The 55,721-nt window shown below is 71.3% G+C and carries 57 protein-coding genes (2 of these 57 running past the window's edge); 34 read left to right on the top strand and 23 right to left on the bottom strand.

The window, feature by feature from the left end:
- Together nhaA and acs are read right to left on the bottom strand one after the other, a co-directional pair.
- On the bottom strand, positions 1-210 hold the beginning of the coding sequence (nhaA, locus tag AWQ70_RS05015; RefSeq protein WP_067171047.1) for a Na+/H+ antiporter NhaA. The gene continues 990 nt to the left of window position 1, outside the view; only the first 210 of its 1,200 coding nucleotides appear in the window; it begins with the start codon at positions 208-210; its stop codon lies off the left edge, out of view.
- Between the two features lie 154 nt (positions 211-364).
- On the bottom strand, positions 365-2,368 hold the full coding sequence (acs, locus tag AWQ70_RS05010) for an acetate--CoA ligase (RefSeq protein ID WP_067171043.1): 2,004 nt from the start codon (positions 2,366-2,368) through the stop codon (positions 365-367).
- A gap of 218 nt (positions 2,369-2,586) precedes the next feature.
- On the opposite strand from acs, the gene AWQ70_RS05005 reads away from it, so the two are divergent.
- From AWQ70_RS05005 to AWQ70_RS42350, 8 genes are all read left to right on the top strand, one after another.
- The gene (locus AWQ70_RS05005; protein ID WP_067171040.1) at positions 2,587-3,363 is read left to right on the top strand and encodes a Fic family protein; all 777 of its coding nucleotides are present in this window, start codon (positions 2,587-2,589) and stop codon (positions 3,361-3,363) included.
- A gap of 967 nt (positions 3,364-4,330) precedes the next feature.
- A complete protein-coding gene (gene ssd / locus AWQ70_RS05000; protein WP_067171036.1) occupies positions 4,331-5,371 on the top strand; it encodes a septum site-determining protein Ssd in 1,041 nt (346 codons plus the stop codon).
- A gap of 74 nt (positions 5,372-5,445) precedes the next feature.
- Positions 5,446-6,624, top strand: coding sequence for a TadA family conjugal transfer-associated ATPase (locus AWQ70_RS04995; protein WP_067171032.1), 1,179 nt, complete (start codon positions 5,446-5,448; stop codon positions 6,622-6,624).
- On the top strand, positions 6,597-7,322 hold the full coding sequence (locus AWQ70_RS04990) for a type II secretion system F family protein (RefSeq protein WP_067171029.1): 726 nt from the start codon (positions 6,597-6,599) through the stop codon (positions 7,320-7,322). The genes AWQ70_RS04995 and AWQ70_RS04990 overlap by 28 nt, the downstream gene beginning before the upstream one ends.
- Before the next feature lie 680 nt (positions 7,323-8,002).
- A complete protein-coding gene (locus AWQ70_RS04985) occupies positions 8,003-8,440 on the top strand; it encodes a type II secretion system F family protein (RefSeq protein ID WP_245646751.1) in 438 nt (145 codons plus the stop codon).
- A 1,268-nt stretch (positions 8,441-9,708) separates the two neighbouring features.
- Positions 9,709-9,963, top strand: coding sequence for a DUF4244 domain-containing protein (locus AWQ70_RS04980; RefSeq protein ID WP_067171025.1), 255 nt, complete (start codon positions 9,709-9,711; stop codon positions 9,961-9,963).
- Positions 9,964-10,022: 59 nt separating this feature from the next.
- Positions 10,023-10,529: a TadE family type IV pilus minor pilin gene (locus AWQ70_RS37335; protein ID WP_174552359.1), complete on the top strand. Its 507-nt coding sequence runs from the start codon at positions 10,023-10,025 to the stop codon at positions 10,527-10,529.
- A gap of 75 nt (positions 10,530-10,604) precedes the next feature.
- Positions 10,605-10,970 carry an Rv3654c family TadE-like protein gene (locus AWQ70_RS42350; RefSeq protein ID WP_084516533.1) on the top strand — a complete coding sequence of 122 codons (366 nt, stop codon included), beginning with the start codon at positions 10,605-10,607 and terminating at the stop codon, positions 10,968-10,970.
- A gap of 274 nt (positions 10,971-11,244) precedes the next feature.
- Here AWQ70_RS42350 and sftH read toward each other — a convergent pair whose 3' ends face one another.
- Complete coding sequence (gene sftH, locus AWQ70_RS04965; protein WP_084516532.1) at positions 11,245-13,557, bottom strand: DEAD/DEAH box helicase; 2,313 nt, start codon at positions 13,555-13,557, stop codon at positions 11,245-11,247.
- A 175-nt stretch (positions 13,558-13,732) separates the two neighbouring features.
- On the opposite strand from sftH, the gene AWQ70_RS04960 reads away from it, so the two are divergent.
- The 5 genes from AWQ70_RS04960 (at position 13,733) to AWQ70_RS04940 (ending at position 20,145) form a co-directional block, all read left to right on the top strand.
- Entirely contained in the window at positions 13,733-14,083 is a 351-nt protein-coding gene (locus tag AWQ70_RS04960) for an STAS domain-containing protein (protein ID WP_061253913.1), read from the top strand.
- A 16-nt stretch (positions 14,084-14,099) separates the two neighbouring features.
- Positions 14,100-14,528, top strand: a complete 429-nt coding sequence (locus AWQ70_RS04955; protein WP_067171019.1) for an ATP-binding protein — start codon at positions 14,100-14,102, stop codon at positions 14,526-14,528.
- Positions 14,529-14,939: 411 nt separating this feature from the next.
- Positions 14,940-17,288 (top strand): sodium-translocating pyrophosphatase, encoded by a 2,349-nt coding sequence (locus AWQ70_RS04950; protein WP_067171015.1) that lies wholly within the window; start codon positions 14,940-14,942, stop codon positions 17,286-17,288.
- A 225-nt stretch (positions 17,289-17,513) separates the two neighbouring features.
- Positions 17,514-17,969: a SixA phosphatase family protein gene (locus AWQ70_RS04945; RefSeq protein ID WP_245646749.1), complete on the top strand. Its 456-nt coding sequence runs from the start codon at positions 17,514-17,516 to the stop codon at positions 17,967-17,969.
- Positions 17,947-20,145, top strand: coding sequence for an FUSC family protein (locus AWQ70_RS04940; protein WP_067171008.1), 2,199 nt, complete (start codon positions 17,947-17,949; stop codon positions 20,143-20,145). The genes AWQ70_RS04945 and AWQ70_RS04940 overlap by 23 nt, the downstream gene beginning before the upstream one ends.
- On the opposite strand, the gene serB is transcribed toward AWQ70_RS04940, so the two are convergent.
- Entirely contained in the window at positions 20,136-21,359 is a 1,224-nt protein-coding gene (gene serB, locus AWQ70_RS04935) for a phosphoserine phosphatase SerB (RefSeq protein ID WP_067171431.1), read from the bottom strand. The genes AWQ70_RS04940 and serB overlap by 10 nt on opposite strands.
- 144 nt (positions 21,360-21,503) lie before the next feature.
- Between serB and AWQ70_RS04930 the strand changes: the two genes are divergently transcribed.
- Together AWQ70_RS04930 and AWQ70_RS04925 are read left to right on the top strand one after the other, a co-directional pair.
- A complete protein-coding gene (locus AWQ70_RS04930; protein ID WP_067171005.1) occupies positions 21,504-22,232 on the top strand; it encodes a GNAT family N-acetyltransferase in 729 nt (242 codons plus the stop codon).
- A 134-nt stretch (positions 22,233-22,366) separates the two neighbouring features.
- Complete coding sequence (locus AWQ70_RS04925; RefSeq protein ID WP_218004421.1) at positions 22,367-23,299, top strand: lysophospholipid acyltransferase family protein; 933 nt, start codon at positions 22,367-22,369, stop codon at positions 23,297-23,299.
- Positions 23,300-23,353: 54 nt separating this feature from the next.
- Here the strand turns inward: AWQ70_RS04925 and AWQ70_RS04920 are convergent, their stop codons facing one another.
- The 3 genes from AWQ70_RS04920 to AWQ70_RS04910 all read right to left on the bottom strand — a co-directional run bounded on the left by AWQ70_RS04920 (position 23,354) and on the right by AWQ70_RS04910 (position 25,395).
- Positions 23,354-23,917, bottom strand: coding sequence for a DUF11 domain-containing protein (locus tag AWQ70_RS04920; RefSeq protein ID WP_067170998.1), 564 nt, complete (start codon positions 23,915-23,917; stop codon positions 23,354-23,356).
- A gap of 168 nt (positions 23,918-24,085) precedes the next feature.
- Positions 24,086-25,099, bottom strand: coding sequence for an S-adenosylmethionine:tRNA ribosyltransferase-isomerase (locus AWQ70_RS04915; protein ID WP_067170995.1), 1,014 nt, complete (start codon positions 25,097-25,099; stop codon positions 24,086-24,088).
- Positions 25,096-25,395, bottom strand: coding sequence for an SDR family NAD(P)-dependent oxidoreductase (locus tag AWQ70_RS04910; RefSeq protein WP_067170990.1), 300 nt, complete (start codon positions 25,393-25,395; stop codon positions 25,096-25,098). The genes AWQ70_RS04915 and AWQ70_RS04910 overlap by 4 nt, the downstream gene beginning before the upstream one ends.
- Before the next feature lie 155 nt (positions 25,396-25,550).
- Between AWQ70_RS04910 and AWQ70_RS04905 the strand changes: the two genes are divergently transcribed.
- Both AWQ70_RS04905 and AWQ70_RS04900 read left to right on the top strand, forming a co-directional pair.
- On the top strand, positions 25,551-26,714 hold the full coding sequence (locus tag AWQ70_RS04905; RefSeq protein WP_084516531.1) for a GAF domain-containing sensor histidine kinase: 1,164 nt from the start codon (positions 25,551-25,553) through the stop codon (positions 26,712-26,714).
- Positions 26,711-27,340 (top strand): response regulator, encoded by a 630-nt coding sequence (locus AWQ70_RS04900; protein WP_067170987.1) that lies wholly within the window; start codon positions 26,711-26,713, stop codon positions 27,338-27,340. The genes AWQ70_RS04905 and AWQ70_RS04900 overlap by 4 nt, the downstream gene beginning before the upstream one ends.
- 4 nt (positions 27,341-27,344) lie before the next feature.
- Here the strand turns inward: AWQ70_RS04900 and AWQ70_RS04895 are convergent, their stop codons facing one another.
- The gene (locus AWQ70_RS04895; RefSeq protein WP_067170983.1) at positions 27,345-28,067 is read right to left on the bottom strand and encodes an Rv1486c family protein; all 723 of its coding nucleotides are present in this window, start codon (positions 28,065-28,067) and stop codon (positions 27,345-27,347) included.
- A 69-nt stretch (positions 28,068-28,136) separates the two neighbouring features.
- Here AWQ70_RS04895 and AWQ70_RS04890 point away from each other — a divergent pair, with 69 nt between their 5' ends.
- Positions 28,137-28,925, top strand: a complete 789-nt coding sequence (locus AWQ70_RS04890; protein WP_067170980.1) for an ABC transporter ATP-binding protein — start codon at positions 28,137-28,139, stop codon at positions 28,923-28,925.
- A gap of 115 nt (positions 28,926-29,040) precedes the next feature.
- Positions 29,041-29,787, top strand: coding sequence for a sulfite exporter TauE/SafE family protein (locus AWQ70_RS04885; protein WP_067170976.1), 747 nt, complete (start codon positions 29,041-29,043; stop codon positions 29,785-29,787).
- A gap of 87 nt (positions 29,788-29,874) precedes the next feature.
- Here the strand turns inward: AWQ70_RS04885 and AWQ70_RS04880 are convergent, their stop codons facing one another.
- Positions 29,875-30,654, bottom strand: a complete 780-nt coding sequence (locus AWQ70_RS04880) for an IclR family transcriptional regulator (protein WP_067170973.1) — start codon at positions 30,652-30,654, stop codon at positions 29,875-29,877.
- Positions 30,655-30,809: 155 nt separating this feature from the next.
- On the opposite strand from AWQ70_RS04880, the gene AWQ70_RS04875 reads away from it, so the two are divergent.
- On the top strand, positions 30,810-31,040 hold the full coding sequence (locus AWQ70_RS04875; protein WP_067170969.1) for a DUF8836 family protein: 231 nt from the start codon (positions 30,810-30,812) through the stop codon (positions 31,038-31,040).
- A 57-nt stretch (positions 31,041-31,097) separates the two neighbouring features.
- Here the strand turns inward: AWQ70_RS04875 and AWQ70_RS04870 are convergent, their stop codons facing one another.
- The 3 genes from AWQ70_RS04870 to AWQ70_RS04860 form a co-directional block, all read right to left on the bottom strand.
- Positions 31,098-32,009, bottom strand: a complete 912-nt coding sequence (locus AWQ70_RS04870; RefSeq protein ID WP_067170966.1) for a Rieske (2Fe-2S) protein — start codon at positions 32,007-32,009, stop codon at positions 31,098-31,100.
- Between the two features lie 59 nt (positions 32,010-32,068).
- Entirely contained in the window at positions 32,069-32,641 is a 573-nt protein-coding gene (locus AWQ70_RS04865; protein ID WP_084516530.1) for an HD domain-containing protein, read from the bottom strand.
- Positions 32,642-33,010: 369 nt separating this feature from the next.
- Positions 33,011-33,226: a hypothetical protein gene (locus AWQ70_RS04860; RefSeq protein ID WP_067170960.1), complete on the bottom strand. Its 216-nt coding sequence runs from the start codon at positions 33,224-33,226 to the stop codon at positions 33,011-33,013.
- Positions 33,227-33,493: 267 nt separating this feature from the next.
- Here AWQ70_RS04860 and AWQ70_RS04855 point away from each other — a divergent pair, with 267 nt between their 5' ends.
- A complete protein-coding gene (locus tag AWQ70_RS04855; RefSeq protein WP_245646747.1) occupies positions 33,494-34,369 on the top strand; it encodes a helix-turn-helix domain-containing protein in 876 nt (291 codons plus the stop codon).
- 50 nt (positions 34,370-34,419) lie between these two features.
- Positions 34,420-34,626 (top strand): DUF397 domain-containing protein, encoded by a 207-nt coding sequence (locus AWQ70_RS04850; protein WP_067170954.1) that lies wholly within the window; start codon positions 34,420-34,422, stop codon positions 34,624-34,626.
- Positions 34,627-34,773: 147 nt separating this feature from the next.
- Here AWQ70_RS04850 and AWQ70_RS04845 read toward each other — a convergent pair whose 3' ends face one another.
- Entirely contained in the window at positions 34,774-36,222 is a 1,449-nt protein-coding gene (locus tag AWQ70_RS04845) for a catalase (protein WP_067170950.1), read from the bottom strand.
- Positions 36,219-36,662, bottom strand: coding sequence for a Fur family transcriptional regulator (locus tag AWQ70_RS04840; protein ID WP_067170947.1), 444 nt, complete (start codon positions 36,660-36,662; stop codon positions 36,219-36,221). The genes AWQ70_RS04845 and AWQ70_RS04840 overlap by 4 nt, the downstream gene beginning before the upstream one ends.
- Positions 36,663-36,760: 98 nt before the next feature.
- Here AWQ70_RS04840 and AWQ70_RS04835 point away from each other — a divergent pair, with 98 nt between their 5' ends.
- Positions 36,761-37,864, top strand: a complete 1,104-nt coding sequence (locus tag AWQ70_RS04835) for a CapA family protein (RefSeq protein ID WP_067170944.1) — start codon at positions 36,761-36,763, stop codon at positions 37,862-37,864.
- A gap of 87 nt (positions 37,865-37,951) precedes the next feature.
- Complete coding sequence (locus AWQ70_RS04830; RefSeq protein WP_067170941.1) at positions 37,952-38,602, top strand: TetR/AcrR family transcriptional regulator; 651 nt, start codon at positions 37,952-37,954, stop codon at positions 38,600-38,602.
- Positions 38,603-38,651: 49 nt separating this feature from the next.
- On the opposite strand, the gene AWQ70_RS04825 is transcribed toward AWQ70_RS04830, so the two are convergent.
- Complete coding sequence (locus AWQ70_RS04825) at positions 38,652-38,963, bottom strand: hypothetical protein (RefSeq protein WP_067170937.1); 312 nt, start codon at positions 38,961-38,963, stop codon at positions 38,652-38,654.
- 147 nt (positions 38,964-39,110) lie between these two features.
- On the opposite strand from AWQ70_RS04825, the gene AWQ70_RS04820 reads away from it, so the two are divergent.
- Positions 39,111-39,647: a hypothetical protein gene (locus AWQ70_RS04820; RefSeq protein ID WP_067170934.1), complete on the top strand. Its 537-nt coding sequence runs from the start codon at positions 39,111-39,113 to the stop codon at positions 39,645-39,647.
- A gap of 288 nt (positions 39,648-39,935) precedes the next feature.
- Here AWQ70_RS04820 and AWQ70_RS04815 read toward each other — a convergent pair whose 3' ends face one another.
- The 8 genes from AWQ70_RS04815 to AWQ70_RS04780 form a co-directional block, all read right to left on the bottom strand.
- Positions 39,936-40,628, bottom strand: a complete 693-nt coding sequence (locus tag AWQ70_RS04815) for a hypothetical protein (RefSeq protein WP_157529888.1) — start codon at positions 40,626-40,628, stop codon at positions 39,936-39,938.
- A gap of 97 nt (positions 40,629-40,725) precedes the next feature.
- Positions 40,726-43,320 carry an ATP-dependent chaperone ClpB gene (gene clpB / locus AWQ70_RS04810; RefSeq protein WP_067170928.1) on the bottom strand — a complete coding sequence of 865 codons (2,595 nt, stop codon included), beginning with the start codon at positions 43,318-43,320 and terminating at the stop codon, positions 40,726-40,728.
- Positions 43,321-43,466: 146 nt separating this feature from the next.
- Entirely contained in the window at positions 43,467-43,814 is a 348-nt protein-coding gene (locus tag AWQ70_RS04805) for a heat shock protein transcriptional repressor HspR (RefSeq protein ID WP_067170924.1), read from the bottom strand.
- A 4-nt stretch (positions 43,815-43,818) separates the two neighbouring features.
- A complete protein-coding gene (dnaJ, locus tag AWQ70_RS04800) occupies positions 43,819-45,003 on the bottom strand; it encodes a molecular chaperone DnaJ (protein WP_067170921.1) in 1,185 nt (394 codons plus the stop codon).
- A gap of 78 nt (positions 45,004-45,081) precedes the next feature.
- Positions 45,082-45,765 carry a nucleotide exchange factor GrpE gene (gene grpE, locus AWQ70_RS04795; protein WP_084516529.1) on the bottom strand — a complete coding sequence of 228 codons (684 nt, stop codon included), beginning with the start codon at positions 45,763-45,765 and terminating at the stop codon, positions 45,082-45,084.
- Positions 45,762-47,633, bottom strand: a complete 1,872-nt coding sequence (dnaK, locus tag AWQ70_RS04790; protein WP_067170918.1) for a molecular chaperone DnaK — start codon at positions 47,631-47,633, stop codon at positions 45,762-45,764. The genes grpE and dnaK overlap by 4 nt, the downstream gene beginning before the upstream one ends.
- A gap of 156 nt (positions 47,634-47,789) precedes the next feature.
- The gene (locus AWQ70_RS04785) at positions 47,790-48,239 is read right to left on the bottom strand and encodes a hypothetical protein (RefSeq protein ID WP_245646744.1); all 450 of its coding nucleotides are present in this window, start codon (positions 48,237-48,239) and stop codon (positions 47,790-47,792) included.
- Positions 48,240-48,274: 35 nt separating this feature from the next.
- On the bottom strand, positions 48,275-48,763 hold the full coding sequence (locus AWQ70_RS04780; protein WP_067170915.1) for a hypothetical protein: 489 nt from the start codon (positions 48,761-48,763) through the stop codon (positions 48,275-48,277).
- A 77-nt stretch (positions 48,764-48,840) separates the two neighbouring features.
- On the opposite strand from AWQ70_RS04780, the gene AWQ70_RS04775 reads away from it, so the two are divergent.
- The 9 genes from AWQ70_RS04775 to AWQ70_RS04740 all read left to right on the top strand — a co-directional run.
- Positions 48,841-49,575 carry an ABC transporter ATP-binding protein gene (locus tag AWQ70_RS04775; protein ID WP_218004420.1) on the top strand — a complete coding sequence of 245 codons (735 nt, stop codon included), beginning with the start codon at positions 48,841-48,843 and terminating at the stop codon, positions 49,573-49,575.
- On the top strand, positions 49,572-50,306 hold the full coding sequence (locus AWQ70_RS04770) for an ABC transporter permease (protein ID WP_067170911.1): 735 nt from the start codon (positions 49,572-49,574) through the stop codon (positions 50,304-50,306). The genes AWQ70_RS04775 and AWQ70_RS04770 overlap by 4 nt, the downstream gene beginning before the upstream one ends.
- A 68-nt stretch (positions 50,307-50,374) precedes the next feature.
- A complete protein-coding gene (gene proC, locus AWQ70_RS04765) occupies positions 50,375-51,169 on the top strand; it encodes a pyrroline-5-carboxylate reductase (RefSeq protein WP_084516550.1) in 795 nt (264 codons plus the stop codon).
- A gap of 105 nt (positions 51,170-51,274) precedes the next feature.
- The gene (locus AWQ70_RS04760) at positions 51,275-52,528 is read left to right on the top strand and encodes an MFS transporter (RefSeq protein WP_067170905.1); all 1,254 of its coding nucleotides are present in this window, start codon (positions 51,275-51,277) and stop codon (positions 52,526-52,528) included.
- Between the two features lie 168 nt (positions 52,529-52,696).
- The gene (locus AWQ70_RS04755; RefSeq protein ID WP_373282306.1) at positions 52,697-53,884 is read left to right on the top strand and encodes an acetoin utilization protein AcuC; all 1,188 of its coding nucleotides are present in this window, start codon (positions 52,697-52,699) and stop codon (positions 53,882-53,884) included.
- 37 nt (positions 53,885-53,921) lie between these two features.
- The gene (locus AWQ70_RS04750) at positions 53,922-54,701 is read left to right on the top strand and encodes a phosphatase (protein ID WP_067170902.1); all 780 of its coding nucleotides are present in this window, start codon (positions 53,922-53,924) and stop codon (positions 54,699-54,701) included.
- A gap of 312 nt (positions 54,702-55,013) precedes the next feature.
- Positions 55,014-55,217: a helix-turn-helix domain-containing protein gene (locus tag AWQ70_RS04745; protein WP_030456159.1), complete on the top strand. Its 204-nt coding sequence runs from the start codon at positions 55,014-55,016 to the stop codon at positions 55,215-55,217.
- A gap of 161 nt (positions 55,218-55,378) precedes the next feature.
- On the top strand, positions 55,379-55,477 hold the full coding sequence (locus AWQ70_RS37330; protein ID WP_018654693.1) for a 30S ribosomal protein bS22: 99 nt from the start codon (positions 55,379-55,381) through the stop codon (positions 55,475-55,477).
- Between the two features lie 79 nt (positions 55,478-55,556).
- On the top strand, positions 55,557-55,721 hold the beginning of the coding sequence (locus AWQ70_RS04740; protein WP_067170899.1) for an NAD-dependent epimerase/dehydratase family protein. 882 nt of this gene lie beyond the right edge of the window; 165 of the gene's 1,047 nt are visible here — the first part of the coding sequence; the start codon lies at positions 55,557-55,559; the stop codon falls past the right edge of the window.

Here is a 55,721-nt window from a genome sequence, read left to right as displayed (position 1 = left end):
CTGGTAGAGCGAGAGGCCGAGGGGACCGGGAACGAGCTCCCTCAGCGCCTGGTAGGAGTCCGACCACGGGGAGTTGGCCCAGACAAGCGCGGCGACGGTGGCGGCCAGCATGATCACACCGCCGATCGTCTCCGTCCTGAGCGCCTCCGCCAGTTGGCGGGCGTACCTGACCGTCGGCCGGACAGGCCAGATTTCGGCAGCGCGACGCAATGATCCCCCTCGGTGGGCCGGAACGTCGCCGGGTGACTCCCCCGACGGCCGACCAGACTTCCCGGCACACCTCCCGCCAAGGCTACCTATGTCCTGGCACGTGAACGGGCGCGGGTGTTCGCCGGGAACACCCGCGCCCGTCGGAAAAACCGGGTCAGTCCTCGCTCTTGGCGCTCGGAAGCTTCTCGGAGATGAGATTCATCACGGAGCTGTCGGTCAGCGTCGTGACGTCGCCGAGGGAGCGGTTCTCCGCGACGTCGCGGAGCAGCCGGCGCATGATCTTGCCGGAGCGGGTCTTGGGCAGCTCGGGCACGATGAGGATCTGCCGCGGCTTGGCGATCGGGCCGAGCGTCTTGGCCACGTGGGTGCGCAGCTCGGTCGCGATGTCGTCGCCCTCCTCCGCGTCGCCGCGCAGGATGACGAACGACACGATCGCCTGGCCGGTGAGCGGGTCGGTCGCGCCCACGACGGCCGCCTCCGCGACCTTCGGGTGGCTGACCAGCGCGCTTTCCACCTCGGTGGTCGAGATGTTGTGCCCGGAGACGAGCATGACGTCGTCCACCCGGCCGAGGAGCCAGACGTCGCCGTCGTCGTCGCGCTTGGCGCCGTCACCGGCGAAGTACATGCCCTCGAAGCGCGACCAGTAGGTGTCGATGTAGCGCTGGTCGTCGCCCCAGATCGTGCGGAGCATCGACGGCCACGGCTCGCGGACCACGAGGAAACCGCCGCCCCCGTTGGGGACGGAGTTCGCCTGGTCGTCGACGACGTCGGCCACGACACCGGGCAGCGGCCGCATGGCCGCGCCGGGCTTGGCCGAGGTCACGCCCGGGAGCGGGCTGATCATGATGGCGCCCGTCTCGGTCTGCCACCAGGTGTCCACCACCGGGCAGCGGCCGCCGCCGATGTGCTCGCGGTACCAGACGTACGCCTCGGGGTTGATCGGCTCGCCGACCGAGCCGAGGACGCGCAGCGACGACATGTCGAACTTGGCGGGGATGTCGTCGCCCCACTTCATGAACGTCCGGATCGCCGTCGGAGCCGTGTAGAGGATCGTCACGCCGTACTTCTGGACGACCTCCCAGAAGCGGCCGCGGTGCGGGGTGTCCGGCGTGCCCTCGTAGAGGACGCTCGTCGCGCCGTTGGCCAGCGGGCCGTACACGATGTAGGAGTGACCGGTGACCCAGCCGATGTCGGCGGTGCACCAGTAGACGTCGGTCTCCGGCTTGAGGTCGAACACGGCGTGGTGGGTCCACGCGGTCTGGGTGAGGTAGCCGCCGGTGGTGTGCAGGATGCCCTTGGGCTTACCGGTGGTGCCGCTCGTGTACAGGATGTACAGCGGGTCCTCGGCGTCGTGCGGCAGGGGGGTGTGCTGGTCGGACTGCCGGTCGACCAGGTCGTGCCACCACACGTCCTTGTCCGTGGTCGCGACATCCTGGCCGGTCCTGCGGACGACCACGACACGCTCGACGCTCGGGCACTCGCGGACCGCCTCGTCCACCGTGGGCTTGAGCGCGCTCGGCGCGCCGCGGCGGTAGCCGCCGTCGGCGGTGATGACGACCTTCGCGTCCGCGTCGTCGATGCGGCTCTTCAGCGCGCTCGCCGAGAAGCCGCCGAAGACCACCGAGTGGATCGCGCCGATGCGCGCGCAGGCGAGCAGCGAGATCGGCAGCTCGGGGATCATCGGCATGTAGATCGCGACCCGGTCGCCCTTGCGCACGCCGAGTTCCTCGAGCGCGTTCGCCGCCTTGGAGACCTCGCGCTGGAGGTCCGCGTACGTGATGGTGCGGCTGTCGCCCTCCGGCTCGCCCTCCCAGTGGTAGGCGACCTTGTCGCCGCGGCCCGCCTCGACGTGGCGGTCGACGCAGTTGTACGCCACGTTGAGCTTGCCGCCCACGAACCACTTGGCGAAGGGAGGGTTCCATTCGAGCGTGGTGGTCCACCGCTCAGCCCAGGTCAGCCGCTCGGCGGCGCGCTCCCAGAAGCCCAGCCGGTCCTCCGCCGCCTCGTCGTAGGCGGCCGCGGTGACGTTCGCGGACGCCGCGAGGTCGGCCGGTGGTGCGAACCGGCGGTTCTCGCTCAGCAGGTTCGACAGCGTCTCCTGAGTCTCGTGACCAGGGGTTTCGGAGGTCACAACGTACTCCTTCGCGTGGCGGGTCATGATTGTCGCGTCCCACTTCACCAGTCCTGAAGCGCCCACGACAAGAGGTCTAGACAGGTCTGTACCGATGGGGCGTCGGGTCGCCGAAGAGGGCAATTCACCTGATATCTGGATACCTGATGAAACAGAGTGGAATGCGATAGGGGGTGCCGGATTCTGCGGTCAACGGCGGGACCTCCTCGCTGAATGACGTTTACCCGCCGGTATGGTCGGTTCCCGTGAGCGACCCATTGGCAGTCATCGCCGAACTTCCCGGAGTGCCGCAGGCCGTACAGGAGGCGCGCGAGGCGGTGGACCGGCTTTACGGTCACCGCGTTCTGCGGCGGCGCAGCCCCGAGGTCTCGGCGGAGTCGGCCCTGCGCGGCGCCCGCGCGTCGGCCGCGCTCGAAGGCGCCGACGTCCCGCTGGAGTCGCTGCGCGCGGGAGAGGCCACCGACGCGACCGTCCAGGGCGCGCTCCGCGCCTCCGCGGAGCTGGGACGGCTCGGCAAGACGTGGCGTACGGCTCCGCGCCAGGTGCTGGCACGGCTGCACACCCTCGCCGCGGCCGGCCTGAGCGAGGAGCCGGGACGTCCGAGAACCGAGCCGACGTCCGTCGACCCCCTCGGCCTCGGCCCCGCGCCCGGCCCCCAGGAGACCGGCGTACGGATGGCCGCGCTGGCGGATCTCGTCACGGGGGGCGGCGGCGCTCCCGCGCTCGTCCTCGCCGCGATCGTGCACGCGGAGCTGGTCGTGCTGCGGCCCTTCGGGGTCGCGGACGGGATCGTGGCCCGTGCGGCCGAGCGGCTGATCCTCGTGGAGCACGGCCTCGACCCCAAGTCGCTCACCGTCGTCGAGGTGGGGCACGTCGATCTCGGAGACGCGTACACGGAGGCGCTGCGGGGCTACCTGACCGGCACCGCCGAGGGGGTCGGCGCCTGGGTGCGGCACTGCGCCTCGGCCGTGGTGCTCGGGGCGAGGGAGACGACCGCCATCTGCGAGGCGCTCTCCCGCTGACGCGCCCCGCCACCCGGACGGCCGCGGGACGAGTCCGCGGGGCCGTCCGATCGTTTCCGGGCGGTCGTACAGGGCCGCCGGGGAAGCGGGCCCGGACCGGAGAGACGGCCCGGTCCGGTCGAGAGCCGTTCGGGGAAGCCGCCGGGCCGGGTTAGAGAAGGCCGAAACAGCAGCAGACGGCGTCCCTGGTATGGGACGCCGCCGCCAGTACGTCGCACCGGGTTACCAAGCGTGCACCTTGTATTTGTCGGATCGGGGCAAGCCCGTCTCGACACGCCTCCCGCGGCTGGTCGCGCGTGGGTACCCGGCGGCCGTACCCGGGCTCAGGGCCCGTTGACACCTTTCTACGTCGGATTTCCGCACATGGGAACCCCCTGGGCCAAGACCTTTACCGACGATCGCGAAGACGCCCGAGACCATGCGCGAAGGCTCCCTTGGGCTCGGGGATATTGGATCGTTACAAACGCCGCCGATCACATTGTGTGATCGTTTTAGGTCGCGAATTGACAACGGCTGTGGAGACGCGGCGGTCGCGGGAGGAAGAAAACCCGCCCAATCCGGCGATTGCCGCTCGACGTCGCTGCGAGGATCAGGCAGCATACGGTGGGGACTCCCATTACAGAGAGTTGACCTCCGTTTGTACGCGGACTTGGCGACTCCCTTGCCAGGCCATGTCCAACTGTTGAAAGCTTTCTTCCGAATACGGATCCGGCCCTACCCCCCCAGTGCCGGACCCGGTAGGCGACCCCCGCTCTCCCCCCGGCGGGGGTCGCCGCTTTCGGAGTCGGCCCACTCGCCCCTCCTGCCCCATGCCCCGGGCACGCCTCCTCTACGTCGACCGCCATGGAGGAGACCGCGCCGGCTGTGGTTCTCCACAGGAGAGGACTTATCCCCAGAGCCGTGTTCGGTGCGGCCGGCGTCGACGCCGCACGCGCATGGTGGTCTTCCTGCCAGGAGGGAGACTTCTATGCACCGGCCTCTGGCCATCACGGACGACCGGGAACTCCTCGACGACCTGCTCCGCATCGCGGCCGCGGCCGGGGTCGAGCTCGACGTCGCGCACGCGGCCGCCCACGCCCGGCCGTACTGGAGCGGCGCGCCGCTGGTCCTCGTCGGAGGCGATCTGGCGGATGCCCTCGCCGCCACCGGCCCACCCCAGCGGCAGGACGTGCTGCTCGTGACACGCACCCCGGACGATCCGTCCATGTGGCGCCGCTGTGTCGCCGTGGGCGCGCGCGCCGTGGTGGAGCTGCCCCAGGCCGAGCGCCTGCTGGTCGACGAGTTGGGCGAGGCCGCCGAACCCGTGACGAGGGCGGGCACGGTCGTCTGCGTGTCGGCCGGCGGAGGCGGCGCGGGCGCGACCGTCCTGGCGGCCTCCCTGGCCCTCACCGCGTCCCGGCGCGGCCTTCGGACCCTGCTGGTCGACGCCGACCCGTTGGGCGGAGGGATCGACGTGGTCCTCGGTGAGGAGGAGGCGACCGGAGCCCGCTGGCCGGACATCGCGGGAAGGGAAGGGCGCGTCAGCTTCGCCGCCCTACAGGACGCGCTGCCCACGTTCGGCGAGCTGACCGTGCTGTCCTGGCATCGCGGCGAGCCGGGGGGCATCCCGGGCCAGGCCATGCGAGCCGTGCTCGATGCGGCCCGCAGGGGCTGCGACCTGGTCGTCACCGATCTGCCGCGCCATCTGACGGACGCCGACACGGAGGCGCTGTCCCGGGCCGCGACGACGCTGGTCGTCGTCCGCTCCGACGTCCGGGGTGTGCTCGCCGCCGGGCAGGTCCTGGCGCAGCTCCGCCGTCACACCGCGGATCTCCGGCTGGTGTTGCGCCCGGGCGCCCTCGCTCCCGACGTCGTCGCGGCCTCTCTCGGTGTGCCGGAGGCCGGAGTGCTCCCGGACCAGCGGGGCCTCACCGAGGCGCTCGACCGTGGCGCTCCGCCTCCGCTCGGCCGCACACCCCTGGGCCGGTTCTGCTCGAACCTGCTCGACACCCTGGCGGTGGCAGCGTGAGCACGCGTGCCGGTCAGGGTCTTCCGTACGGCGCGGCACCGCCGGTCGCGGTCCGGTCCGCCGATCCACGGCGAATGAACGACACGCCGGCGCCCGATCCTGTGGTCTCCCCGGACCTGGTCGAGGCGGTCCGGGTCCGGCTCGCTCGCTCAGGGCTGGAGCCGACGGCGGCGCGCGTGGCGGCCGCCCTACGTGCCGAGCGCGCCGTGCTCGGAGACGCCGAGGTGCTCGCGATCGCGCGCACTCTGCGCGCCGACTTCATCGGGGCGGGGCCGCTCGACGGCCTCCTCGCCGAGCCTGAGGTCACCGACGTGCTGGTCAACGGGCCACGCGAGGTGTGGATCGACGACGGCCGAGGGTTGCGGCGCACCTCTGTCACCTTTTCCGGCGACGAGGAGGTGCGCCGCCTCGCCCAGCGGCTCGCCTCCGCGGCGGGTCGGCGTCTGGACGACGCCAGTCCTTACGTGGACGCACGGCTGGCGGGGGGTGTCCGGCTGCACGCCGTGCTTCCCCCGATCGCGCCGGAGGGGACGTGCATGTCGCTCCGGCTCCCTTCGCGTCGCACGTTCCCGCTGGAGGAACTGGTCCCGGGCATCGGGGCGGCGGCGCTGCGGGAGATCATGGCGGTGCGGCTGGCCTTTCTCGTCACAGGGGGCACCGGCACGGGAAAGACCACCCTGCTGTCGGCCCTGCTGTCTCTCGCCGATCCCGGAGAACGGCTCCTGCTCGTCGAGGATTCCGCCGAGCTGCGCCCCCGGCATCCTCACGTCGTGCGTCTGGAGACCCGGCCGCCCAACCTGGAAGGCGCGGGCGGCGTTACTCTCCGAGACCTCGTACGGCAGGCGCTCCGGATGCGGCCCGACCGCCTCGTGGTCGGTGAGGTGCGCGGAGCCGAGGTCGTGGACCTGCTGGCCGCGCTCAACACGGGTCATGAGGGCGGGTGCGGGACGCTTCATGCGAACACCGCCGCCGATGTGCCGGCCCGGTTGGAGGCGCTCGCCTGCGCGGCGGGGCTGGCAAGGGAGGCGGTGCACAGCCAGCTCGCGGCCGCGCTCGACGTGGTGATCCACCTCGTTCGAGATCCCGGGACCGGGCGGCGGAGGGTCGCCGAGATCTGCCTTCTGGAACGCGACGCTTCCGGGCTGGTGACCGCCGTCCCGGCCCTGACGTTCGGTTCCGATGGCGGTGTGACCTCCGGTGCCGCCGCTCCGGTGCTCGCGGGCCGATGCCCGAGGTTCCCGTGGTCGCCGTAGCCGTACTGGCCGCCGCGCTCGCGGTGTGGATCTGGGCGGGGCCGGGCGCGGCGGCCGTCCGGGTGGCCGGACTCGTCGGCTCCGGTGACCGCGTTTCAAAGCGCGGGCTGCCCGCGCTGCTGAACCGTCCCCGCCCGGAGCGGCAGGCGGCGGCGTGGCGAGCGTTCTCCATCGAGCTCTGCCAGGGCCTCGTGGCCGAACTCGCGGCCGGCGGCACGCCGGGCGAGGCGCTGTCGCGCGCCGCCTCCGCGCTCACTCCTCCGGACGTGGAGGCGTTCACCGCCGTGGCGGCGGTGGCCAAGGACGGGGGCGACGTGGCTGCCGCCCTGCTCCGCGCCGTTCCCCCTCGGGGAGGGGAGGGCCTCGTACGGCTCGCCGCCTGCTGGAGGGTCAGCGTCGCCACCGGCGGCGGTCTGGCCGCGCTCGTCGAGCGCCTGGGCGGTTCGTTGCGCGAGGCGGAAGCCCACAGACAGGATCTCGACGCCCAGCTCGCCGGTCCTCGCGCCACGGCTCGCCTCCTCGCCGTCCTGCCCGCGCTCGGCCTGCTGATGGCCGCCGGGCTCGGCATGAGCCCTTTGGCGTTCCTGTTCGGGGAACCTGCCGGGATCGGCTGCCTCCTCACGGGCCTCCTTCTGGACGGTGCCGGTGTGTGGTGGACCAACCGCCTCGTCGCCCGCGCGGCGGAGCCGGCCCGATGACGCGTGGGGCCACGGCACGGGAGCGGGGGCTCGGAAAGATCTGGAACTGCCGGAGCAGGGACTCTCCAGTCGGGGACTACCGAGCGGGGACTGCCGGAGCAGGGCTTGAGGAGATCCAGGAAGTGTAGAAGGGAGGCCGAAGCATGACAGCGGTGTTCGCCATCCTCTTCGCCGTGCTCGCAGTGGTGGTGTGGCCCACGCGTGTCTCCCCTTCGGAGCGCCTGCGTGCGATCGTCGGCCTCGGTCCGTCGGGAGAGCTGCGACACGGACATGGGCAGAGCCCGGTTCGCGGCACTGCGGGGGCTTGGGCGGAAAGATCCGTGGGGAACGCCAGAGCGCAGCCGACGGCGGTAGGCGTCCCGGACCCCGAGGGCGTTCCGGGGATCGCTTCGCTCTCTTCACGGATCGCCGGTGGAGAGCCAGGGCGGCCGATCGGCAGCGGAACGATCAACGGCGTTCGGTCATCTCAGCAGCCCGTCGAGGGCGAGGTGGACGGCGGCGGAGGGGAGACATCGGCCCCCCGGCTTCGCGGACTCGCCGTCGCGGCTCCGGCGGGTGTGGTCGTGTTCCTCATGCTCGGTGGAGTCCCGGGGGTGATCGCCGGTGCGCTGGTCGCGGGAGGCACATGGGCGATCATGCGCAGGCGGGAACCGGCCGACGTTCGCCGTCGCCGTGAACGTGTGGCTGCGGATCTCCCGTTCGCGGTGGATCTCATGGTGGCCTGCCTGCGTGCCGGGCAGCCGGTGATCGGCGCGGTGGAGACAGTGGCGGAGGCCGTCGCCGGGCCGTTGGGGGAGCGGCTCTCCTGGGTGGGCGGTCAGATGAGGCTCGGGGCGGATCCGGAGTCGGCGTGGGATGCGCTCGCCCACGATCCGCCGCTCGCTCCGCTCGCCAGAACCATGATCAGGGCTGTCCGGCGTGGAGCCCCGGTCGCGGAGGTACTCACCAGACTGGCGGACGACGCACGCCAGGCGGCCCGCGCCTCCTCGTCGGCCGCCGCTCGGAAGGCGGGTGTGCAAGCCGTGGCTCCGCTCGGGCTGTGCTTTCTGCCGGCCTTCGTGCTCCTCGGGATCGTGCCGGTGGTCGCCGGTCTGGCCGTGCAGGTGCTCCTGCCGTGACCTCTGGCCGTGACCGAAGAGATCGACGTGACGAGGTGCCACGGACTCACGCATCCTGCCGATGCCATCCGGCCACTGCTTCCAACTACGGCACTGTGTCCGCTCCCCGGAAGGCACTCGGCCCGTCCAGGGCACTGTGCCCGCTCGGGGAAGGCGCTCGCCCCGTCAGGTGAGGCTTCCCGTCTCTCCCCGGTCGGCTCCCTGTCGCCGGTGCTGCCGAGGAGGGCGATGCTGCGGACTCTCCGCGTCTCCTGGGCGTGGTTCCCCGTCCCACCTACGGGTGGTTCCCTGTCGCTGGTGCTGGCGAGGAGGGCGATGCTGCGGACTCTCCGCGTCTCCTAGGCGCGATTCCCTGTACCACCCATGGGTGGTTCCCTGTCGCCGGTGCTGGCGAGGAGGGCGATGCTGCGGGCTTCCCGCCTCTTCTGGGGCGGTTCCCCGTCCCACCCACGGCGCCCCGTCGCGGGGGCAGGGGCGGTCGCGCCTGCGGGTGCCAGGGGGCAGCCGCGACCGCTCCACCCCCACGTGCTGTAACCCGAACACGCCGGAGCGAGCATTGGTTGTCCACAGATGTGGAGGGAGCTGTCCACAGCACGCCGCAATGATCGCTGCCCACTGCTCTGAGCCGGTCCTAGGCATAAAACGCGTGCGGGCACTGCTGGCATTCGCTTGTCGACCGAAGTCTGTTTTCCACAGTTGCTCTTGGCGTCGGCGCTTATCCACAGAACCGCATTCGGCCGTTGGGAGAGGAAGCCCCATCGAAGAACCTTGGGGCACCCGCGGAAGGTCCGTGGGGGTTCCGAGCAGGGGGATCGATGGGCATGTGGGTCGGCGAATTCAAATTCGGCAAAAGTGCCGGACGGATATACCGGGCCTTCTCGGCAGTTCTCCGAGTGTTGGCGAGGCTCTCCCGCGAACCGGTGGCGGCCGGGCATATGCCGGTTCGCCTCCGGACGCCGGTTCGCCTCCGGATGGCGGCTGGTCGGCGTGATGGCGTGGTCTCCGGGGCCTCGGCGTGTCAGTCGACCGCGGAATACGCCTGGGCGTCGCCTCGCCCCTTGTCAGACGATCGCTTCGCGGCCCCGGAAGCACGCTTCGCCCCGGTTGGCCGCGATCTGGGCTCCTCACGTCCGACTGCCGCCGATCGCGGCCCTGCTGCGGCGGTTCCGCTTCAGACTGATTTCTCTCCTGAGGGTGAGCGTGCCTCGGGCGTTGAGCGTGGGGTTGGGGCCGATCCCCGCCAAGTGAACGCACCCCCACAAGGGCACATGCGCCCGAACAGCGGAACGCGCCCCGTTCGGTCGCTGATCGGCGCGCTGAGCGCCCGCGCCCGACACAGGGCGGTCCAGTGGACCGTGATCGCCCGTACGAGGGCCGAGGCGGGCATGTCGACGGCGGAATACGCGGTTGGCACGATCGCTGCCTGTGCTTTCGCCGGCCTTCTCTACAAGATCGTGACTAGCGGTGAAGTCAGAGAGATGTTGACCACGCTGATCCAAAAGGCTCTCAAGCTGGCGGGATGATGCGGGGCGGTTGCCGCGGAGCTGAAGACCGAGGGCTCGGGTGTCTGAGCGTGGGCATCGTGAGGATCCCGGACAGGGGCGTCGCGCCACTATGGGCACGGCGGCCGGTGCTGCCGCGACGTGGAGATCGAGGATCGGTCACCGCCGAGGCGGCGGTAGGGCTGCCCGCCCTGGTCGCGGTTCTCGGCGCCGCCCTCTGGGCGGTGGCGCTCGTCAGTGCTCAACTGGCCTGCGTGGACGCGGCTCGGGCGGGAGCCCGGGCGGCGGCCAGAGGGGAACCGGCCGCAGCGGTACGCGCCGCAGCGGCCCTCTCAGCACCGCACGGGGCGGAGATCACCGTCTCGATCGCCGGTGAGATGGCCCGCGTGACGATCTCGGCGCAGGTCCGCCCGACCTGGGGGCGGATGCTTCCGCCCGTCCACATCGAGGCGTCCGCCAGCGCCGCCACCGAGCCCGGCCTTGCCGATCTCTCCGACGCCATGTCTCCGGGGGCCGAGCAGACGTATCAAAGTCCCGGCGAAACGTTTGAAAGCGCAGATGGACCATCTCAGGACGGTGTTCGGTGACTTCTCCGCGGATAACGGGAGGAGACCGGCCAAAGGGCGCGATCGCCGCCGCGGGATCGGTTGGGGAGGGGGCGAGTGAAGCGTGATCAAGGGGAGAGAGGGGCGGCGACGATCTGGATGGTCACGCTCATGGCCGTGGTGTGGCTTGTCGCGTTGGTCGTTCTCCAGATGGGGGCGGTGAGGGTGGCCCGTCATCGCGCGCAGAGCGCGGCCGACCTCAGTGCCTTGGCGGCGGCCGCGCGTGCCCTCTCCGGCCCTGAGGGGGCCTGCGAACGCGCCCGGGCGGTGGCGATCGCCAACGGCGCGAGGATCGACTCCTGTGACCTCTTGGACGGCGTCGTGAGCGTTTACGCGTCCGTCGTAGTGCCACGTGTCCTGCCTCTCGTGGACATCCCTCCGGTGACGGCTCTGGCCCGCGCGGGACCTGTCACGGCCCCCTGATCACCACACCATCACCGCGCCGGACCACTCCAGAGCAACGTGGCATCGCCGGGGAGGACGTGGGGGCCGCTGTGGGGATGCGGGGAGACCTGGTCGGGGGTGAGGACGCTGCAAAGGGTGCGTGGTCCGGGGGGTGAGGACGCTGCGGGAGACGCGGTCAGAGGGGAGGGCTGCGGGGTCTGGTCAGAGGTGAGGGGAATCCCGTGGCGACGCTGTCGGGAGTGAGAGGGATGCGGGGAGACGCGGGGAGTGCGAGGGATGTGGGGAGACGTGGTCAGGGGGTGAGAAGGATGTCGAGCAGGCGTAGTGCGCCCGCCTTGTCGAGGGGTTCGTTGCCGTTGCCGCACTTGGGGGACTGGATGCACGACGGGCAACCGTGGTCGCATTCGCACGAGGCGATGGCCTCGCGGGTCGCGGAGAGCCAGTCGGCGGCGCGGGCGAAGCCCCGCTCGGCGAAGCCGGCTCCGCCGTCGTGGCCGTCGTAGACGAAGACCGTGAGCAGTCCGGTGTCCGGGTGAACGGGGGTGGACACGCCGCCGATGTCCCAGCGGTCGCACGTGGCGAACAGGGGGAGCAGGCCGATGGAGGCGTGCTCGGCGGCGTGGGCGGCGCCGCCGAGATCCACCGGTTTGCCCTCGGTGCCCGTCAGCAAGGGGGCGAGCGCCGCGTCGGGCAGGGTCCACCAGACCGCCCGGGTGTGCAGTGTCCGGGGTGGCAGGTCGAGCGGCTCCTCGCCGAGGGACTCGCCGGTCTGGGTGCGCCGCTTGATGTACGAGACGACCTGCTGGGTCACCTCGACGGAGCCGAAATGCAGCTCGCCCGGCCCGAAGGGGCGCGTACGGAACGACTCGACCACCCGGATGTCGGTGATGTCCCTGGCATAGGTGGAGTAGTCGGGCTCGGCCGCGGTCACGAGGGCGACGTCGCCGTCGAGATCGAGCAGGTCCACGACGAACGTCTCACCCTGATGGAGATAGACCGCGCCGGGATGGACGGACATGTGAGCGGACGGCTCGTCCACGGTGCCGAGGAGCCGTCCGGTGTCGGCTTCCACCACCTGGATCGGGGCGCCTCCCGCGCCGCGGATGTCGGCCAGGTCGCAGGCGCGTTCCCTGCTGGTCCAGAACCAGCCGGTGGCGCGCTTGCGCAGCATCCCACGGCTTACGAGGTCGTCGAGGACGTCCCTCGCGGCAGGGCCGAAGATCTCCAGGTCCGGCTCCGTCAGGGGGATCTCGGCGGCGGCCGCGCACAGGTGGGGCGCCAGCACGTACGGGTTGTCCGGGTCGAGGACGATCGCCTCCACCGGCCGGCCGAACAGCGCCTCCGGATGGTGGACGAGATAGGTGTCCAGGGGGTCGTCCCGGGCGATGAGCACGGCGAGGGCGTCCTGGCCGGCCCGCCCGGCCCGCCCCGCCTGCTGCCAGAGCGAGGCCCGGGTGCCCGGCCACCCCGCGATGAGGACGGCGTCCAGGCCGGACACGTCGACGCCGAGTTCCAGGGCGTTGGTGGTGGCCAGGCCGGTCAGCGATCCGGACCGCAGCGCCTTCTCCAGCGCCCGCCTGTCCTCGGAGAGGAAGCCCGCGCGGTAGGCCGCCACCTGGGCCGGCAGCTCGGGGGAGATCTCCTCCAGGTTCCTTCGGGCGGCGAGCGCGACGGTCTCGGCGGCGCGCCGGGACCGGACGAAGGCCAGCGTCCGCACTCCTTCGACGACGAGGTCGGTGAGCAGGTCGGCCGTCTCCGCGGTGGCCGTCCGGCGGATCGGGGCGCCGTTCTCGCCCCGCAGGTCGGTCAGGGGCGGCTCCCAGAGCGCGAAGGTCGCGGAACCCCGGGGAGAGGCGTCCGCGGTCACCTCGGCCGTTTCAAGCCCCGTCAGACGGCCTCCGGCGACCGCGGGGTCGCTCGCGGTGGCGGAGGCGAGCAGGAAGGTGGGGCGGGAGCCGTACTTCGCGCAGATCCGGCGCAGCCGGCGCAGGATCTGGGCCACGTGCGAGCCGAAGACGCCGCGGTAACCGTGGCACTCGTCGACGATCACCAGCCGCAGCCGCCGCCAGAACGTGGGCCAGCGGGCGTGACCCGGGAGCATCGACCGGTGCAGCATGTCGGGGTTCGTCAGGACGTAGTTGGCGTGCCGGCGGACCCAGGGCCGCTCCTCGGCGGGAGTGTCCCCGTCGAAGGTGGCCGCCCTGACCTGGGCCAGCCGCAGCGCCCTGATCGCGCGGAGCTGGTCGGCGGCGAGGGCCTTGGTGGGCGTCAGGTACAGCACCGTGCCGCCCTCCAGGACCTCGGAGACGGCCGGGAGCAGGTACGCCAGGGACTTCCCGGAGGCGGTGCTAGTGGCAATGATCACGTTTTGGCCACGTCGGACGTGCTCGGCGGCCTCGAACTGGTGCTGCCAAAGGCCCGATATGCCCTGGCTCTCCAGGCGGCTTACCAGCACGTCAGGCGCCCAGTCGGGCCATCTGGCGTGGCCCGCCTGACGTGCTGGAACGTGCTCGACATGGGTGACCCGCCCGCTACGCGACGGCGCCGAGAGCAGCCGTGCCAGGAGAGGGCCTGTCCGACGTGAAGGTGAGGTAGACGAAGTCACTGGTTTCCACTATGGCATCTGTGGGGAGAGTCGCTCGGAGTCGGGATTTCGTATAGACACGGAGTCGTAGCGTGGTTGAATGCCGCGCGTCGGGGTCGTTCTTCCGGGGCTTTCCGAGCTACCAGGATGCACGACCTCATCCGAGGACCTACGCATGCAAGGCGCTGGAGGATCTGTGGATCTGAAGTTGGACCACCATTCCGAGGACAACCTCACCATCGTCGATGTCGAAGGTGAGATCGACGTCTACACCGCGCCCCGGCTGCGTGAGCTGCTGATCGACCTGGTCAACAAGGGCAACTTCCACCTTCTTGTGAACATGGAGAAGGTGGACTTCCTGGACTCGACCGGCCTCGGCGTGCTGGTCGGCGGTCTCAAGCGGGTGCGGGCGCACGACGGCTCCCTGGAGCTCGTCTGCACGCAGGAGCGCATCCTGAAGATCTTCCGGATCACCGGTCTCACGAAGGTCTTCGGGATCTACGCCTCGGTGGACGAGGCCAAGGAAGCCCACGGCCGAGACAAGTGACGGCCGAGGAGCCAGCATGGCCACCGTCGAGCTGACGTTCAGCGCTCTCCCGGCCCACGTGCGTACGGCGCGGCTGGTCGCCACGGCCATCGCCCGGCGCACCGGTGTGTCGGAGGCACTGCTGGACGAGGTGCGGCTCGCTGTCGGGGAGGCGTGCTCGCGGGCAGTGGAGGCACATCGCGTCCATTGCCCGGGAGAGCCGATCGTGATCGAGTTGCGCGACGACTCGGGGCGCTTCGAGGTGACCGTCACCGATGTCGCCCCGAGCGACGACCTCCAGCAACCCGTGGTTCCCACGGACGGCGCTCTCCTGCCCGAGATGCCCGGCCTCGGGATCGCGGTCATCGCAGGCCTGGCCGACGACGTCGAGGTGTCATCGGGCGCCAAGGGCATGCGCATCCGCATGAGCTGGCCCGCGTCGCCCAACGGCGTGGCCGCGGTCTGATCCGAGATCGAGTGCCCCTCCTCGCAGGGGGCGGCGCTCGATCTTTTTGTGTTGCCCACCATCCCCGATATCCGGTCGACCGAAACCCGGATATCGGGCCCGCCGTATATTTGACCGCATTCGGTCAAGCAAGCGGCGTGGCCAGGCAAAGATCACGTCATTGCGAAACGCCGTCGCGATTGACGGTCGAAAGGGCCTTCATATCCGCCGTCCCGCTGCGTAGACTCCCCGCACCGGCCAAGGTATTGCGGATGCAACCGGAAGCGGCACTGCCAACCACCCGGAAGGCGCCGCTCGGACCGCCTAAACCATTACAGCAGCGCCGCCCGGGACATATGAGTCGGCGCGGATAGCAGCGTATTTCCTCGTTGTTCGCGCGGACTCCAGAACCCGTCTGGCCGAGGAGGACGGATGTCTGCCTATCTCGCCGCTGACGAAGGCGCAGCGGTCTCCCTGAACGGTTCCCATCTCACACTCGTCGTCGTGGTCGCCGCGGTGGCCCTGATCGCTCTCGCCGTCGCGGGCGGTCTGGTCCGCGAGGTGCTCTCCGCGGGACAAGGCACCGAGCGGATGCAGAACATCGCCCGGGCCGTCCAACAGGGCGCCGCCGCGTATCTCACGCGGCAGTTCCGTACGCTCGCTATTTTCGTTGTCGTCATTCCCTTCCTGTTGCTCCTGCTGCCGTCGTCCTCGACCGGCGTGGCAGTGGGACGGTCCCTGTTCTTCGTGGTCGGCGCGGTGTTCTCCGCGCTGACCGGTTTCACCGGCATGTGGCTCGCCGTACGCGGCAACGTCCGCGTGGCGGCCGCCGCCCGGGGCGCCCAGGCGGGCGGCGAGGGCATCACGCCGGGTGAGAAGGCCGCGATGCGCATCGCCTTCCGCACCGGCGGCGTGGCGGGCATGTTCACGGTCGGGCTCGGCCTGCTGGGCGCGGCGATCGTCGTGCTCATCTACAAGGGCGACGCCCCCAGCGTGCTCGAGGGCTTCGGCTTCGGCGCCGCGCTGCTCGCCATGTTCATGCGGGTCGGCGGCGGCATCTTCACCAAGGCCGCCGACGTCGGCGCCGACCTGGTGGGCAAGGTCGAGCAGGGCATCCCCGAGGACGACCCGCGCAACGCGGCCACCATCGCCGACAACGTGGGCGACAACGTCGGCGACTGCGCCGGCATGGCGGCCGACCTGTTCGAGTCGTACGCGGTCATGCTGGTCGCGAGCCTGATCCTGGGCAAGGCCGCCTTCGGGACCGAGGGCCTGGTGTTCCCGCTGATCGTCCCGATGATCGGCGTCATCACCGCGATCATCGGCATCTTCACCACGGCTCCGCGCTCGGGCGACCGCAACGGGATGGCCGCGATCAACCGCGGCTTCTTCATCTCCGCCGCGATCTCCGCCGTGCTGGTGGCCGGTGCGGCGTTCATTTACCTGCCCGCGAGCTTCAGCGAGCTGAACGGCGTGAGCGCGGAGATCGCCGCTCTCGGCTCCGACCCGCGTCTGATCGCCATCGGCGCGGTGCTGATCGGCCTGGTGCTCGCCAGCGCGATCCAGATCCTCACCGGCTACTTCACCGAGACCAACCGGCGTCCCGTGAAGGAGATCGGCGAGAGCTCGCTGACCGGCCCGGCGACCGTCATCCTGTCCGGCATCTCGGTCGGCCTGGAGTCGGCCGTCTATTCCGCGCTCCTCATCGGCGGCGCGGTGTACGGCGCGTTCCTGCTCGGCTTCGGGAACGTGACCGTGGCCCTGTTCGCGGTCGCGCTCGCCGGCACCGGTCTCCTGACCACGGTCGGCGTGATCGTCTCCATGGACACGTTCGGCCCGGTGTCCGACAACGCGCAGGGCATCGCGGAGATGTCCGGCGACGTCGAGGGCGAGGGCGCCCGCGTCCTCACCTCTCTCGACGCGGTCGGCAACACCACCAAGGCCATCACCAAGGGCATCGCCATCGCGACCGCGGTACTGGCGGCCACGGCGCTGTTCGGCTCGTTCCGTACGGCGGTCGAGGATCAGCTCGCCAAGGCCAGCCAGGGCGTCAAGGACGCGCTGGGGTCGTTCGCGACCTTCAGCCTCTCCGTCGACTCGCCGAACGCGCTGGTCGGCCTGATCATCGGCGCCGCGGTCGTGTTCCTGTTCTCCGGACTGGCCATCATGGCGGTCGGCCGGGCGGCCGGACGGGTCGTCTTCGAGGTGCGCGAGCAGTTCCGCACCAAGCCGGGGATCATGGACGGGAGCGAGCAGCCGGACTACGGCCGGGTCGTGGACATCTGCACCCGCGACTCGCTGCGCGAGCTGGCCACGCCCGGTCTGCTCGCCGTCATGACGCCCATCGCCGTCGGCTTCGCCTTCGGGTACGCGCCGCTGGGCGCCTACCTGGCCGGTGCGATCGCGGCCGGCACGCTGATGGCGGTGTTCCTCGCGAACTCCGGTGGTGCGTGGGACAACGCCAAGAAGCTGGTCGAGGACGGCAGCCACGGCGGCAAGGGCTCGGAGGCCCACGCGGCGACCGTCATCGGCGACACCGTCGGCGACCCGTTCAAGGACACCGCCGGTCCCGCGATCAACCCGCTGATCAAGGTGATGAACCTGGTGGCGCTGCTGATCGCCCCGGCGGTCGTGGCGTACGCCGACAACGTCGCGTTGCGCGTCGGCGCGACGGCCGTCGCCGTCGCGGTGGTCGTGGGCGCGATCGTGGTGTCCAAGCGCCGTTCCGGCAGCATCACCTCCAACAACGAGGAGCGCGCCCCGGAGACCGTGGCGAGCTGAGATGACCGTCAGGCAGGGGGCCCTCCGCGCGTACGCGGGGGGCCCTCGGCCTTTTCCGGCGCATCTAGACTCAGGAGTCATGGACAAGCGATCCGGCGGCGGCCGGGGCCTCCTGTTGATCCTGCTCGGCATGGTGGCGATGTTCGCGGTGATCGTCGCTCTCGCGGTCTGGGCGTCCCGATGAACGGCGGCCCGGCGAACGTGGGTCCGGGAAGCGCGGGCCCGGTGAAGACGCTGATCGTCGTGCGGCACGCCGCGGCCGCGCAGGTGCCCGGTCTGGCCGACCGCGAACGTCCGCTCACCGAGCAGGGGAAGCGCGACGCCCGCCGGGCGGGCGATCTCATCCGCCCGCTGAAGCCCGGGCTCGTGCTCTGCTCGCCGTCGACGCGCACCAGAGAGACGGCGGAGCTGCTCGGGATCGACGCGCCGATCGAGATCGAGCGCGACATCTACGAGGCGTACGCCGACGAGCTGCTCGACCTGCTGCGCCGTACCGGTCCGGAGGTGGCGACGCTGGTCCTCGTCGGCCACAACCCGGGTGTCCACGAGCTGGTGCTCACTCTCACCGGGGACGGGGACGCGGGGTTTCCTCCCGGGGCGTACGCCGTGATCGAGTCGCACGGAGGCTGGCAGGACCTCGACCCGGGGACCGGCGCTCTTGTCCGGGTTCACCGCCCCTAGACGCTGGGCCGGCCGGCTCGCCCGGGCGCTGAAGGTCGAGGACCCTCGCCTGGCGCTCGGGCTCGGCCTGATCGGGGGCGCCTGCGTGGCGGTCCCGATGATCGTCGGGCTCGTGCTGGGGCATCCCGCCGGAGGCGCGGTGATCAGCACCGGCGCCTGGCTCGTCGCGGTCAGGGGCGCCCGCGATCCCGGGGGCGTGCGGATGGCCCGGCTCTTCGGCGCCACCTTCGCCCTGGCGGTCGGCACGCTGCTCGGCATCGTGCTGGTCGGCCGGAACGAATGGCTGCTGATCCTGGTCACCCCCGCGCTCGCGGGGCTGGGCATCGTGGTGCCGATGATGGGCCCGACGGCGGCGCTGGCGCTCCTGCTGACCGCGGCGAACCCGCTGCCGGTCGACCCGCTCCCGCACCTGGGACTGATGCTCCTCGGAGGGCTGCTGGCCACGGTGCTGCTCCCGCTGCCGTGGCCGTGGCGCGGCACCCGCCCCCTGCCGGTCGTTCTGTCGGAGACCGCCGCCTGCCTCGCCGACCTCGTGGACGCGGCCGACGACATGAGCCTCGACCGGGACGCCTGGGACGAACGGCGGCGCGCGGCCACGGCGGCCCGGGAGAAGGCCGCGAAGGCGTGCGCGCGGCGCCGCTGGCAGCGGCGCTCCCCCCAGGCGGAGGCGGTGGTGGCCGCCTTCCGGCGGGTGCTGTACGAGGCGGTGACGTTGCGGGGGCTGTGCGCGACGCTGCACCGCCAGCGCCCCGACGTGGACGAGCGGGTGGGCCTCTCGGAGCTGACCGCGACGCTCGCCCGGTCGCTGCGCTCGATGTCGCACGCGCTCGCCCACCCGGAGGCCGGCCTGGAGCTCCCGGCCGGGATCGGCGAGTTCAAGGGGCGCGTGGACGAGCTGCGGGGGGTGCGGCCGAAGGGGGAGCGCGAGCTGCTCGTCCTCGTCATGCTCCGCCAGGTCGAGAACTGCGCCGAGCGGCTCACGGCGGCGGTGGAGAAGGCGGCGGGCCCCGCCCTGGAACTGTCCTCGCCGCGCCTGGCGCTGCCGCAGTTCGGGGCCCCGGTCACGCCCGAGGTGCGCTACCGGCTGGCCCTCGACGACCCGGGGTTCCGGCACGCGCTGCGGGTCGCGCTCGGCACGCTGATCGCCATGCTGATCATCGTGTTCGCCAAGCCCGCCTATCCGCAGTGGCTCGCGATCACCGTGCTGGTGACGATCCAGCCGACGTACGGTGAGACGATCGCGAAGGCGGGCGGACGCACGCTCGGGACGGCGGTCGGCGGCCTCGCCGCGGCCATGATCCTGCTGGTCGCGCCGCACCGCTGGCCGCTGGCGATCATGATCGCCGTCGCGGCGTTCCTGGCGTTCAGCATGGCCGGCGCCCGGTTCGCGTACTGGATCACGTTCCTCAACATGTTCGTGCTCCTGCTCATCGACTTCCAGGTGCCGCAGCGGCCGCAGCTCGCGGGCGCGCGGATCGGGCTGACGATCCTCGGCGCGGTGATCGCGCTGGCCTGCACGCGCCTGCTGTGGCCGCGCGGCGAGACCGCCCGGCTGAGCGACCGCGTCGCGCGGATGTTGCGGACCCACGGCGCGGCTTCGCGGACCCTGGCCCAGGTGAGCAGGGACGAGCTGCCGCGGGACAAGGCCGAGGAGGCCATCAGGAAGGCGTCACGCGCCACGGTGGCGGTGTCGCGGGCCCTCGACTACATCGAGCACGAGCCGGGCGTCACGGCGCCTGAGGGGGTCGGTGAGGCGGTGTCCCTCTCCCAGCGGGTACGCGACGACCTGATGGCGGTCACCTCGGTGCTGCGCGCGGACCGGGCCGACGCGGGGCCCGTTCCCGAGATCCTCGACGCCGTCGCCGACCGGCTGGAGGACGCGGCGACGGCCGTGGAGGCCGGCGAGCCGTACGAGCCGGGCGGGGAGGTGGACGGCACGCTGGCCGATTTCGGCGGTTGGCTGGGCACGCTGGCCGGGCGGCGTCTGGACGAGCTGGACACGGCGCCGGCCGACAGCGCGACCAAGGTGCGGCGGACCCTGCTGCAGGCGGCCGCGGTCCACCACGCGATGCGCTCGCTCAACTCGGAGTCGGCGCGGCTGTGCGAGTGCGCCGCCGCGGCCTTCGCAGCGGACGGCGCCGAAGGGGCCGGCGGGTCGGCGGCCTTTCAGCGATGAGAGGTGACGACCCCGTCCTCGGCGTCGGCCGCCTCGACCTCCTCGCGCGAGATGCCGAGCAAGTAAAGGATCGAGTCCAGGTACGGGACGTTCACCGCGGTGTCGGCGGCCTGCCGCACGATCGGCTTGGCGTTGAAGGCGATCCCTATGCCCGCCGCGGCGATCATGTCGAGGTCGTTGGCGCCGTCGCCGATCGCGACCGTCTGGTTGATCGGGATGCCGGCCTGCGCGGCGAACCGCTCCAGGGCCCGCGCCTTGCCGGGACGGTCCACGATCTCGCCCACCAGCCGGCCGGTCAGCCTGCCGTCCACGACCTCCAGCGTGTTCGCCGCGGAGTAGTCGATGCCGAGCTCCTCGACCAGGCTGTCGGTGATCTGGGTGAACCCGCCGCTGACGATCGCGAAGCGGTAGTCGAGGCGCTTCAGCGTGCGTACGAGCGTGCGGGCCCCGGGCGTGTAGACCACCTCTTTGGCGACCTGCTCGAAGATCTCCTCGGGCAGCCCTTCCAGCAGGGCCACCCGCCGGGTCAGCGACTCGGCGAAGTCGATCTCGCCACGCATGGCCGCCTCGGTCACCCGGGCGACCTCGTCGAGGCACCCGGCGTGCCGGGCCAGCAGCTCGATGACCTCGGCCTGGATGAGGGTCGAGTCGACGTCCATCACGATGAGGCGCTTGGCGCGGCGGTGCAGGCCGGAGCGCTGGACGGCGACGTCCACGTGCTGGAGCGCGGCCTCGGCGGCGAGCTCGGCCCGCATCGCCATCGGGTCCGCCCCGGACACCTGGAGCTCGATGCACGTGACGGGGTAGCTCGACAGCCGCTCGATGCGGTCGATGTTGGCCCCGCACGCGGCGATCCTGCCACTGATCCCGGCCATGGCGGACGGCGTGAGCGGGGCCCCGAGCACGGTGACGTGGAGCCGTCCCCGGCGCCGTTTCTCCTTGGAGACGGTGCCGGTGGCGATCTCCAGCTCCATGTCGAGATCGGCGGCGACCTGTTCGACGGCCGTCCACAGTCCGCCCAGGGTGCTCCCGGTGCCGGACGGGGGCCCGCCCGCGTACGCGACGAGCACGCCGAGGGTGAGCCGACCGCGGATGACGACCTGCTCGACGTCCGCGACTGTCACGGGAAACCCGGCCAGCACGGTGAACAGGCGCGAGGTGACTCCCGGCCGATCCGGACCGGTGAGTGTGATCAGGAGCGTGCGCTGGTTCATCGCCGCCAACGCTACTTGGCCGGGGCCCGTGGTCGCGCATGGGGTTCACCATGCGGACGCCTGACTGCCGCCATCGGGAGGCGCGGAGGTCATTTCGGCATGTCGTGATGGTCGTGAGACGCTTTGAGGGAAGGACGCGCGCCCATGACGATCTCTCTCGACACCGGCCGCTACACGCTGGGCCTGGCCGTGACCGCCGCCGACCTGCAGGCCGCCCAGCGGCTGCGCCACCGTGTGTTCGCCGAGGAGATGGGGGCGAGGCTCGACTCACCGGTCTCGGGCCTCGACGTGGACGGCTTCGACGCCTACTGCGACCATCTCGTCGTCCGCGAGGGGCGCGAGGTGGTCGGGACGTACCGGCTGCTGCCGCCGGGCCGGGCCGACCGGCTGTACGCCGACGCGGAGTTCGATCTCGGCGCGCTCGCCGGGATCCGGGGGGAGCTGGTCGAGGTCGGGCGCACCTGCGTCCACCCGGATCACCGCGAGGGCGCCGTCGTCGGCCTGCTGTGGGCCGGCATCGCGCGGTACATGGCCGAGGGCGGCTTCCGCTGGCTCGGCGGCTGCTGCTCGGTCCCGCTGGACGACGGGGGCGTGACGGCGGCGCGGGTGGCCGAGGGCGTCCCCCTCGGTCCGGAGGAGTACCGGGTGCGGCCGCGACACGCGTGGCGGCCTCCCAGGCGCGCGGCGGCGGCGGAGGTGTCCGGGCGTTTCGTGCCGCCCACGCTGCTGCGCGGCTATCTCCGGCTTGGGGCGTGGGTGTGCGGGGAGCCGGCGCACGACCCGGATTTCGGCACGGCGGACTTCTTCGTGCTCCTGTCCATGGCCCGGGTGGACGGGCGCTACCTGCGCCGTTTCCTCGGAGGCGCGCGGTGACGGCGCCGTACGTGACCTCGCCCTGGATGGCCGCGGCCCCCGGAGTGGCCGCGGTCTCGAGGGCGTCCGTTTCACGGGCGGCGGCGGGCGGCGATCCGTGGTTGCGGCCGAGCCCGTGCTCGACCGCGGCGTGCGTGGATCCCCCGGTCGCGCGGGCCGGCCTCGCCCGCCGCGCCGTACGGCTCGCCGCCGCGGCGCTGGTGGTGCTCTCCGGGGCCCCGCTCTCGATCGCCGTCAGAGGAGCGGGTACCGCGCGCAGGGGCCGGATCGTCGCCGCCTGGGCGCGCGTCCTGCTCCGCGCCCTCGGCGTCCGGCTGGACGTGCGGGCCGGGTTCGCGTTCGTCGCCGGATCACCGCAGGCGCCGGCCGGGACGCAGGACGGCCGGGGGACGCTCGTCGTGGCCAACCACGTCTCGTGGCTGGACCCGCTCGTCGTGGCGGCGACCGTGCCCGCGCGGCCCCTGGCCAAGCGCGAGATCGGCGAATGGCCGCTGGTCCGTACGCTCGCGGCCGGGGCGGGCGCGCTGTTCATCGACAGGGAGCGGTTGTCGGCGCTGCCGGAGGCGGTCGGGAGGGTCGCCGGGGCGCTGCGCGACGGCGACACGGTCGTGGCGTTCCCCGAGGGGACGACCTGGTGCGGGCGCGGCATGGGCGAGTTCCGGCCCGCGGTGTTCCAGGCGGCGATCGAGACGGGGGCGGCGGTGCGGCCGGTGGCGCTGCACTACCGCGAGGGGGAGGCGACGTCGACCCGCGCCTGCTACGTGGGGGAGGACTCGCTTCTCGCGTCCGTCCTGCGCGTGGTGGCGACGCGGGGGCTCGTGGTCGAGGTGACGCGGTTCCCCGAGGTACGGCTCGCGCCGCGGGGACGGCGGCGCGGGGATCGCCGGGTCCTCGCCGGGCTCGCCGAGGCGTACGTGCGGACCGGGGTCGGGGAGGCGCCGGAGCGGCACATGGAGGCGGGAACGGAAACACCCGCCCGGGCGGCGAATGTGCCTGCGGCCCGGGCGGGCGTGACGTGTTCCGCGAGTGTCCGGCGGGATCCCGCGGCGACCGGTGACGGCCGCTGACGACCGGGCCCGCCGTCACCCCTCAAGGGGCGCTGCGACGCCCCGTCGCGAGATCTAGCGGACGACGGTGGTCTTGACCTTCGTGGTGTAGATCCAGCCCTTGATGCCGAGATCCTTCAGGCGCTTCTTGTCGAGGTCCTCGGCGCCGTGCGGAACGTCGTAGTTGATCGCGCCGACCTCGCCCACCTGGGCGCCGCGCGCGGTCTTCTTCAGACGGAACTGGAGGGAGAGCCAGTCGCTCTCGTCGACCTCGAGGACGTGCGGGGTCCAGCACCAGAACTCGCGGCCCTCCCAGTCGCACTCGGTGCCCTTCGGACCGTTCCAGTAGAGCTTCTTCTTGATGTCGACACCCTTGGGCAGGGTGCCGCCGATCCAGTAGTAGTCCGCGTCGTACGGACCGGTGTTGGTCGCGGTGAAGGTGTACTTGACCCACCCGCCGGGCTTGGCCTTCTTGGTGTACTTGACGTTCGAGATCTTGAAGACGCTGAACGGCTCGCTCGCCTTGGCGGCGGCGGTCGTCGCCGTCGTGGCCCCGGCGGGCGCGGTGGCGAGCAGCGTGGCGCCGGCGAGCGGGGCGACCAGCGCGAGCGTGGCGATCTTGGCGATCGGGTGACGCATGTGTTTGTCTCCCAAAGGACTAAGGGGGGAAAGTAGGTAAAGGCCCCCCAGTAAACGCAAGGTTTCTACCATCCGGGAGATCGACCGGTAAAGATCTTTTTTATGAAAGTTTTATCGCTTCTCGGGTTTAGCGGAGAAATGTCGGCATCTGTCTGATTCTCTGGGCGGCTAAAGGATGAGATGCCTGTCCCCGAACTCGTGCCAGAGATAGCCGCCGTCGAGCGCGGCCCGATAGGAGCGCGACAGCAGCTCGGCCCCGGCGACGGCGGACAGCATCATCAGATGGCTGGAGCGCGGCTCGTGCAGCCCCGTGACCAACCCGTCCACCACTCGTACGCCTTCGGAGGGGGTCACGACACGCGCCGTCCACCCCTCCGCCGCCCGAACAGTCCGCGCCGCCCCCGGCAGCGCCGCGCTCTCCAGAGCGCGAACCACCGTCGTCCCCACGGCGACGACCCGCCCGCCGCTCTCGCGGGTGAGGTTCACCAGCCGGGCGGTGGGCTCGGGCACCTGGAAGCGCTCAGGAGAGGGAGGTTCGTCCCTCTCCGGGGACGCCACCCCGGTGTGCAGCGTGATGGGCGCGACCGCGACGCCGCGCGCGACCAGGGCGGTGACCAGCTCGGCCGTGAACGGGCGGCCCGCGCTCGGCATCTCGGCGCTGCCCGGCGCGACCGCGAACACCGTCTGGTAGCGGTCGAGCGGCCAGTCCCGCCGCACGTACGAGTAGCGGATCGGCACGCCGTACCTGCCCAGATAGTCCGGGACGTCACGGTCGAGCACGGCCCGCCACAGGCGCGGCGTCTCCCGGCGCACCAGCCGCAGCGTGGCCTGCCCGGGCAGGGGAAGCCACTCGCCCGCCGCCCCGCCCGCGTAGGGCCGGCTCCCGCCCGCCACGCGCGTACGCAGCTCGACCAGCCACTCCCCGGTGGGCAGCTCGCCGGAGAAGTGGACGGCCAGCCGGTCGAGCCGCACCGCGGCGGCGATGGTCGCCGAGTTGTTCACCACGAGCAGGTCGCCCGGCGCGAGGACCTCGGGCAGCTCGCGGAACGTCCGGTGCGTGATCTCCCCGGTGTCCTTGCGCGAGACGAGCATCCGCACGGCGTCCCGGGTGAGCCCGCGCTCCTCCGGCGGCTCGTGCGCCTCCTGTACGGCGGGCAGCGTGAAATCGAGGGCCGGGCTCATTCCAGCGCGTCCCTCGTGAACCGGCCGCTCGCGGGGCGGGCGGCGACGAGGCGCAGCAGCGCCGGGGCGACGGTCTCCGGATCAGGGGCGGCCGCCAGGCGGGCCCGGTGGGCCGGGTCCGCCACGTCGCCCGCGATGGCGGTCACGTCGGCGGAGGCGTCGAGGTCGAACGCGGCGCAGTGGAGGTCCTCCTCTCCCCGGGCGGTGAGCGTGAGCGCCCATCCGTCGGCGGCGAGCGACCTGGCCAGAGCCAGTCCCAGTCCGCGGGAGGCTCCGGTGATGAGTACGTGCTTCATGCCGCTCACGCTAGGAATCGGGCGGTGGCCGCACATCGGGCCACAGCCCTCGGACCGCCTCGGCAGTTCGCCCTAGGACCACCGGCCCGGCCCCGGGGAGGGCCACGGCGGCGGCCGGGCGCGGCGATGTCGGCGGCCCGCCATATGGTGGGGGCGTGGCCGAGCCGACACCTGATCTCCCCCTCGACTGTCCGGGTCGCGACGCCGTCCTGCACGCGGTCAGTTCGGCCGTGCTCGCGGTCACCCGCCACCTGTCGGTGCGCGAGGTGCTGCAGGTCATCGTCCGCTCGGCGGCCCAGTTGCTCGACGCGCGCTACGCGGCGCTCGGCGTCCCCGACGACCAGGGCGCGTTCGCCGAGTTCGTCGCCGAGGGCATCTCCGAGGAGCAGTGGGAGGCCATCGGCCCCACCCCCCGGCAGCACGGCATGCTCGGCGCGATGCTGCGCGACGGCCAGCCGGTCCGGCTGGCCGACATCCGCAGGGACTCCCGGTTCGAGTGGTGGCCGAGGGCGCATCCGGTGCTCAAGGACTTCCTCGGCGTGCCCATCCGCGACGGCGAGCAGGTCCTCGGCATCATCTTCCTCTCCAACAAGCGGACCCCCGGCGGCTTCACCCCCGCGGACGAGGACCTGCTCACCATGTTCGCGGCGCACGCCGCCATCGCCCTCACCAACGCCCGGCTGTACGAGCGGGGGCGCGAGCTGACCGTGATCGAGGAGCGCACCCGCATGGCGCACGAGCTCCACGACGCGGTCACCCAGAAGCTCTTCTCGCTGCGGCTGACCGCGCGGGCCGCCGCGTCGCTCCTGGACACCGATCCCGGCCGCGCCGCCAGGGAGCTCGACCAGGTCCAGCGCCTCGCGGGCGAGGCCCTGAGCGAGCTGCGCGCGGTGATCGTCGAGCTGCGCCCGGCCGAGCTGGACCGGCACGGCCTGGTCGAGACGCTGCGCAAGCACGTCCACCTGCTCGACCGGCTGCACCCGGTCACGACGCGGTTCACCTTCGACGGCGATCCCGACGCCGCCCCCAGGGGCGACGTGACCGCCGAGGTGACGGTGCTGCGGGTGGCCCAGGAGGCGCTGCACAACGCGCTGCGGCACGCCGAGGCCGCCCACATCGACGTACGGCTCGCGCACCGGGACGGTGCGCTGGTCCTGGAGGTCGGCGACGACGGGAAGGGGTTCGCCCCCGACGCCGACCCCGTCAAGGGGCTCGGGCTGGCCTCGATGCGCGACCGCGCGGAGAACGCGCGTGGTTCGCTGGAGGTGGTCGCCGCGCCCGGAGCCGGCACGACGGTCCGGTTGGTGGTGCCCGCATGATCCGCGTACTCATCGCCGACGACCACCCGATCGTCCGGCAGGGCCTGCGCACGTTCCTGGAGATCCAGGAGGACGTGACCGTGGTGGGCGAGGCGGCCGACGGCGCGGAGGCGGTCGCGCTGGCCGAGTCGACCCGGCCGGACATCCTGCTCCTCGACCTGAAGATGCCCGTGCTCGACGGCCTGGGCGCGCTGGCCCGGCTCGGCTCCGCGGGCCACCTCGGCACGAGGGTGATCGTGCTGACCTCGGTGAGCGACCGCGGGGACGTCGCGCCCGCCATGCGGGCCGGTGCCTCCGGCTTCCTGTACAAGGACGTCGATCCCACCGCCCTCGTCCAGGCCATCCGGGCGGTCCACGGGGGGCAGGTGCTGCTCGCGCCCGAGGCGGCCGAGGCGATGATCTCAGGCGAGGACCGCGCCCCGGCCGACGCGGTCGCGTCGCTGACGGAGCGGGAGCGCGAGGTGCTGCGGCTGATCGCCGGAGGCCGCTCCAACCGCGAGATCGCCAGAGAGCTGGCCGTCGCGGAGAAGACCGTGAAGACCCACGTCTCCAACGTCCTCATGAAGCTCGGCGTCCAGGACCGCACCCAGGCCGCCCTCTACGCGGTGCGGCATGGCGTCGCCTGAGCGGTCAGCCGTGCGGCTGCCCCTCCACGATGGCGTGGTGGGCGGCGACCCGCGCCCGCCGTACGGCCCGGTCAAGCTCGCGCAGGGCCTCGCCGCGCGCCGAGAGCTGGCCGGAGGTCAGACCGCGCTCCCCGGCGAGACGCAGCGCGGCGGACAGCCGGGCGGCGAGCGCGCCCACCCGGTGGGCCCGCCCCGGATAGCCGGGGGCGAGCGTGTCGCCCACGTCGTTCAGCGAGGGAGCGCCGGAGCCGGATCCCGCCACACCGCGCAGGGCCTCCGTCGCGGCCCGCATCGCGCCTGTCAGCTCCTGCTCGGCCTCGGCCAGCGAGGGCACGTACGGCTCGCTGTCCGCGGACTCGACGGCCGTCCAGCGCACCCCGGCGTACGAGGAGCCGCGCCGGTCGGGCGCGGGCACCAGGCCGAGCCGCCGCCCGCGCAGGACGGCGATCGCGGCCTGGCCGGCGTCGATGGCGCTGATGTTGAAGGCGGGCGGGCCGGCCAGCCCGAGCGGGTCGCCGGGCACCGGCAGCGCCAGCCGGAACGAGCCGAGCCCCTCGGCTCGGAGCCCGGCGAGAAAGACGCGGAGCGTCGACTCCCCGGGGCCCTCGGCGACGACCTGAGGGCCGCCGGCCCGCTCGACGTGGTCCACGGCCTCGTCGAGACCGACGTGCCCGCCCAGCCACGCGTTTCCCCACGAGACGAGGACGGCTGAGATCGGTGAATCCATACGCACCCGATCCACGATATGCCGACCGGCTGCAATAGTTTTATCTGAGTAACCACACGAGGGGGCCACATGGGCGGTCAGGTGCTGCGGCTGCGGGACGTCACGGTTCGCAGGGACGGCGCGGCGCTGTTGCGCGCCATCGACTGGTCCGTCCGCGAGGACGAGCGCTGGGTCGTCATCGGCCCCAACGGAGCGGGTAAGACGACGCTGCTGCAGGTGGCCGCGGCGCTGCTCTTCCCCACGGAGGGGGCCGTCGAGATCCTCGGCGAGCGGCTCGGCCAGGCCGACGTCTTCGACCTGCGCCCCCGGATCGGCCTCGCCAGCGCGGCGCTGGCCGAGCGCGTGCCGCCGGACGAGAAGGTCATCGACCTGGTGCTGACCGCGTCCTACGCGATCGTCGGCAGGTGGAACGAGGAGTACGACTCCCACGACGTCACCCGCGCGGTCGAGCTGATCGACCAGCTCGGGTGCGCCCACCTGATCAGGCGCCGGTTCGGCACCCTGTCGGAGGGGGAGCGCAAGCGGGTGCAGATCGCCCGCGCGCTGATGCCGGACCCCGAGCTGCTGCTGCTCGACGAGCCCGCCGCCGGGCTGGACGTGGCCGGGCGCGAGGACCTGGTCCGCCGCCTGGGCGCGCTGGCGCGCGACCCCAAGGCGCCGACGATGGTCCTGGTCACCCACCACGTCGAGGAGATCCCGAGCGGCTTCACCCACGTGATGTTGCTGCGCCACGGCTCCGTGGTCGCCCAGGGACCGGTGGAGTCGGTGATGACCGGGGACAACCTGTCGCGCACCTTCGGCGTGCCGCTGCGGCTGGACCGCGGGACCGGCGACCGCTGGTACGCCCGCCCGTTCTGACCGCCCCGCCCGACGAGGGGACCGCCGGTGAGCGGGGTCCCCCCTACCCCGGCCGGACTCCGGCGGCGGCCCTCCGTCTACCATCGGGCCACAGCCGTTCGAGGGAGCAGGGATCTTGACGCCGTGGGAGGCGGTCGCGGTGTTCGCGGCCGGGGTCGGAGCGGGTGGCATCAACGCGGTCGTCGGCTCGGGCTCGCTGATCACGTTTCCCACGCTGCTCGCGGTCGGTCTGCCTCCCGTCGTCGCGAACGTCTCCAACAACGTCGGGCTGATCCCCGGCGGCGTGACCGGCGTGCTGGGCTACCGGCCCGAGCTCAAGGGGCAGCGCGCGCGGCTGCTGCGGCTCGGCGTGGCGTCCGTCATCGGCTCGTTCATCGGCGCCGTGCTGCTTCTCCGGCTGCCCGAGAAGGCGTTTCAGATCATCGTCCCCGCCCTGATCGGGATCGCGTGCGTGCTGGTGGTCGTGCAGCCGAAGCTCAACGGCTGGCTGGCCGGTCGGCGTACGCACCCGCACGGCGGCCCCTGGTTGTGGCTGGGCGTGCTCGGCGCCGGCATGTACGGCGGCTATTTCGGCGCCGCGCAGGGCGTCGTGCTGATCGGCCTGCTCGGCGTCTTCCTCGACGAGGAGCTGCAGCGGATCAACGCGGCGAAGAACTTCCTGTCACTGCTGGTCAACCTGACGGCCGCGATTCTCTTCACGCTGGTCGCCCACGTGGACTGGGCCGCCGCGCTCCTGGTGGCGCTGGGCACCGGGGTCGGCGGGTTCCTGGGCGCGAGGCTGGGCCGCAGGCTGCCCGCCCCCGTCCTGCGCGCCGTGATCGTCTGCATCGGCGTCGTGGCGATCGTCAAGCTCCTGGCCTGAACGCCCTGCCGCCGGCCCCGGGGAGATCCGGCGGGGTGGGGCCCCCGGGGTGCCCGGCCGCCGGACGTGAGCCCCCGCCCGGCCGGGTCAGCGCGCCTCGCGGCCGAGCTCGGCGCTGACCTCGGCGGCGGTCCGCTTGAGCGCCTCGGCGAGCGGCGAGCGGGTGCCCTCGGGGACCGAAGCGGTCGTGCCGACGATCGCCATGGCGGCGACCAGCGTGCTGCCCCGGAACAGCGGGGCGGCGATGCTGCGCACGCCGTTGACGGACGGGGTGTTGGCCGAGATGTTGTTCCGCCGGATCTTCTCCAGCTCGCGGCGCAGCTCGGCGTTCGCCCGCACCTCCTCCGCGAGCTCCGGCACCTCCTCCTCGGGCAGGAACGCGCAGAAGACCCGCCCCTGGGCCGACTCGGTGCGCGACAACCGGGATCCGGTGCGCACGCTGACCCGGATGATGCGGTCGGTGTTGTCGTCCACCCGCACCACGACCGCCGTGTCACCGTCCCAGACGCTCAGCACCACGGTCTCGTCGATCTCGCGCACCAGGCGCTGCATGTACGGCCCGGCGATGCCGATGACCGGCATCCCGGCCCGCGCGGCGGCCGACAGCGTCAGGATCTGCGGGCCCAGCGAGTACAGCGCCTCACGCTCGTCGTAGCGCAGCAGGTTGCTCTCGCGCAGCGCCTTCGTGTACCGGTGCGCGGTCGCCTTGCTGGTGCCCAGGCTCGTGGTGATCTCGTTGAGGCTGAGCTGGGGACGGCTGACCGTGAACGCGCTGAGGATCAGCGCGGCACGCTGGACGGTCTGGATGGCCGGAGCCGCTTTCGCGTCGGCGGAGTCCTCGGGAACGGGCCTGGCGGCATCACCCATGTCGGTTCACCCCGGTCGGTGCGATTCGTCGTGGTTCGTTGCGTTTTGCGAGACAGCATCCTGTCATCCAGAATATTTCCTGTCGATTGGTCGCTTGTTCGCTTCGCCGGATCGCACAGGTGATCGATGGTTCTTCGCCGGGTATATACACCTTTGTGAAGGGCGACCGGGTGGAGATCGTCATCGACGCGGGCGGCACCCCCCGCACCTACGAAGTGGTCGCGACCAGGGCGGGCAGGCGGGTCGAGGTCACCACGGGCCGCGGCATCGTCGAGGTCAGCGAGGTCACGCGGAACGGCACTCCCGTCCGCACCGCGCGTTTCATGTCCAGCCGCATCCTCGCGCTGGTCGAGCATCCCGCCGACGACCGCGGTCCCGACGACTGATCGCCGCGCCTGATCGGGCGGCCCCCGCCCGGGCCGGCGCGGGAGCCGTACGGGCCGTCAGGGGGCGGGGCGGACCTGCACGATGCCGTCGCCGCGCAGACGGGTCTGGAACGCGGGCTGCCGCGAGGTCGCCGGGCCGTGTGCGACTGTGCCGTCCGAGATGCGGAAGACGCTGCCGTGCCACGGACAGATCACGCACGGCTGGCCCTCCTCCATGACGAGGCGGCCCTGGTGCAGCGGCCCCGCGAGGTGGGAGCAGCGGTCGGCCAGCACGCTCACGCCGTCGCCCAGCCGGAGCACGAACAGGTCGATGTATCCCAGCCGCCGGGTCACCGGCCGGCCGTTGGGCAGGTCCTTGAGCGCGCACAGGTCGTGCCATCCGAGCGGGACGAGATGGCTGAGCGACTCGGCGTGGTTGGCGCCCGCGGCCTGCCGGTAGGCGAGATGCCCGCCCAGGTAGGCCCCCGCGAAGGCGGCGCCGAGCCCGGCGAACGAGAGGATCCGGCCCGCCCGCTCCTTGCCCGCCGTACGCAGGAGCAGCGACACCGTGTAGAGGCCGGCCGCGGTCGCGTTGGTCAGCGCGTGGACGAAGCCGACGCGCTGCTGCTCGCGGTGGAGGGTGGACCAGTCGGTCAGCCCGGCGGCGGCCGTCGGGAGCGCCATGCCCAGGCCCGTGGCCACCAGCACCCGGGCCGCCCGCTCGTCCGCCCCGGACCAGTCGACCACCGCCGCCCCCACCCAGCAGCCGACGGCGACCGTCGCCAGCGCGGGGTGGAGGGGATGCCCGATGGGAACGCCGTGCAGCAGGTCCCGCACCGGACCAGGGCCGATCTTGCGGCGTACGGCTTTCGCGATGACCCGGATCGGCCGGTCGAGGGCCGTGACCTGCTCAAGCCCGTCGAGAAGGTTCCCGGACGGGATCTTGCGCGGGAACCGGATCGCCCGTCGCGATCTGGTCGTCTTGTCCATTTTCGCCCCCTTGTACCAGCACTTACCCCCGGCCTTGAGGGGTGAACACGGGCGGGCGCTCAGGGGGCCAGGTGACCCCGCGCGACGGAGGACTCGACCATCCGCGCGGCGTAGGCGCCCAGCGTGGCCGAGCCCTCGGCGATGATCCGTACGCTGTCGGCCAGGTGGCGGGCGGTGACCTTGTAGAGGGTCCAGGTCCCTCCCTCGTTGTGGTGGTTGGCCATGATCGGCACGAGCCGGTCGAGCGCCCTGGCGAACCGCGCCTCCGGCGTCCGCCGCTCCTCGAACTCGTCCCACAGGGAGCGGAGCCGTACGCGCTGGTCGTCGGGGAGCAGGTCGAAGATGCGGTCCGCGGCGGCGAGCGCCTCGGGGCCGGGGCCGTCCGGGGAGGGGTCGGGGCGAGCGCTGCGGGGCAGGTCGTGACGGAAGCAGTCCCCCGTGTCGATCTCCACGATGTCGTGGACGAGCAGCATGGCGACCACCCGCTCCAGGTCGGTGCCGGGAGGCGCATGCTCACCCATGGTCATCGCCAGCATGCCGACGTGCCAGGAGTGCTCGGCGCCGTTCTCCCGTCGCGACCCGTCGATCAGGGTGTTGCGGCGGATGACACGCTTGAGTTTGTCGATCTCCATGGCGAAGCTGATCTGGGCGTGCAGGCGATCCTCTTGGGTAGCGATGGTCACCTTGGCAAGCCTAACCTTGGTGATCAACGAATGCCGATCCCTCAAGCGCTTGTTCACGCAGCGTTGTCATCCATGACGCTCTGTGTCGCCGGGGTGGGTGACGTGCGGCGACGTCGTGACGACGTGCCCCGCGCCGGGCGTGGCGTCGCCGAGGCGGTACACGAAAGCCCCGGAGAGGGGCTCCGGGGCTGTGGATCTGGGACCGGGCGTCGAAGCTCCCGTCGAGGCCTGTTACGCGGCCCTGTTCGCGGCCCTGTTTCGTGGGCTGTTTCTCGGCCCTGCTCCGCGGGCCTGTTTCTCGGCCCTGTTCCGCGGGGCCTATTTCGCGGGCGGCGCGGCCTCTTCGAGTTCGAGCACGAGGTCGAACCGGGGGTCGCGGTAATGGCGGGCGCCGAACCCGGTGCGGGTGACCGTCCAGCCGAGCCGGTGAGCCCACCAATCCTGGTCGACGCAGAGGTCCCGGTCGGCCTGCCCCGTGAGCACGTCGAGCCGGGCCTTGATTCGTAAGAGCCGATTGGTACCGTGGAAATGCATAGGAGACTCCCCTTTCGCCGCTTCGATGAGGAGCTCTCGTTTGTCCGCCGGGTCGGGCGGTGGCAGCCTTCCGGCCCGGCTCTTCTGTGTCTCGATCACTCCCCTGAGTACCCCTGTTGTTCCGATCGTGACGCCGGAGCGATTTCCTTGCAATACTCAACGTAAGGAAAGTTGCAACAATCTTCAGTACATGCGCCGCATGTAACGGTGCAAATTGCATTACGATTGCACCTAGGGGCGTCCGCCCTCGTAAGCCTTCCACTGCGCGTGAGGAGGTCGACCGGGTTGTCCGACCGCGGGAGTCCTACCGTCCGCCGGCGCAGGCTCGGACAGGAGCTTCGCCGCCTCAGAGAGCGTGCCGAGCTCACCGGAGATCAGGTCGCCGCCCAGCTCGGCTGGTCGGCGGCGAAGGTCAGCCGCATCGAGACCGCCAAGACCTCGCCTCGAAAGGCGGACGTCGAGGCGTTGCTGGAGACGTACGAGGTCGATTCCGGTCAGCGCCAAGAGCTGCTCGACCTGCATCAGGACGCCGCGAGAAAAGGCTGGTGGGAGGACTACCAGAGCTCCCTGCCCCACGAGTACACGACGCTGCTGGGGCTGGAGGTGGAGGCCACCTTCGCGCGCAACTGGGAACCCCAGGTTGTGCCCGGCCTCCTGCAGACCGAGGACTACGCTCTCGAAGTCGTCAAGGCGGTTCAGCCGATCACGCGGTTCGCGCAGGGGGGTGTGCGCAGCCGGGTCGAGGCGAGGATGGCCCGGCAGCAGATCATCCTCCGCGAGGACGAGCCGCTGACCCTGTGGGTGGTCCTGGACGAGTCCGTCCTCCTGCGGGGCTTCGGGGGTGGGGCGGTCATGCGGGGCCAGCTCGGCCGCCTGCTGACCGTGTCCCGGCTGCCCAACATCCGGATTCAAGTGCTTCCGCTGGACGCCGGACATCCGGTCAACACCGGGTCTTTTCTTCACCTGAAGTTCCCGGAGTTCCACGACGTCGTGTACCTGGAGTCCCTTTTCGGTGCACGCTTCGTCGAGGAAGAGGAGACCGTGTACGGCTACGAGATCGCCTTCGACCGCCTGCAGGCGGAGGCCCTCGACGTCGACGCCAGTCGGGAGCTGATCCGAAAATCAATCGAACGCTGGAAGTGAGACGCTTCCCTACATCGCCTCAGTGTGTCCACTGAGGAGAAAGACCATAAATGTACTCGATCGATCTCTCCGGTGCGGTATGGCGTAAGAGCATCCGCAGCGCCGGCAACGGAAACTGCGTCGAAGTGGCGACGCTCCCCGAGGGCCATGTCGGGGTCCGTGACAGCAAGGACCAGGACGGTCCGGTCCTCGTCTTCACACCCGGCGAGTGGGACGCCTTCATCGGGGGCGTCAAGGACGGTGAGTTCGACCTCTGACCTTCGCGGGTCCACGCCCTCCCGCCGATCGCGGAAGAGCTGAAGCGGCGGAGCCGCCCCGGCGCGCAGCGGGCGAGGCGGTCCCGCCGTACGAACCGAGGCCCCCGGCGCACATCCGCCGGGGGCCCTTGGCGCTTCTTGGGACGATCAGGCGATGCCGAGGCCCTGGGCGACGCTCTGGCCCAGGTCCTTGTGGACGTTGGTCCAGTAGTCCACGACCCGCTTCTTCATGTCGGAGGTGACCTCGGGAGCCGAGGCGTGGCCCACGACGTTGCTCACCAGGTGCTCGCGGTCGGTCTCCGAGAGCACGTTCTCCCACAGCGCGCGCGGCTGGACGAAGTCGTCGTCCTCGCGGTGCTTCGCGTACGCGGAGCGGATGATCTCACCGCTGATCTCGTAGGACTCGCCCGCGAACGCGGAGGGGTCCGCGACCGGGCCGCCCGCCGTGTTCGGCGCGTAGACCGGGTCGGACGGGTTCGTGAAGGCCATCGGCCCGTCGAAGTTGTAGGAGTGCACCGGGGACTTCGGCCGGTTGACCGGGAGCTGCAGGTAGTTCGGTCCGATCCGGTACCGGTGGGCGTCCGGGTAGGAGAACAGCCGTCCCTGCAGCATCTTGTCCGGCGAGGGCCCGATGCCCGGCACGAAGTTCGCCGGCTCGAAGCTCGCCTGCTCGATCTCGGCGAAGTAGTTCTCCGGGTTCCGGTTCAGGACGAACCGGCCGATGGTGATCGGCGGATAGTCGGCGTGCGGCCAGACCTTGGTCAGGTCGAACGGGTTGAACCGGTAGTCCGCGGCCTCCTCGAACGGCATGATCTGGACCTGCACGGTCCACGACGGGTGGTCGCCGTTCTTGATGGCGGTGTACAGGTCGCGGATGTGGAAGTCCGGGTCGGACGCGGCCATGGCGTCGGCTTCGGCCGCCGTGAAGTTCTCGATGCCCTGGTCGGTCTTGAAGTGGTACTTCACCCAGAACTTCTCGCCGGCCGCGTTGTACCAGAGGAACGTGTGCGAGCCGTACCCGTTGGTGTTCCGCCAGGTGCGCGGGGTGCCGCGGTCGGTCATCAGGAGCGTCACCTGGTGCGCCGACTCGGGGGAGAGGGTCCAGAAGTCCCACTGCATGTTGTTGTCGCGCAGGTGGTTGTCCGCGCGGCGCTTCTGGCTGTGGATGAAGTCGGAGAACTTCTGTGGGTCGCGGATGAAGAAGACCGGCGTGTTGTTGCCGACGAGGTCGTAGTTGCCCTGGTCCGTGTAGAACTTCAGCGCGAATCCGCGCGGGTCGCGGCCGGTGTCGGCGCTGCCCAGCTCGCCGGCGACCGTGGAGAAGCGCAGCAGCAGGTCGGTCCGCGTGCCCTTCTGGAACAGCCCCGCCTTGGTGAACTGGCTGACGTCCTCGGTGATCTCCAGAACGCCGAAGGCGCCGCCGCCCTTGGCGTGAACCACGCGCTCGGGCACCCGCTCGCGGTTGAAGTGCGCCATCTTCTGGATCAGATAGTGGTCCTGCAGGAGCAGGGGCCCGTTCGGGCCGACGGACAGCGAGAACTCGTCGCTGGGCGCCGGGATTCCCGCGTCCGTCGTGGTGGTCGGCCTATCGGTCATCGCGCGTTCCTCCGAGGTTCCTCTTTGTCGAGTGCGGAGCGGCAGTCGGGACAGATCCCCCAGTAGGTGACATCCGCCTCGTCGACCAGGTATCCCGAGGTGGACACCGGATCCAGGCAGGGGGCCTCCCCGACCGCGCAGTCGACGTCTGTGACCTTCCCGCACTCCCGGCAGACGAGGTGGTGGTGGTTGTCGCCCACCCGCGCCTCGTACCGGGTGGGACTGCCCGCGGGCTCGACGCGGCGGAGCAGCCCGCCGCGCTGGAGCGCGTTCAAGGAGTCATAGACGGCTTGCAGGGAGACCTGACCGACCCGATCGAGCACGCCGCGGTGGATGGCGTCCACGTCCAGGTGGTCGCCGTCCCGGACGGTCTGCATGATCGCCAGGCGCGCCGCGGTCACCCGCAGACCCACCTCTCGGAGTCGGTCGGCGTCTCCCATGCCTGACACCGTACCCGCTTAACTTGAAGAGTTCAAGTTTTTGATTGATACAACTCTGATGGGGAGGAGACGCCGTATTCCCCAGATTTCGTCAAGAGATGGCATGCTCGGATTCTGTGAAGATTCGTGCCGCAGCTCTGGTCACCCTCACCCTCCTCGTCGCGGCCTGCACGGCCGCGGAGGGTGAGCCGATCCCGGAGGAGTCGAGGAAGGCCGGCGCCGCCGCCTCGCCCACGCCGGAGGAGCCCGAGCCGACCCCGGAGCCGTACACGATCTCGTTCGCGGGGGACGTGCACTTCGAGGGGGTGCTGCGGACCCGGCTCGACAACAACCCCCGCACCGCCCTCGGCCCGATCGCGAACGTGCTGCGCGGATCCGACCTCGCCGTGCTCAACCTGGAGACCGCGATCACCACGGGGGGCACGCCCGCGCCGGGCAAGCAGTTCACCTTCCGCGCGCCCGCCACCGCCTTCACCGCACTCAAGGCCGCCGGGGTGGACGCGGTGACCATGGCGAACAACCACGGCATGGACTACATGGAGAGCGGGCTGCGGGACTCGCTCGCCGCGATCAAGCGGAGCAGGTTCCCCGTGATCGGCATCGGGAAGAACGCCGCCGAGGCGTACCGGCCGTTCCGGACCACCGTGAAGGGCAACCGGGTCGCCGTCATCGGCGCCACGCAGGTGCTCGACTCCGAGTTCATCCAGTCGTGGACGGCCACCGACGACAAGGGCGGCCTCGCCTCCGCCAAGAACGAGCCGCGCCTCATCCAGGCCGTACGGCAGGCCCGGAAGAACTCCGACACCGTGATCGTCTTCCTCCACTGGGGCGCCGAGCTGGTCAAGTGCCCGACCGACGTGCAGCGCGGCCTGGCGGCCAAGCTCTCCGAGGCCGGCGCGGACGTGATCGTGGGCAGCCACGCGCACATCCTCCTCGGCGGGGGCTACTCCGGCCGGGCGTACGTCCACTACGGCCTGGGCAACTTCGTCTTCTACAACTGGGGTCCCGAGACCGGGAAGACGGGCGTGCTCACCCTCACGATCAACGGCAGGAAGGTGCTCAAGGACCGGTGGACCCCCGCCCGCATCAACGGCGGCGTCCCCGTCCCGCTGACCGGCTCGGCCGGGAAGCAGGCGCTGGCCGAGTACGCGTCGCTGCGGCAGTGCACCGGCCTGTCCGCCCGGCCGTCCGGGGAGCAGTGACCCGCACCCCGCCGGCCGCGTACGGGAAATCGGCGGACTGTCCGGGAGGGGACTGACCGGAAGGCGTCGAGCGGGCAATATGGAGGGATGTCCATCCAGCTTGAAGAGGACGACGACCCCGCCAATCCGGACCCCCTCCGCCGCAGGCCCACCCAGCGCCGCAGCGCGCGCCGGGTGGAGCGGATGCTCGACGCGTGCGCCGAGCTGCTGGACGAGATCGGTTACGAGGCGCTCACCACGACCCGCATCGCCGAGCGCGCGGGCGTCGCGATCGGCTCGGTCTACCAGTTCTTCCCCGACAAGCGGGCCATCAGCCAGGCGCTGACCCGGCGGCACATCGAGCTCTTCGTCGCCCGCGTGGGCCGCCGCTTCATGACCGAGGACTACGCCGGCTGGTGGGACGCGGTGGACGCCATCATCGAGGAGTACGTCGAGATGCATCGGACCGTTCCAGGTTTCCGGTCCCTGCACTTCGGCGACGTCGTCGACCTCAACCTCCTCGACTCGGTCTCGGACAACAACACGGTGATCGCCGGGCGGCTCCGGGCGCTGCTGCTCCAGGAGTTCGGCCTCGCCGACAGCGAGGAGCTGGACCGCGCCGTCCTCGTCGCGGTCGAGGCGGGCGACGCGGTGCTGAAGCTGGCCTTCCGGCGCGACCCTCACGGCTCCCCCGAGATCGTGGCCGAGGCCAAGCAGCTCGTACGCGGATATCTCTCCCGGCAGCTCGGCGTCGGCTGATCCCGCTCCGGGGCGCCGGTGGACGGCCGGCGGGCGGGACAGCCCCGGGTCAGTCGGACTGGTGGCCGCGGAGCCCTTCCCGCTCGCCGGACGGGGAGTCGGAGAGCGGCATCAGGCGATATCTCACCTGGACGGGGACGGCCCGCCGCTTCTTCAACGGGCGGGCGATCAGGCACGAGGCGGCGACCGGCCGCATGGAGGCCCCGGTGGAGTACACCTCGGACTGGAGTCGCGTCAGCTCGGCGCTCGCCCGCTCCAGCGCCTCGGACCTGGCCGTCGCGTAGCCGACGAGGCCGGGGATCACGGCGGAGAGCGCGATCACCGAAGCGAGCGTCACACTCACCTGCCTGAACACCGGCATCACCGCTCCCTGATCGCTATGCGCCATGGCAATATGCCCGATAATCCCCCTCGAAACACACTTCGTAGTTAATCGAACGCAATTCGTGGTATGGGGAATGCGGGCGGATCCCGGGCGAACGGCGGCCGGCCTCGATAGCCTCCCTTTGTGGCCCATGTGACACACGAGCAGTTGGACCGGCTGCTCGAACAAGCACTGCTGCTCGACGACCACGGTGCGCTGGCGCGTCAGCTCGACACGCTGGCCCGGGTCTACGAGTCCGGAGAGATGTCGCGCGCGGCGATCCTCGTCATGGCGGCGGAGGAGTGGCGGCAGGCGGGCCAGCCCGCGGTGGCCCTCGACCGTTTCCACGAGGCCGCGCGGGACGGCGGAGAGGTCCTCGTGGACCCGCGATCGGGCATCGCCGACACGCTCTTCGAGCTCGACCGCCCCGACGAGGCGCGAGAGGTCATCGCGGCGATCCGTGACGGCGTCTGGAACCCCGCCACGGCGCTCACCGTCGCCGAGACGCTGGTCGCGTACGGGGACCTGGACGGCGGCCACGAATGGGCGACCGAGGGGGCCGCGGCCTGCGCGCCCGGCACCACCATGCGGGAGGCGCTGCTGCGCACCAGATACCGCATCAGGGTCGATCTGGGGCTGCCCGAGGACGATCTGGACGCCTCACTCGACATCGCCCGCTGACCGCACGCCGTCCACTCCCGGCCCGTACGTGCGGACGCCGTCTCCGCATCGCCTGTGCGGATGCCATTTGTGGGCACGTGGACCGCTGTCCGGACGCCGCGCCACGTGCATGTGGGCCGGATGCCGATTCCGGCGAGCACATGGATCAGACGTCGTCCCGAGGGAGCGAGCGGACGTGGTGCCGACCCCGTGGAGCACGTCCCGCCGGACATGACGAAGGGGCCGCGGTCGCGGCCCCTTCTCGTCTCGTCGTCCCCGCTCACCCAGGAGCGGGCGCGTACGGCCCCGCTACGGCAGGACCGTGGTGTCGATCAACTTCTTGGCGATCTCGGCAACCGCCCCGTCCTTCTTGCCCGGCCGCGTCCCGGGGGCCTTCGGCGCCGTCCGCTCCGCCTCACGCGGTGCCGTCCGCTCCGCCTCGCGCGGTGCCGTCCGCTCCGCCTTGGCCCGCTTTCCCTGTTCGTGCCGCTTCGCCGGCCTGCCCTGCTTATCGAGGGCCGGCTGCGCGCCCGGGACCTGCCGTGCCGCCGGCTCTCCGGCCTGCCCGCCGGTGGCGTCGGGCCGGGCGGGGATCGCGGGCAGCGCCGGGACGTCCGGCAGCTCGGGGATCCGCACCGGTACGGCGAGGGCCCGCGGCAGGCCGGCGGCCACGGACGTGGCCCCGGCCGCCGGCGGGGTGCCGGGAAGGCCCGGGAGGCCCTGGCCCGCGGCCGCGCCCCCGGCGTCGGCGATGCTGAGCACGCCGGCCGCCGAGGAGAGGCCGGGCAGGCCGGCCGCCTGGGCGACCTTGTCGATCGTGATCGTGCGGGCGGCCCGGGCCGGGCCGTTCGTGAGGGCGGCCTCGCAGACCGCCGCCGTCGTCTCGCCCGCGCACGGTCCCGCCGCCGCGACCGCCGGACCGCTGGCGAACCAGCTCACTCCGGCGGTCATGGTGGCGAGCACGGCATGCCGTCCGCGGATGCTCCGAGATGTCCCTGACATCGCAATCCCCCCGATTGCTTTACGTGTCTTGACGAACACAGAACGTACCGCCGAGGGGATCGCAAGGGGCCAGCTTGGGCCAATGGTGGGGGAGTCCTTACCGAACGGCCCGCACGGAAAGGGTGTCCCCGGCCTCGTCGAGGTCCACGGCCACGTCGTCGCCGTCGCGGATCTCGCCGGACAGCAGCGCCTTGGCCAGCGTGTCGCCGATCGCCGACTGGATCAGCCGCCGGAGCGGGCGGGCGCCGTACACCGGGTCGTAGCCGGTCAGCGCGAGCCACTCGCGGGCGCCGGGCGACACGGACAGTGTGAGCCTCCGGTCGGCGAGCCGCGCCCCCAGGCGTGACACCTGGAGATCGACGATCTGCGACAGCTCCTCGGTGCCCAGCGCGTCGAACACGATGACGTCGTCGAGCCGGTTGAGGAACTCCGGCTTGAAAGCGCCCCTGACCGCCGTCATCACGGCCTCGCGCTTGGCGCCGTTCTCCATCGTGGGATCGACCAGGAACTGCGATCCGATGTTGGACGTGAGGATCAGGATCGTGTTCCTGAAGTCGACCGTGCGCCCCTGGCCGTCGGTGAGCCGGCCGTCGTCCAGCACCTGCAGCAGCACGTCGAAGACCTCGGGGTGCGCCTTCTCGACCTCATCGAGCAGCACCACCGTGTACGGCCGGCGGCGCACGGCCTCGGTGAGCTGGCCGCCCTCCTCGTAGCCGACGTATCCAGGAGGCGCGCCGACGAGCCGGGCCACGCTGTGCTTCTCGCCGTACTCGCTCATGTCGATGCGGGTCATCGCCCGTTCGTCGTCGAACAGGAACTCGGCGAGCGCCTTGGCCAGCTCGGTCTTGCCGACGCCCGTGGGGCCGAGGAAGAGGAAGGACCCGGTCGGGCGGTCGGGGTCGGAGATGCCCGCCCTGGCCCGCCGTACCGCGTCGGACACGGCCTGCACGGCGGAGCGCTGGCCGATCAGGCGGCGGCCGAGCTCGTCCTCCATGCGCAGCAGCTTGGCGGTCTCGCCCTCAAGGAGGCGGCCCGCGGGGATGCCGGTCCAGGACGAGATGACGTCGGCGATGTCGTCGGGGCCGACCTCCTCCTTCACCATCGGCGGCTCGTCGGTCTCCTCGGCCTCCTCCGCGGCCCTGGTCGCCTCGGCCAGCTCCTTCTCCAGCCGGGGCACCTCGCCGTACATCAGCCGGGACGCGTCCTCGAACTTGCCGTCGCGCTGGGCCCGCTCGGCCGCGCCGCGCGCCTCGTCGAGCTGCTTCTTCAGCTCGCCGACCTTGTTGAGCCCGGCCTTCTCACGCTCCCACCGGCCGACGAGGCCGTTGAGCTCCTCCTGGCGGTTCGCCAGCTCCTCGCGGAGCTTCCCCAGCCGCTGGCGGCTCGCCTCGTCGGTCTCCTTGACGAGGGCCAGCTCCTCCATCTTGAGCCGGTCCACGATGCGCTGGAGCTCGTCGATCTCGACCGGGCGCGAGTCGATCTCCATGCGCAACCGGGACATCGACTCGTCGACCAGGTCGATGGCCTTGTCCGGCAGGAACCGCGCCGTGATGTAGCGGTCGGAGAGCGTCGCGGCGGCCACCAGCGCGCTGTCGGAGATCTGCACCTGGTGGTGGGCCTCGTAGCGGCCCTTCAGCCCGCGCAGGATCGCGATCGTGTCCTCGACCGTGGGCTCGCCCACGTAGACCTGCTGGAACCGGCGCTCGAGCGCGGGGTCCTTCTCGATGCGCTCGCGGTACTCGTCGAGCGTGGTCGCGCCGATCATCCGCAGCTCGCCGCGCGCCAGCATCGGCTTGAGCATGTTGCCGGCGTCCATCGCGCCCTCGGCCGCGCCCGCGCCGACCATGGTGTGCAGTTCGTCGATGAACGTGACGATCTGGCCGTTGCTCTCCTTGATCTCGTTGAGCACGGCCTTGAGGCGCTCCTCGAACTCGCCGCGGTACTTCGCGCCCGCGACCATCGAGCCGAGGTCGAGCGCGACGAGACGCTTGTTCCTGAGGCTCTCCGGCACGTCGCCGGCGATCATCCGCTGGGCCAGGCCCTCGACCACCGCGGTCTTGCCGACGCCGGGCTCGCCGATCAGGACGGGGTTGTTCTTCGTGCGGCGGGAGAGCACCTGGATGACCCGGCGGATCTCCGTGTCCCGGCCGATGACCGGGTCGAGCTTGCCGGACCTGGCCCGCTCGGTGAGGTCGACGCCGTACTTCTCCAGGGCCCGGTAGGTGTCCTCGGGGGTCTCGCTGGTGACCCGGGCGTGGCCGCGCACCTTCTCGAACGCGTCGAGCAGCGCGTTCGGCGTCGCCCCCTGCGACGTGAGCAGGCCGGCGACCGCGCCGCCGTCGGCCGCGAGGCTCACCAGCAGGTGCTCGGTCGAGACGTACTCGTCCTCGAGCTGCTTGGCGCGCTGGGCGGCGGTGTTCAGCACGGTGAGGAGCTGCCGGGAGCTCGACGGGGCGCTCACCGTGGCGCCGTGCGCCTTGGGCAGCGCGGCGAGCAGCTCCTCGGCCTTGGTCCGGAGCTGCTTCCAGTCGGCGCCCACCGCCTCCAGGAGGGGAACGGCGGTGCCGCCCGTCTGGGCGAGCAGCGTCGTGAGGAGGTGAGCGGGGGCCACCTCGGGGTTGCCCTCGGCGGCCGCCCGCCGGACCGCCCCGGCCAGGGCCTCCTGGCTCTTCTGCGTCAGCTTGTAGTCCATGGTGGTTCGTGGCCTCGCTTCGCTCAGCGGGCACGCGTCACCGGCGCGTCGGCTGTCACCCGCCCGGGCGGTCGAGGGGCCCTGCGCTCCCCGAACCGCTCGGCGGGTTCACCGCCACGCGGCACGCGGTCCCGTGAATTCCCGGATCAGGCTGGTGGAAGTTCGTATCTGACCAGTGCGCGCATCATGGTCAGCTCGCCGCGGAGCCGCACCACCTCGTCGCGCAGGCGCAGGTTCTCGGTTTCGAGTTCGAGGATGCGCTTGATGCCGGCGAGGTTGATGCCGTCCTCCTGCGAGAGCCGTTGCACCTCGCGCAGCAGCACGATGTCCCTCGTCGAGTAGAGCCGCCCGCGCCCGGCCGTACGCCCCGGGCTGACCAGCCCGAGCCGGTCGTACTGCCGGAGTGTCTGCGGGTGCAGTCCGGAGAGCTGGGCGGCCACCGAAATGACGTAGACCGGTGTGTCGTCGGACAGATCGAAGAAGTTGGCATCCATGCGCTCACTCGCTTCTGGCCTGCTTGATCAGCTCTTCTCTCAGGTCGGTGCCCTCGCTGGCGTCGCGGAACTCCTCAAGAGCCGCCTTCGCCTTGTCGTCGAGGTGCGACGGCACCATCACCTGAACGGTGACGAGCAGGTCGCCCTTGGTGCCGTCCTTGCGGGGGGCTCCCCGGCCGCGCACGCGGAACGTGCGCCCGTTGGGCGTGCCCTCCGGGACGCGCAGGGTTACCGGCATGCCCTTCAGGGTGGGCACCTTGATCTCGGCGCCGAGCGCCGCCTCGGGGAACGTGACCGGCACGGTGACCGTGAGGTTCTCGCCCGTGCGGCCGAACACCGGGTGCGGCTTGACGTGGACCTGGACGTAGAGGTCGCCCGCGGGGCCGCCGTTCTCGCCGGGTGCGCCCTTGGCCTTGAGCCGGATGCGCTGGCCGTCACCGACGCCCGCCGGGATGCGGGCCTGGATGGTGCGGGTGCTCTTGCCCCGGCCGCTGCCCTCGCACACCGGGCACGGCTCGTCCACGATCAGACCCCGGCCACGGCAGTCGCGGCACGGCTCGGAGAAGGCGAAGTTCCCCAGGTTGCGGCTGGCCGCGCCGGTGCCCTCGCAAGTCGGGCAGACGCGCGGCGTGGTGCCCGCCTTGGCGCCCGTGCCGCTGCACGCGGCACAGGCGGACGAGCTGGTCAGTCGCAGCGAGACCGTGGTGCCCTCGATGGCCTCGGCGAACGACATCGTGACCTCGGACTCGATGTCCTGGCCGCGGCGCGGCCGGGTGGCGCCGGTCGCCGTGGTGCGGCCGCCGCCCCGGTTGAACAGGCCGCCGAACAGGTCGCCGATGCGGTCACCCGCCCCGCTGTGCCCGGAGCCGCCGCCGGAGAACAGGTCGCCGAAGTCGAAGTTGAAGCCGCCGCCCCGCGACGCGCCGGTGCCGGCGTATCCGCCGATCCCCGACCCGAACAGGGTGCGGGCCTCGTCGTACTCCTTGCGGCGCTTGGTGTCGGAGAGCACGTCGTAGGCCTCGGAGACCTCCTTGAACTTCTCCTCGGTCTCGGTGTTGCCCTTGTTGGCGTCCGGGTGGTACTGCCTGGCCAGCTTCCGGTACGCCGTCTTGATCTCTGCGGCGGTGGCGGACTTGGGCACACCAAGGACGGCGTAATAGTCCTTCTCCAGGTAGTCCTTGGTGCTCATCTATCGCTTTCCTCCGCGCAAGGGGGTGTCTCTGGTTTCTCTCCCGATCCTGCCGGATCGGGAGAGAAACGCGGGGTTTCAGTTCTGGTCGGATTCGCCGGAGTCGGCGTCGGCGGACTCAGGCGCCTCGGCCGCGGCGGTCTCGTCCGGCTCCGCGACGGCGACCCGGGCCGCGCGCAGGACCTGCTCGCCCATGCGGTAGCCGGGCTGCAGGATCTCGACGCATGTCGGCTCGGAGACGTCGGCGGAGTAGCTGTGCAGGAGCGCCTCGTGCACGTTCGGGTCGAACGGGTCGCCCTTCGAGCCGTACCGCACCAGGCCGAGCTTTCCGAGCGTCGCTTCCAGCGACTCGCTCACCTTGGCGAAGCCGCCGGTGAGTTCACCGTGGTCGCGGGCCCGGCCGATGTCGTCGAGCACCGGAAGCAGCTCGGCCAGCACGGTCGCCACCGCCTGCTCGCGGACCGCGACACGATCGCGCTCCACCCGCTTGCGGTAGTTGGCGTACTCCGCGTGGAGCCGCTGCAGGTCGGCGGTGCGCTCCGCGAGCAGGTCCGCCCCGGCGCCGCCGCCCGCAGGAGCGGCGGTCTCCTCCGGCGCGGTCGTCCCAGTGTCCGCCGCGGCGTCCGCGGCGGCCTGGGCCGCCCCGTCCGGGCCGGCCGCGTCGGAGGGCTTTCCGGCGCGGGCCGTCCCGGTCTCCGGGTCGATCTTGCGGTTGTCGCGGATCACCGGCTCCTGCTCGGAACCGTTCTCACGCGGGCTCACTTGTTGCCGCCCTCCCGCTTCGGCTCGTCGTCCACGATCTCGGCCTCGACGACGTCCTCGTCGGCCTTCGCCTGGCCGTCGCCCGACGGGGCGGCGCCCTCGGCGCCGGCGGCCGCGCCCTGCGACTGGGCGTAGATCGCGGACCCCATCTTCTGGCTGACGGTCGCGAGCTTCTCGGCGGAGGCGCGGATCGCGGCCGAGTCGGTGCCCTCAAGGGCCTTCTTCAGCTCGGCGAGCGCGTCGTTGACCTCGGTCTTGACGTCGGCCGGGACCTTGTCGTCGTTGTCGTGCAGGAACTTCTCGGTCTGGTAGACCAGGGCGTCCGCGTTGTTGCGGACCTCGGCCTCCTCGCGGCGCTTCTTGTCATCTTCGGCGTAGGACTCCGCCTCGCGCATCATGCGCTCGATGTCGTCCTTGGCCAGCGCGGAGCCGCCGGTGATCGTCATCGACTGCTCCTTGCCGGTGCCGAGGTCCTTGGCGCCGACGTTGACGATGCCGTTCGCGTCGATGTCGAAGGTGACCTCGATCTGCGGGATGCCGCGCGGCGCCGGAGCGATGCCGGTCAGCTCGAAGGTGGCCAGCTTCTTGTTGTACGCCGCGATCTCGCGCTCGCCCTGGTAGACCTGGATCTGCACCGACGGCTGGTTGTCCTCGGCGGTGGTGAACACCTCGGACCGCTTGGTCGGGATCGTGGTGTTCCGCTCGATGATCTTGGTGAAGATGCCGCCCTTGGTCTCGATGCCCAGCGACAGCGGGGTCACGTCGAGCAGCAGGACGTCCTTGACCTCACCCTTGAGCACACCGGCCTGGAGGGCGGCGCCGATCGCCACGACCTCGTCCGGGTTGACGCCCTTGTTCGGCTCCTTGCCGCCGGTCAGCTCCTTGACCAGGTCGGTCACGGCCGGCATGCGGGTCGAGCCGCCGACGAGCACCACGTGGGCGATGTCGGAGACCTTGATGCCGGCGTCCTTGATGACCTGGTGGAACGGGTGCTTGCAGCGCTCGAGCAGGTCGGCGGTGATCCGCTGGAACTCGGCGCGGGTCAGCTTCTCCTCAAGGTGCAGCGGGCCCTCGGCCGAGGCGGTGATGTAGGGCAGATTGATCGTGCTCTCGGACTGGCTCGACAGCTCGATCTTGGCCTTCTCCGCCGCCTCGCGCAGGCGCTGGAGGGCCATCTTGTCCTTGGACAGGTCGACGCCGTGGGCGTTCTTGAAGCGGGTCACCAGTTCGTCGACGACGCGCTGGTCCCAGTCGTCGCCGCCGAGGTGGTTGTCACCGCTGGTGGCGCGGACCTCGACGAAGCCGTGGCCGTCCTCCTGGCCGACGTCGAGCAGGGACACGTCGAAGGTGCCACCGCCGAGGTCGAAGACCAGGATGGTCTGGTCCTTCTCCTTGTCGAGGCCGTAGGCCAGGGCGGCCGACGTCGGCTCGTTGATGATCCGGAGCACGTTGAGGCCCGCGATGGTGCCGGCCTCCTTGGTGGCCTGCCGCTGGGCGTCGTTGAAGTACGCCGGGACGGTGATCACCGCGTCGGTGATCTTCTCGCCCAGGTAGGCCTCGGCGTCCTGCTTGAGCTTCTGCAGGACGAAGGCGCTGATCTGCTGCGGGGTGAACTTCTTGCCGTCGATCTCGACGGACCAGTCGGTGCCCATCTCTCGCTTGACCGAGCGGATCGTCCGGTCGACGTTGGTCACGGCCTGCCGCTTGGCGACCTCGCCGACCAGGACCTCGCCGTTCTTCGCGAAGGCGACCACGGACGGGGTGGTCCGCGAGCCCTGCGCGTTCGCGATGACGGTGGGCTCACCGCCCTCGAGGATCGAGACGACGGAGTTGGTCGTCCCCAGGTCGATACCTACCGCACGTGCCATGAGTTCGTCCTTGTGGTCAAAGTTGAGTCGGTACGGCTCAATACTGAGTCGCGCTTCAGGCTTTGTCAAACGACTTGAGCCTAGTGGACTCAACCCCACGGCGCGCGGGTGGATTCCCGGGTTTCTCCCGTCCTGACGAGGGCGTGAGCCGTACGGTCAGCGCTTGGCGCCGTCGACGACCACGCGGTCGCCGAGCGGGGCCCTGAGCTTCACGATCGTGCTCTTCTTGACGGCGATCATGATGCACATCTGGGCGTCCTTCCCGCGGCCCTCATAGAGGGTCACGATGACCTTCCTCCCGGTCTCCTTGACCCCGACCCGGTCGAGCACCGAGCAGGGTTCGACGCCGGACCACCAGGTGACGCGCAGGTATCTGCCGTTCCTGATCGGCTTGGCCGAGGTCCACCTGACCGCGCGCGGGTCGATGGTGCCGCCCCTGGGCTTCACCGGGGTAGGCGCGGCGGCCGGGGCCGGAACGTCCGCAGGGGAGGCGGGGACGGCGGACGCGGCCGGCGCGCCCGAGGAGGCCAGGGAGGCCGCGGCCGTCCCGGCGATCGTGATCAGGAGCGTCGCGGCCAGCGCCGCCGTTCGTGGAATGGTCCGCATGACCGTATTGACGGAGCGCCTCCGCGGCCGGTTCATCACTTGGCGCCGTCCACCACCTCGCGCCCGTCGAGCGGCGCGGAGAGCCGCACCGTCGTCGTCTTCTCGACGGCGATTTCGATGCAGGCGGTGTCGGGGAAGTGCGGGTCGCGGCCCTCGTAGATCGTGACGGTGACGCGCTTCGCGGCCTCCTCCACCTCGACCCGGTCGAGCACCGTGCAGGGGGCGACGCCGGACCACCAGACGAGGGTGAGCGACGTGCCGTCCGCCGACGGCGTCGCGCTGGTCCAGGGGATCTTCCGAGGGTTGAGCGTGTTACCCATGGGCGTCTCCGGTGAGGGTGTCCCGCGGACGGGCTCCGATTGTGCGGGCGCGCTGGTCGTGCCGTCGCCGCCGGGCGGCGCGGACGTCCCCGCGGAGCCCGGCGCGCCGGGCGAGGCGGACGACGTGGACGGCTGCTGCCCGCACGCGACCGCCGTGAACAGGAGTGCCGTGAACAGGAGCGTTGTGGCCGGGAACCTTCGCATATCTCATTAAACGAGGTGGCGGCCCGGCCGGTTCGAGCGATGTTGACGGGGTGTCGCACGAGGTCTAATTTCAACACATGATGAATTTATCCGGACCGGCGGTGGCCGTACGGGACCTGCGGGTTTCCCGGGGCGGCGCCGAGGTCCTGCGCGGCCTCACCTTCGAGGTGCCGCGCGGACAGGTGACGGGCCTGCTCGGGCCCAGTGGATGCGGCAAGACGACCCTGATCCGCTCGATCGTGGGCGTGCAGATCGTCGGGAGCGGGGAGGTGACCGTGCTCGGCGCTCCGGCGGGCAGCCCCGCCCTTCGCCGCAAGATCGGCTACTCGACGCAGAGTGCCGCCATATATCGGGATCTGACGGTGCTGGAGAACCTGCGGTACTTCGCCAAGGTCCTCGGGGCGGGCAAGGGCGACGCCGAGCGCGTACTGGAGGAGGTCGGCCTCGCGGGCGCGGGCGACCGGCTGGGCTCCGCGCTCTCCGGCGGGCAGCTCGGCCGGGCCAGCCTGGCCGTCGCGCTCCTCGGCTCGCCGGAGCTGCTGCTGCTCGACGAGCCGACCGTCGGTCTCGACCCCGTGCTGCGCCAGGACCTCTGGCGGCTCTTCCAGAGCCTCGCGGAACGCGGCGTGACCCTGGTCGTCTCCAGCCACGTCATGGACGAGGCGGCCCGGTGCCATCGGCTGATCATGCTCAGGGAGGGCGAGATCCTGGCCGACGGCGCCCCCGGCGAGCTGCGTGAGCGCGCCGGGACCGTCGATCTGGAAGAGGCGTTCCTGCGCCTCGTCGAGGAGAGGGCGGAGAGCGTCCGATGAGTCCCGCGATCACCTTCGCCACGGCGGGCCGCATCCTCGCCCAGCTCCGCCACGACCGCCGCACGCTCGCGCTGCTCGTCGGCGTGCCGAGCCTGCTGATGATCCTGCTCAGGTACGTCATCGACGACCCGGCGTCGTTCGACCGGCTGGGCCCGACGCTGCTCGGCATCTTCCCGTTCGTCGTGATGTTCATGGTCACCTCGATCACGACCCAGCGGGAGCGGGCGACCGGCACGCTGGAACGGCTGATGGCCGGCCCGCTCGGGAAGTTCGACCTGCTGCTCGGCTACGCCCTCGGGTTCGGGGCGGTGGCCGCGGCCCAGGTCGCGGTGGTGCTCGCCATCTCCCTCACCTGGCTCGGCCTGAACGTCGCCGGCTCGGTGGGGACGCTGGTCCTGGTGGCCGTGCTCGACTCGCTGCTGGGCATGGCCCTCGGCCTGTTCTTCAGCGCCTTCGCCCGCACCGAGTTCCAGGCGGTGCAGTTCATGCCGGCGGTCGTGCTGCCCCAGTCGCTGCTGTGCGGGCTCATCGTCCCGCGCGACGCCATGGCGTCCTGGCTGGAGCGGCTGTCCGACGTCATGCCGCTCTCGTACGCGGTGGAGGCGATGGGGGAGGCGGCCAGGACCGCGGACCTCACCGGCGTCCTGGTCCGCGACATCCTGATCGTGGCCGGGTGCGTGGTCCTGTCGCTCGTCCTCGGCGCCGCCACGTTGCGCCGCCGTACGGGGTGAACGGGGCGGCCCGGGGCCGTCGGTAAGCTGCGGACGTCCCTGCCAGCCCCTACCAGCGAGGAATGGTCATGATCGCGATTCTCGGCACCGGCAAGATGGGTGAGGCGCTGCTGTCCGGGCTGGTCCGGGCCGGGCTGCCGCCGAGCGAGATCATCGCGACCGCGCGGCGTGAGGACCGGGCGCAGGCGCTGCGCGAGAGCTACGGCGTGCGCGTGGTCTCCAACGCCGAGGCGGCGAAGGCGGCCGACACCATCATCCTCGCCGTCAAGCCGCAGGACATGGCGAGCCTGCTCGCCGAGATCGCCCCGTACGTGCCGGCCGACCGGCTGGTGATCTCCGCCGCGGCGGGCATCACCACCGCGTTCGTGGAGTCCCGGCTCGGGGAGGCGGTGCCGGTGGTCCGCGTCATGTCCAACACGCCGGTCCTGGTCGACGAGGCGATGAGCGTGATCTCGCCGGGGGCGCACGCGGGCGAGCGCCACCTGGAGCGCACCGAGGCCCTGCTCAAGCCGGTCGGCAAGGTGCTGCGCATCCCCGAGTCGCAGCAGGACGCCGCGACCGCGCTGTCGGGCAGCGGCCCGGCCTACTTCTTCTACCTGGTCGAGGCCATGGTGGACGCCGGGATCCTGCTCGGGATGCCGCGTGCCGCCGCCCTCGACATGGTCACCCAGTCGATCGTCGGCGCGGCCATCATGCTGCGCGACTCGGGCGAGCACCCGGTGATCCTGCGCGAGGCGGTCACCTCGCCCGGCGGGACCACCATCTCGGCGATCGCCGAGCTCGAACGCCACAAGGTCCGGGCCGCCTTCCTGGACGCCATCGAGGCCGCCAGGGACCGCAGCCGCCAGCTCGCCTCCGGCTGATTTCGCACTCCGGGCTCCGCGCCACGCGAGGAATAGGATAGAAACTTTCCTTTTCCGGCGGCATCATTCCTCTGGCAACTTCGGGGCGTTGGCAGTGAGGGTGACGTGGCGGAAGCCGTACAGGCCGTGGCGGGGGTGGGGCGGCGACCGCTCTGGACGCCCGATTTCGGGTTCTATTTCACCGGGCGCGTGGTGTCGATGCTCGGCGACACCATGCTGCCGGTCGCGATCTCGCTGGGCGTGCTGGGCGCGGGTTACGGCCCGACCGGGGTCGGCTTCGTGCTCGCCTCGTGGATGGCGCCGTTCGGGGCGCTGATCCTCTTCGGCGGCGTCTTCGCCGACCGGTTCACCGCCCGGCGGATGATGATCGGCGCCGACCTGGTGCGGCTGGTCAGCCAGTCGGCGATGGCCGCCGTCTTCATGATCGGTACGCCGCCGCTGTGGCAGATCGTGGGCCTGTCGGCGATCAGCGGTTCGGCCGCCGCGATGTTCCAGCCCGGCGTGAGCAGCATGGTGCCCCAGGTGGCGTCCGACCTGCAGCGGGCGAACGCGACGCTGCGCGTGGCCGACGCCATCGCCCAGTTGCTCGGCCCCGCGCTGGCGGCCGTCCTCGTCGGCGTCGGCGGCGCCGGGCTCGTCTTCGTCGTGGACGCGTCGACGTTCGCGGTGAGCGCGGTCTGCCTGCTGCTCATGCGTGTACGGCCGTTGCCCAGTCTCTCGGCCGGCTCCTCGATGCTGCGCAATCTGCGCGAGGGATGGGACGAGTTCCGCTCCCGCACCTGGATGTGGAGCGTCATCGTCATCTGGTCCTTCTACGGGGTGCTGGTGTTCGGCCCGCTGCTGCCCCTGGGCGCGGCGCTGGTCACCGAGGACCACGGCCGGACCGCCTACGGCTGGATGATGTCGGCCGCCGGGGCGGGAACGGTCGTCGGCGGTCTGGTCGCGGCCTGGTTCCGGCCGTCGCGCCCGCTCATGACCGGGGCGATCGCGATGACGCTGTACTTCCTCGAACCGCTCGCGCTCGCCCTGCACGCGCCGCTGCCGGCGCTCGCGGCGGCCTTCGCCACCACCGGCGCGGTGTGGGGGTTCTGGTCCGTGATGTGGGCGACGAGCGTGCAGAGCCAGGTCACGCAGGACGTGCTGAACCGGGTGACGGCGTACGAGGTGGGCGGGTCCACGCTGAGCATGCCGGTGGGCCAGGCACTGGCCGGTCCGGTCGCGGCCCACCTGGGCGCGGAGAACGTGCTGATGGCCGGGTTCGCGGTCGGGCTCGCCGGCATCGCCTTCCTGCTCGGCATCCCGGCCATTCGCGGCCTGCGCCGCGTTTCCGCGCCGGCGGGGGAGCCCGTCCCCTCGTAGACGCACCGCGCGGACGCCACGCGCTGTGTCCCCCACACCGTCCTCGTGGCCGGATTTGCATCGATATTTCGGTACGTGATCGGGATAAGTGGCGTATGCCACGAGGGGGAGGATCCCCGCCCAGGGGCGTACGGTAGCGTCACGATCGTGCGGCGAGGAGGCGGCGGCATGATCGAGCGAACCGGCGAGCCAGGATGCGGCCGCGTCCGCGTGCTCTGGGACGACGCCCTGACGTCGTACGACTTCGGCCCCGGGCATCCGCTCGCGCCGGTCCGGGTGGAGCTGACCATGGCGCTCGCCCGCGACCTCGGCGTCCTCGACCGGGTCGAGATGGCCGGATGCGCCCCGGCGAGCGACGACGAGCTCGCGATGGTCCACCGCCGCGACTACATCGAGGCGGTCAAGGCGGTCTCGAAGACCGGCCGGCCCGATCTCGGCTGCGGGCTGGGCACCACCGACAACCCCGCCTTCGCCGGCGTCCACGAGGCGTCCGCGCTGATCACCGGAGCATCCATCGAGGCCGCGCGGTCGGTGTGGACGGGTGAGGCGGGGCACGCCGTCAACGTGGCCGGCGGCCTGCACCATGCCATGGCCGCGACGGCCAGCGGGTTCTGCGTCTACAACGACCCGGCCGTCGCGATCGCCTGGCTGCTCGCCCAGGGGGCGGAGAAGGTGGCGTACGTGGACGTGGACGTCCACCACGGCGACGGCGTGCAGGCCGCGTTCTACGACGACCCGCGGGTGCTCACGATCAGCCTGCACGAGAGCCCGCGCACGCTCTTCCCCGGCACAGGCTTCCCCGGCGAGACCGGGGCGAACGGCAGCGCGGTCAACGTGGCGCTGCCCGCGGGATGCGGGGACGCCGGCTGGCTGCGCGCCTTCCACGCGGTCGTGCCGCCGCTGCTGCGGGAGTTCGGCGCCGAGATCCTCGTCACCCAGCACGGATGCGACAGCCACGCCCTCGACCCGCTGGCCAACCTCATGCTCAGCCTGGACGGCCAGCGCGCGGCCTACGCCGCGCTGCACCGGCTGGCGCACGAGACGTCGGGCGGCCGGTGGGTCGTCACCGGCGGCGGGGGATACGAGCTGGTCCAGGTGGTGCCGCGCGCGTGGACCCATCTGATCGCGGAGGCGTCCGGACATCCCGTCGAGCCGTCGACGCCGACCCCGCCGAGCTGGCGGGCACTGGTCACGGAGCGGACCGGCGAGGTGCCTCCGCTGTCGATGACCGACGGGCACCGGCCGGCGTACTCCGACTTCTCTGGCGGTTACGACCCGGGCGACCCGATCGACCGGGCCATCGTGGCCACCAGGAAGGCCGTCTTCCCCTTCCACGGATTGGACCCCCTGCCATGACGGGAATCCCGGTCGCGCGAGGAGCGCTGTGGCACCTGTGAACGTTCCCTCCCGCACAGATCTCCGTGACCACCTGATCAGGACGCGCATCGCGGGCGACGTCGCCACGCCGCGCGAGAACAACCTCGACAACTACCGCTCCCTGGCCAACCGCGACCCCCACTACATGTTCGGCCTGTCGTTCGCGGCCGAATGGAGCTTCCGCGACGTGCTGGAGCAGATGGCCAAGTCGGTGGGCGTCGTGGCCGACCCGGAGCACCGGGAGGGCCAGGACACGATCGACCCGGACCTGACCATCGACGCGATCGAGGCGATGGGCGACCGCGTCGGGGAGGTGCTGGCCAGGGGCAACGCGCGCATCGTCATCGCCACCGGCCATCCGACGGGACTGCTGACCGTCCACCTCGCCCTCGCCAGGCTCGCCCGCTCGGCCGGGGCGACCCTGCTCACCCCGGCGGAGAGGTGGAGCTACATGGGCAACGGGCTCGGGCGCGTACGCCGGATCCGCTATCTCGACGACGTCGCGATGCTGGACGACGGCGCCGCCCTGGTGCACACCCACGACCCGGACCCGATGCGCGCGATCCTGGCGGAGGAGCGGCCCGACTTCGTGATCGCCGACCACGGCTGGGCGGGCGCGGCGGGCGAGGCGGGCGTCGAGACCGTGGGGTTCGCGGACAGCAACGATCCCGCGCTCTTCGTCGGCGAGGCGGAGGGGAAGATCGCCGTCGCGGTGCCGCTCGACGACAACGTGTTGCCGAGGCATTACGGTCCGCTGACGGACTACCTCGTCGCCAGGATCGCCACTCACCTCTGAACGCGCAGCGGACCGTCCGTTTCGCGTAATTCGCACTCCCCTTTGCCCCCTCTTGTCGGGTGTTTGCCGACCCTTTCGTGAGCCGGGGCGACCCTTGTGTGAGAGAAGTTGGTTCGTTCCAGCATCGAGGTGAGCGGGCACGTCGCGACTGCTACCAGCGGCTTTCTCCATATGGACGGCATAAGGCTGCGGTGACTGATGAAATGGGGGGTTTGCCTACTCGCAGTCCCGACTTACGCTGACGGCAGTACACGTGCGTGAGCGATGGCACCAGTGGGGATAACCCGGAAACACGTGCGGAAGAGGCGTCCGATGGGTGCAGGCGAAAGACCTCTCAGCGAGGTGAAGTTCCTGACGGTGGCGGAAGTCGCCACGGTCATGCGAGTGTCCAAGATGACGGTGTACCGGCTCGTCCACTCAGGTGAGCTGCCGGCCATCCGTGTCGGCCGATCCTTCAGGGTGCCCGAGCAGGCGGTACACGACTACCTCAGGGATGCGTTCATCGAGGCCGGATGACACGCCGAGGCGACGCGGACCCGCGCTGACCAGGCGCGCGGTCCGGTGTCGGCCACGCGGTGTCCCCCAGGGGGCGATCGACCGTGGATCGCCGGTAGTCTGTTGTGCCGGTGTGCGCTCGCGCACCGGTCTGGCATTCTCAACCTTCACCTGGGGGTCCCGTGGGCTCTGTGATCAAGAAGCGCCGCAAGCGCATGGCCAAGAAGAAGCACCGCAAGCTGCTCAAGAAGACGCGCATCCAGCGGCGTAACAAGAAGTAGTAATACGGCGCGCACCGGTCCCCGAGGGGCCGGGCGACCGTGAACTCCATTCCCCCACCAGTCCCCCAGTGAGGCCGCGATGACCCACACAGTGCTGGTCACCGGGGTCTCGCGCCACATCGGAGCACGAGTGGCGAGCGTGCTCGCCGCCGACCCGGGTGTCGGCCGGGTCGTCGGAGTGGACACGGTTCCGCCGCCGTCGCCGGCCCGAGCCGGCGGCTCCCAGGCCGGTCGCCTCGAGTTC

This window comes from Microtetraspora niveoalba (assembly GCF_001570405.1).
Taxonomy (GTDB): Bacteria; Actinomycetota; Actinomycetes; order Streptosporangiales; family Streptosporangiaceae; genus Microtetraspora; species Microtetraspora niveoalba.
Note: the sequence above shows the minus strand (reverse complement) of the source record. Positions and strands in the feature narration are given on the sequence as shown.

Coding starts and splice junctions, on each gene's coding strand:
- acs (WP_067171043.1), bottom strand. CDS start 2,368: ATGACCCGCCACGCGAAGGAGTACGTTGTGACCTCCGAAACCCCTGGT.
- ssd (WP_067171036.1), top strand. CDS start 4,331: ATGCACCGGCCTCTGGCCATCACGGACGACCGGGAACTCCTCGACGAC.
- AWQ70_RS04995 (WP_067171032.1), top strand. CDS start 5,446: ATGAACGACACGCCGGCGCCCGATCCTGTGGTCTCCCCGGACCTGGTC.
- AWQ70_RS04990 (WP_067171029.1), top strand. CDS start 6,597: ATGCCCGAGGTTCCCGTGGTCGCCGTAGCCGTACTGGCCGCCGCGCTC.
- AWQ70_RS04980 (WP_067171025.1), top strand. CDS start 9,709: ATGCGCCCGAACAGCGGAACGCGCCCCGTTCGGTCGCTGATCGGCGCG.
- AWQ70_RS04955 (WP_067171019.1), top strand. CDS start 14,100: ATGGCCACCGTCGAGCTGACGTTCAGCGCTCTCCCGGCCCACGTGCGT.
- AWQ70_RS04950 (WP_067171015.1), top strand. CDS start 14,940: ATGTCTGCCTATCTCGCCGCTGACGAAGGCGCAGCGGTCTCCCTGAAC.
- serB (WP_067171431.1), bottom strand. CDS start 21,359: ATGAACCAGCGCACGCTCCTGATCACACTCACCGGTCCGGATCGGCCG.
- AWQ70_RS04930 (WP_067171005.1), top strand. CDS start 21,504: ATGACGATCTCTCTCGACACCGGCCGCTACACGCTGGGCCTGGCCGTG.
- AWQ70_RS04920 (WP_067170998.1), bottom strand. CDS start 23,917: ATGCGTCACCCGATCGCCAAGATCGCCACGCTCGCGCTGGTCGCCCCG.
- AWQ70_RS04915 (WP_067170995.1), bottom strand. CDS start 25,099: ATGAGCCCGGCCCTCGATTTCACGCTGCCCGCCGTACAGGAGGCGCAC.
- AWQ70_RS04910 (WP_067170990.1), bottom strand. CDS start 25,395: ATGAAGCACGTACTCATCACCGGAGCCTCCCGCGGACTGGGACTGGCT.
- AWQ70_RS04900 (WP_067170987.1), top strand. CDS start 26,711: ATGATCCGCGTACTCATCGCCGACGACCACCCGATCGTCCGGCAGGGC.
- AWQ70_RS04895 (WP_067170983.1), bottom strand. CDS start 28,067: ATGGATTCACCGATCTCAGCCGTCCTCGTCTCGTGGGGAAACGCGTGG.
- AWQ70_RS04890 (WP_067170980.1), top strand. CDS start 28,137: ATGGGCGGTCAGGTGCTGCGGCTGCGGGACGTCACGGTTCGCAGGGAC.
- AWQ70_RS04880 (WP_067170973.1), bottom strand. CDS start 30,654: ATGGGTGATGCCGCCAGGCCCGTTCCCGAGGACTCCGCCGACGCGAAA.
- AWQ70_RS04870 (WP_067170966.1), bottom strand. CDS start 32,009: ATGGACAAGACGACCAGATCGCGACGGGCGATCCGGTTCCCGCGCAAG.
- AWQ70_RS04865 (WP_084516530.1), bottom strand. CDS start 32,641: ATGGAGATCGACAAACTCAAGCGTGTCATCCGCCGCAACACCCTGATC.
- AWQ70_RS04860 (WP_067170960.1), bottom strand. CDS start 33,226: ATGCATTTCCACGGTACCAATCGGCTCTTACGAATCAAGGCCCGGCTC.
- AWQ70_RS04850 (WP_067170954.1), top strand. CDS start 34,420: ATGTACTCGATCGATCTCTCCGGTGCGGTATGGCGTAAGAGCATCCGC.
- AWQ70_RS04845 (WP_067170950.1), bottom strand. CDS start 36,222: ATGACCGATAGGCCGACCACCACGACGGACGCGGGAATCCCGGCGCCC.
- AWQ70_RS04840 (WP_067170947.1), bottom strand. CDS start 36,662: ATGGGAGACGCCGACCGACTCCGAGAGGTGGGTCTGCGGGTGACCGCG.
- AWQ70_RS04835 (WP_067170944.1), top strand. CDS start 36,761: ATGGCATGCTCGGATTCTGTGAAGATTCGTGCCGCAGCTCTGGTCACC.
- AWQ70_RS04830 (WP_067170941.1), top strand. CDS start 37,952: ATGTCCATCCAGCTTGAAGAGGACGACGACCCCGCCAATCCGGACCCC.
- AWQ70_RS04825 (WP_067170937.1), bottom strand. CDS start 38,963: ATGCCGGTGTTCAGGCAGGTGAGTGTGACGCTCGCTTCGGTGATCGCG.
- AWQ70_RS04815 (WP_157529888.1), bottom strand. CDS start 40,628: ATGTCAGGGACATCTCGGAGCATCCGCGGACGGCATGCCGTGCTCGCC.
- clpB (WP_067170928.1), bottom strand. CDS start 43,320: ATGGACTACAAGCTGACGCAGAAGAGCCAGGAGGCCCTGGCCGGGGCG.
- AWQ70_RS04805 (WP_067170924.1), bottom strand. CDS start 43,814: ATGGATGCCAACTTCTTCGATCTGTCCGACGACACACCGGTCTACGTC.
- dnaJ (WP_067170921.1), bottom strand. CDS start 45,003: ATGAGCACCAAGGACTACCTGGAGAAGGACTATTACGCCGTCCTTGGT.
- dnaK (WP_067170918.1), bottom strand. CDS start 47,633: ATGGCACGTGCGGTAGGTATCGACCTGGGGACGACCAACTCCGTCGTC.
- AWQ70_RS04785 (WP_245646744.1), bottom strand. CDS start 48,239: ATGCGGACCATTCCACGAACGGCGGCGCTGGCCGCGACGCTCCTGATC.
- AWQ70_RS04780 (WP_067170915.1), bottom strand. CDS start 48,763: ATGCGAAGGTTCCCGGCCACAACGCTCCTGTTCACGGCACTCCTGTTC.
- AWQ70_RS04775 (WP_218004420.1), top strand. CDS start 48,841: ATGATGAATTTATCCGGACCGGCGGTGGCCGTACGGGACCTGCGGGTT.
- AWQ70_RS04770 (WP_067170911.1), top strand. CDS start 49,572: ATGAGTCCCGCGATCACCTTCGCCACGGCGGGCCGCATCCTCGCCCAG.
- proC (WP_084516550.1), top strand. CDS start 50,375: ATGATCGCGATTCTCGGCACCGGCAAGATGGGTGAGGCGCTGCTGTCC.
- AWQ70_RS04755 (WP_373282306.1), top strand. CDS start 52,697: ATGATCGAGCGAACCGGCGAGCCAGGATGCGGCCGCGTCCGCGTGCTC.
- AWQ70_RS04745 (WP_030456159.1), top strand. CDS start 55,014: ATGGGTGCAGGCGAAAGACCTCTCAGCGAGGTGAAGTTCCTGACGGTG.